The sequence below is a fragment of the [Pseudopropionibacterium] massiliense genome, assembly GCF_900607225.1.
GTDB classification, from domain to species: Bacteria; Actinomycetota; Actinomycetes; order Propionibacteriales; family Propionibacteriaceae; genus Arachnia; species Arachnia massiliensis.
Genome location: NZ_LR027842.1, coordinates 2131861 through 2187452, shown reverse-complemented (window position 1 = coordinate 2187452; position 55592 = coordinate 2131861). Strand labels below are relative to the sequence as shown.

The 55592-nt window shown below is 65.7% G+C and carries 58 protein-coding genes, 5 tRNA genes and 1 pseudogene (2 of these 64 only partly in view); 40 read left to right on the top strand and 24 right to left on the bottom strand.

Annotation, left to right across the window (positions count from 1 at the left end; genetic code table 11):
• Positions 1–807 carry the 5' portion of a VWA domain-containing protein gene (locus tag E0E39_RS09820; RefSeq protein ID WP_130874570.1) on the bottom strand. It extends 291 nt beyond the left edge of the window, so the window shows 807 of its 1098 coding nt (coding positions 1–807); it begins with the start codon at positions 805–807; its stop codon lies beyond the left edge, outside the window.
• On the bottom strand, positions 800–3052 hold the full coding sequence (locus E0E39_RS09815; RefSeq protein ID WP_130874569.1) for a DUF5682 family protein: 2253 nt from the start codon (positions 3050–3052) through the stop codon (positions 800–802). The genes E0E39_RS09820 and E0E39_RS09815 overlap by 8 nt, the downstream gene beginning before the upstream one ends.
• Before the next feature lie 53 nt (positions 3053–3105).
• On the opposite strand from E0E39_RS09815, the gene E0E39_RS15785 reads away from it, so the two are divergent.
• The 9 genes and pseudogenes from E0E39_RS15785 to E0E39_RS16160 form a co-directional block, all read left to right on the top strand.
• Complete coding sequence (locus tag E0E39_RS15785) at positions 3106–3255, top strand: hypothetical protein (protein ID WP_165444724.1); 150 nt, start codon at positions 3106–3108, stop codon at positions 3253–3255.
• Positions 3255–3734 (top strand): dihydrofolate reductase, encoded by a 480-nt coding sequence (locus E0E39_RS09810; RefSeq protein WP_130874568.1) that lies wholly within the window; start codon positions 3255–3257, stop codon positions 3732–3734. The genes E0E39_RS15785 and E0E39_RS09810 overlap by 1 nt, the downstream gene beginning before the upstream one ends.
• Before the next feature lie 42 nt (positions 3735–3776).
• The gene (locus E0E39_RS09805) at positions 3777–5135 is read left to right on the top strand and encodes a DNA polymerase IV (protein WP_130874567.1); all 1359 of its coding nucleotides are present in this window, start codon (positions 3777–3779) and stop codon (positions 5133–5135) included.
• 14 nt (positions 5136–5149) lie between these two features.
• Positions 5150–5230, top strand: a tRNA-Leu gene (locus E0E39_RS09800).
• 527 nt (positions 5231–5757) lie between these two features.
• Positions 5758–6039, top strand: a complete 282-nt coding sequence (locus E0E39_RS09795; protein ID WP_130874566.1) for a hypothetical protein — start codon at positions 5758–5760, stop codon at positions 6037–6039.
• Between the two features lie 141 nt (positions 6040–6180).
• Positions 6181–6708 (top strand): hypothetical protein, encoded by a 528-nt coding sequence (locus E0E39_RS09790; RefSeq protein ID WP_130874565.1) that lies wholly within the window; start codon positions 6181–6183, stop codon positions 6706–6708.
• Positions 6709–6880: 172 nt separating this feature from the next.
• Positions 6881–7375 carry a helix-turn-helix domain-containing protein gene (locus tag E0E39_RS16785; RefSeq protein ID WP_207302470.1) on the top strand — a complete coding sequence of 165 codons (495 nt, stop codon included), beginning with the start codon at positions 6881–6883 and terminating at the stop codon, positions 7373–7375.
• 83 nt (positions 7376–7458) lie between these two features.
• The gene (locus E0E39_RS16165) at positions 7459–7647 is read left to right on the top strand and encodes a hypothetical protein (protein WP_207302469.1); all 189 of its coding nucleotides are present in this window, start codon (positions 7459–7461) and stop codon (positions 7645–7647) included.
• Between the two features lie 69 nt (positions 7648–7716).
• Positions 7717–7875 (top strand): annotated as a pseudogene (locus tag E0E39_RS16160) (transposase); the annotation flags it as partial.
• Between the two features lie 297 nt (positions 7876–8172).
• On the opposite strand, the gene E0E39_RS09775 reads toward E0E39_RS16160, so the two are convergent.
• The 3 genes from E0E39_RS09775 to E0E39_RS09765 all read right to left on the bottom strand — a co-directional run bounded on the left by E0E39_RS09775 (position 8173) and on the right by E0E39_RS09765 (position 11109).
• The gene (locus tag E0E39_RS09775) at positions 8173–9357 is read right to left on the bottom strand and encodes a glycine C-acetyltransferase (RefSeq protein WP_130875689.1); all 1185 of its coding nucleotides are present in this window, start codon (positions 9355–9357) and stop codon (positions 8173–8175) included.
• A 41-nt stretch (positions 9358–9398) separates the two neighbouring features.
• Complete coding sequence (gene tdh / locus E0E39_RS09770) at positions 9399–10427, bottom strand: L-threonine 3-dehydrogenase (RefSeq protein ID WP_130874564.1); 1029 nt, start codon at positions 10425–10427, stop codon at positions 9399–9401.
• 82 nt (positions 10428–10509) lie between these two features.
• Positions 10510–11109: a DUF1707 domain-containing protein gene (locus E0E39_RS09765; protein ID WP_165444723.1), complete on the bottom strand. Its 600-nt coding sequence runs from the start codon at positions 11107–11109 to the stop codon at positions 10510–10512.
• 120 nt (positions 11110–11229) lie between these two features.
• On the opposite strand from E0E39_RS09765, the gene pdxH reads away from it, so the two are divergent.
• Entirely contained in the window at positions 11230–11865 is a 636-nt protein-coding gene (pdxH, locus tag E0E39_RS09760) for a pyridoxamine 5'-phosphate oxidase (RefSeq protein ID WP_130874562.1), read from the top strand.
• A gap of 48 nt (positions 11866–11913) precedes the next feature.
• Here pdxH and E0E39_RS09755 read toward each other — a convergent pair whose 3' ends face one another.
• Positions 11914–13662, bottom strand: a complete 1749-nt coding sequence (locus E0E39_RS09755) for a BCCT family transporter (protein WP_130874561.1) — start codon at positions 13660–13662, stop codon at positions 11914–11916.
• A gap of 413 nt (positions 13663–14075) precedes the next feature.
• On the opposite strand from E0E39_RS09755, the gene E0E39_RS15780 reads away from it, so the two are divergent.
• Both E0E39_RS15780 and E0E39_RS09750 read left to right on the top strand, forming a co-directional pair.
• Positions 14076–14234: a hypothetical protein gene (locus tag E0E39_RS15780; RefSeq protein ID WP_165444722.1), complete on the top strand. Its 159-nt coding sequence runs from the start codon at positions 14076–14078 to the stop codon at positions 14232–14234.
• Positions 14235–14259: 25 nt separating this feature from the next.
• Positions 14260–14454 carry a hypothetical protein gene (locus E0E39_RS09750; RefSeq protein WP_130874560.1) on the top strand — a complete coding sequence of 65 codons (195 nt, stop codon included), beginning with the start codon at positions 14260–14262 and terminating at the stop codon, positions 14452–14454.
• On the opposite strand, the gene E0E39_RS09745 is transcribed toward E0E39_RS09750, so the two are convergent.
• Entirely contained in the window at positions 14427–15086 is a 660-nt protein-coding gene (locus E0E39_RS09745; protein ID WP_207302467.1) for an IMPACT family protein, read from the bottom strand. The genes E0E39_RS09750 and E0E39_RS09745 overlap by 28 nt on opposite strands.
• On the bottom strand, positions 15079–15558 hold the full coding sequence (locus E0E39_RS09740; RefSeq protein ID WP_130874559.1) for a peroxiredoxin: 480 nt from the start codon (positions 15556–15558) through the stop codon (positions 15079–15081). The genes E0E39_RS09745 and E0E39_RS09740 overlap by 8 nt, the downstream gene beginning before the upstream one ends.
• A gap of 65 nt (positions 15559–15623) precedes the next feature.
• Between E0E39_RS09740 and E0E39_RS09735 the strand changes: the two genes are divergently transcribed.
• The gene (locus E0E39_RS09735) at positions 15624–15923 is read left to right on the top strand and encodes a DUF3618 domain-containing protein (protein ID WP_130874558.1); all 300 of its coding nucleotides are present in this window, start codon (positions 15624–15626) and stop codon (positions 15921–15923) included.
• A gap of 39 nt (positions 15924–15962) precedes the next feature.
• Here E0E39_RS09735 and E0E39_RS09730 read toward each other — a convergent pair.
• Together E0E39_RS09730 and E0E39_RS09725 are read right to left on the bottom strand one after the other, a co-directional pair.
• Positions 15963–16035 (bottom strand) — tRNA-Lys (locus E0E39_RS09730).
• Between the two features lie 23 nt (positions 16036–16058).
• Positions 16059–16131, bottom strand: a tRNA-Lys gene (locus E0E39_RS09725).
• A gap of 164 nt (positions 16132–16295) precedes the next feature.
• Here E0E39_RS09725 and E0E39_RS09720 point away from each other — a divergent pair.
• From E0E39_RS09720 to E0E39_RS09710, 3 genes are read left to right on the top strand one after another with little or no spacing between them, the layout of a single operon-like run.
• Positions 16296–16937 (top strand): succinate dehydrogenase cytochrome b subunit, encoded by a 642-nt coding sequence (locus E0E39_RS09720; protein WP_245988464.1) that lies wholly within the window; start codon positions 16296–16298, stop codon positions 16935–16937.
• Positions 16934–18895, top strand: a complete 1962-nt coding sequence (locus E0E39_RS09715; protein WP_130874557.1) for a fumarate reductase/succinate dehydrogenase flavoprotein subunit — start codon at positions 16934–16936, stop codon at positions 18893–18895. The genes E0E39_RS09720 and E0E39_RS09715 overlap by 4 nt, the downstream gene beginning before the upstream one ends.
• A complete protein-coding gene (locus E0E39_RS09710; RefSeq protein ID WP_130874556.1) occupies positions 18892–19641 on the top strand; it encodes a succinate dehydrogenase/fumarate reductase iron-sulfur subunit in 750 nt (249 codons plus the stop codon). Before E0E39_RS09715 ends, E0E39_RS09710 begins: the two co-directional genes overlap by 4 nt.
• Here E0E39_RS09710 and bioB read toward each other — a convergent pair.
• The 4 genes from bioB to E0E39_RS09690 form a co-directional block, all read right to left on the bottom strand.
• The gene (gene bioB, locus E0E39_RS09705; RefSeq protein ID WP_130874555.1) at positions 19638–20690 is read right to left on the bottom strand and encodes a biotin synthase BioB; all 1053 of its coding nucleotides are present in this window, start codon (positions 20688–20690) and stop codon (positions 19638–19640) included. The two genes, E0E39_RS09710 and bioB, sit on opposite strands and share 4 nt — an antisense overlap.
• A gap of 93 nt (positions 20691–20783) precedes the next feature.
• Complete coding sequence (locus E0E39_RS09700; RefSeq protein WP_130874554.1) at positions 20784–21107, bottom strand: hypothetical protein; 324 nt, start codon at positions 21105–21107, stop codon at positions 20784–20786.
• Complete coding sequence (locus E0E39_RS09695) at positions 21091–21600, bottom strand: hypothetical protein (RefSeq protein WP_130874553.1); 510 nt, start codon at positions 21598–21600, stop codon at positions 21091–21093. The genes E0E39_RS09700 and E0E39_RS09695 overlap by 17 nt, the downstream gene beginning before the upstream one ends.
• 1 nt (position 21601) lies before the next feature.
• On the bottom strand, positions 21602–21808 hold the full coding sequence (locus tag E0E39_RS09690) for a helix-turn-helix transcriptional regulator (protein ID WP_014846077.1): 207 nt from the start codon (positions 21806–21808) through the stop codon (positions 21602–21604).
• A gap of 156 nt (positions 21809–21964) precedes the next feature.
• On the opposite strand from E0E39_RS09690, the gene E0E39_RS09685 reads away from it, so the two are divergent.
• The 7 genes from E0E39_RS09685 (at position 21965) to E0E39_RS09655 (ending at position 28873) form a co-directional block, all read left to right on the top strand.
• Positions 21965–22513, top strand: a complete 549-nt coding sequence (locus E0E39_RS09685) for an NADPH-dependent FMN reductase (RefSeq protein ID WP_130874552.1) — start codon at positions 21965–21967, stop codon at positions 22511–22513.
• A gap of 477 nt (positions 22514–22990) precedes the next feature.
• On the top strand, positions 22991–23785 hold the full coding sequence (locus E0E39_RS09680; RefSeq protein WP_130874551.1) for an ATP-grasp domain-containing protein: 795 nt from the start codon (positions 22991–22993) through the stop codon (positions 23783–23785).
• Positions 23782–24591, top strand: coding sequence for an ATP-grasp domain-containing protein (locus tag E0E39_RS09675; protein WP_130874550.1), 810 nt, complete (start codon positions 23782–23784; stop codon positions 24589–24591). Before E0E39_RS09680 ends, E0E39_RS09675 begins: the two co-directional genes overlap by 4 nt.
• A complete protein-coding gene (locus E0E39_RS09670) occupies positions 24588–25736 on the top strand; it encodes a mannitol dehydrogenase family protein (protein ID WP_126377171.1) in 1149 nt (382 codons plus the stop codon). The genes E0E39_RS09675 and E0E39_RS09670 overlap by 4 nt, the downstream gene beginning before the upstream one ends.
• On the top strand, positions 25733–26527 hold the full coding sequence (locus tag E0E39_RS09665; protein WP_165444721.1) for an ATP-grasp domain-containing protein: 795 nt from the start codon (positions 25733–25735) through the stop codon (positions 26525–26527). Before E0E39_RS09670 ends, E0E39_RS09665 begins: the two co-directional genes overlap by 4 nt.
• A 14-nt stretch (positions 26528–26541) precedes the next feature.
• On the top strand, positions 26542–28017 hold the full coding sequence (locus E0E39_RS09660; protein ID WP_245988461.1) for an MFS transporter: 1476 nt from the start codon (positions 26542–26544) through the stop codon (positions 28015–28017).
• A 10-nt stretch (positions 28018–28027) separates the two neighbouring features.
• Positions 28028–28873: an ATP-grasp domain-containing protein gene (locus tag E0E39_RS09655; RefSeq protein WP_130874547.1), complete on the top strand. Its 846-nt coding sequence runs from the start codon at positions 28028–28030 to the stop codon at positions 28871–28873.
• Positions 28874–28933: 60 nt separating this feature from the next.
• On the opposite strand, the gene E0E39_RS09650 is transcribed toward E0E39_RS09655, so the two are convergent.
• From E0E39_RS09650 to E0E39_RS09625, 6 genes are all read right to left on the bottom strand, one after another.
• A complete protein-coding gene (locus E0E39_RS09650; RefSeq protein WP_130874546.1) occupies positions 28934–29953 on the bottom strand; it encodes a zinc-dependent alcohol dehydrogenase family protein in 1020 nt (339 codons plus the stop codon).
• A 167-nt stretch (positions 29954–30120) separates the two neighbouring features.
• Entirely contained in the window at positions 30121–30855 is a 735-nt protein-coding gene (locus E0E39_RS09645) for an SDR family NAD(P)-dependent oxidoreductase (protein WP_130874545.1), read from the bottom strand.
• Positions 30856–30869: 14 nt separating this feature from the next.
• Positions 30870–31469, bottom strand: a complete 600-nt coding sequence (locus E0E39_RS09640) for a cyclophilin-like fold protein (RefSeq protein WP_130874544.1) — start codon at positions 31467–31469, stop codon at positions 30870–30872.
• 9 nt (positions 31470–31478) lie between these two features.
• The gene (locus E0E39_RS09635) at positions 31479–32369 is read right to left on the bottom strand and encodes an alpha/beta hydrolase (protein WP_130874543.1); all 891 of its coding nucleotides are present in this window, start codon (positions 32367–32369) and stop codon (positions 31479–31481) included.
• Between the two features lie 169 nt (positions 32370–32538).
• Positions 32539–33657: a glycoside hydrolase family 183 protein gene (locus tag E0E39_RS09630; protein WP_130874542.1), complete on the bottom strand. Its 1119-nt coding sequence runs from the start codon at positions 33655–33657 to the stop codon at positions 32539–32541.
• A 185-nt stretch (positions 33658–33842) separates the two neighbouring features.
• Positions 33843–33918, bottom strand: a tRNA-His gene (locus E0E39_RS09625).
• A 285-nt stretch (positions 33919–34203) separates the two neighbouring features.
• On the opposite strand from E0E39_RS09625, the gene E0E39_RS09620 reads away from it, so the two are divergent.
• From E0E39_RS09620 to E0E39_RS09605, 4 genes are all read left to right on the top strand, one after another.
• The gene (locus E0E39_RS09620) at positions 34204–34659 is read left to right on the top strand and encodes a YbaB/EbfC family nucleoid-associated protein (RefSeq protein WP_130874541.1); all 456 of its coding nucleotides are present in this window, start codon (positions 34204–34206) and stop codon (positions 34657–34659) included.
• A complete protein-coding gene (locus tag E0E39_RS09615) occupies positions 34656–34967 on the top strand; it encodes a hypothetical protein (protein WP_130874540.1) in 312 nt (103 codons plus the stop codon). The genes E0E39_RS09620 and E0E39_RS09615 overlap by 4 nt, the downstream gene beginning before the upstream one ends.
• Positions 34968–35074: 107 nt before the next feature.
• Positions 35075–36466: a hypothetical protein gene (locus tag E0E39_RS09610; protein ID WP_130874539.1), complete on the top strand. Its 1392-nt coding sequence runs from the start codon at positions 35075–35077 to the stop codon at positions 36464–36466.
• 29 nt (positions 36467–36495) lie between these two features.
• On the top strand, positions 36496–37119 hold the full coding sequence (locus E0E39_RS09605; RefSeq protein ID WP_130874538.1) for a hypothetical protein: 624 nt from the start codon (positions 36496–36498) through the stop codon (positions 37117–37119).
• An 82-nt stretch (positions 37120–37201) separates the two neighbouring features.
• Here the strand turns inward: E0E39_RS09605 and E0E39_RS09600 are convergent, their stop codons facing one another.
• A complete protein-coding gene (locus E0E39_RS09600; RefSeq protein WP_130874537.1) occupies positions 37202–37522 on the bottom strand; it encodes a hypothetical protein in 321 nt (106 codons plus the stop codon).
• A gap of 115 nt (positions 37523–37637) precedes the next feature.
• Between E0E39_RS09600 and E0E39_RS09595 the strand changes: the two genes are divergently transcribed.
• Positions 37638–38951, top strand: a complete 1314-nt coding sequence (locus tag E0E39_RS09595) for an amidase family protein (RefSeq protein WP_165444719.1) — start codon at positions 37638–37640, stop codon at positions 38949–38951.
• Here E0E39_RS09595 and orn read toward each other — a convergent pair.
• On the bottom strand, positions 38945–39580 hold the full coding sequence (orn, locus tag E0E39_RS09590) for an oligoribonuclease (RefSeq protein ID WP_130874535.1): 636 nt from the start codon (positions 39578–39580) through the stop codon (positions 38945–38947). The two genes, E0E39_RS09595 and orn, sit on opposite strands and share 7 nt — an antisense overlap.
• A 131-nt stretch (positions 39581–39711) precedes the next feature.
• On the opposite strand from orn, the gene E0E39_RS09585 reads away from it, so the two are divergent.
• The 6 genes from E0E39_RS09585 to uvrC all read left to right on the top strand — a co-directional run bounded on the left by E0E39_RS09585 (position 39712) and on the right by uvrC (position 48049).
• Positions 39712–39787: transfer RNA gene (locus E0E39_RS09585), tRNA-Arg, on the top strand.
• Positions 39788–39805: 18 nt separating this feature from the next.
• Positions 39806–41083, top strand: a complete 1278-nt coding sequence (locus E0E39_RS09580) for a PrsW family intramembrane metalloprotease (protein ID WP_130874534.1) — start codon at positions 39806–39808, stop codon at positions 41081–41083.
• Between the two features lie 24 nt (positions 41084–41107).
• A complete protein-coding gene (locus E0E39_RS09575; RefSeq protein ID WP_130874533.1) occupies positions 41108–42829 on the top strand; it encodes a GTPase in 1722 nt (573 codons plus the stop codon).
• The gene (locus tag E0E39_RS09570; protein WP_130874532.1) at positions 42829–44385 is read left to right on the top strand and encodes a YfjP family GTPase; all 1557 of its coding nucleotides are present in this window, start codon (positions 42829–42831) and stop codon (positions 44383–44385) included. Before E0E39_RS09575 ends, E0E39_RS09570 begins: the two co-directional genes overlap by 1 nt.
• A 39-nt stretch (positions 44386–44424) precedes the next feature.
• The gene (ettA, locus tag E0E39_RS09565; protein ID WP_130874531.1) at positions 44425–46107 is read left to right on the top strand and encodes an energy-dependent translational throttle protein EttA; all 1683 of its coding nucleotides are present in this window, start codon (positions 44425–44427) and stop codon (positions 46105–46107) included.
• A gap of 4 nt (positions 46108–46111) precedes the next feature.
• Positions 46112–48049: an excinuclease ABC subunit UvrC gene (gene uvrC / locus E0E39_RS09560; protein ID WP_130874530.1), complete on the top strand. Its 1938-nt coding sequence runs from the start codon at positions 46112–46114 to the stop codon at positions 48047–48049.
• An 18-nt stretch (positions 48050–48067) separates the two neighbouring features.
• Here uvrC and E0E39_RS09555 read toward each other — a convergent pair whose 3' ends face one another.
• Positions 48068–49438, bottom strand: coding sequence for an anaerobic C4-dicarboxylate transporter (locus E0E39_RS09555; protein ID WP_130874529.1), 1371 nt, complete (start codon positions 49436–49438; stop codon positions 48068–48070).
• A 54-nt stretch (positions 49439–49492) separates the two neighbouring features.
• Positions 49493–50686, bottom strand: coding sequence for an MFS transporter (locus E0E39_RS09550; protein WP_130874528.1), 1194 nt, complete (start codon positions 50684–50686; stop codon positions 49493–49495).
• A gap of 126 nt (positions 50687–50812) precedes the next feature.
• Here E0E39_RS09550 and E0E39_RS09545 point away from each other — a divergent pair, with 126 nt between their 5' ends.
• From E0E39_RS09545 to whiA, 6 genes are all read left to right on the top strand, one after another.
• On the top strand, positions 50813–51388 hold the full coding sequence (locus E0E39_RS09545; RefSeq protein WP_130874527.1) for a biotin transporter BioY: 576 nt from the start codon (positions 50813–50815) through the stop codon (positions 51386–51388).
• On the top strand, positions 51385–52083 hold the full coding sequence (locus tag E0E39_RS09540) for an energy-coupling factor ABC transporter ATP-binding protein (protein ID WP_130874526.1): 699 nt from the start codon (positions 51385–51387) through the stop codon (positions 52081–52083). The genes E0E39_RS09545 and E0E39_RS09540 overlap by 4 nt, the downstream gene beginning before the upstream one ends.
• Positions 52080–52703 carry a CbiQ family ECF transporter T component gene (locus E0E39_RS09535; protein ID WP_130874525.1) on the top strand — a complete coding sequence of 208 codons (624 nt, stop codon included), beginning with the start codon at positions 52080–52082 and terminating at the stop codon, positions 52701–52703. The genes E0E39_RS09540 and E0E39_RS09535 overlap by 4 nt, the downstream gene beginning before the upstream one ends.
• Positions 52704–52816: 113 nt before the next feature.
• Positions 52817–53680 (top strand): RNase adapter RapZ, encoded by an 864-nt coding sequence (gene rapZ, locus E0E39_RS09530; protein WP_130874524.1) that lies wholly within the window; start codon positions 52817–52819, stop codon positions 53678–53680.
• Positions 53677–54624, top strand: a complete 948-nt coding sequence (locus E0E39_RS09525) for a gluconeogenesis factor YvcK family protein (RefSeq protein ID WP_130874523.1) — start codon at positions 53677–53679, stop codon at positions 54622–54624. The genes rapZ and E0E39_RS09525 overlap by 4 nt, the downstream gene beginning before the upstream one ends.
• Before the next feature lie 39 nt (positions 54625–54663).
• Positions 54664–55592, top strand: partial view of a DNA-binding protein WhiA gene (gene whiA, locus E0E39_RS09520; RefSeq protein WP_130874522.1) — the 5' portion only. The gene runs 55 nt beyond the window's last position; the window shows 929 of its 984 coding nt (coding positions 1–929); the start codon lies at positions 54664–54666; its stop codon lies beyond the right edge, outside the window.

Genomic DNA, 55592 nt, shown 5'->3' with positions numbered 1-55592 from the left:
GGTGCCCCCACCGAGCTGCACCTTCATCAGCGTCTCGACGGGATCGGCGATGTCCGAGGTGAGGTCGACCACCGAGGTGTCGAAGGCGATCAGATGGTTCCTCAGCGCCGGGAGTTCGTGGAAGATGGAGGCCGTGACGGCCGAGTGGATCACGGATTCGGCCATCGAGCCCGACTGGTCCACCACGACCATGAACTGCCACTTCTCCGACTGCCTGCGGGTGCGCGAGTAGAAGACCGGTTCCGAGATGACCAGTTGCCGTGTTTCCACCGAGTAGTTCTTCAGATTGGCGCGGATGGTGCGTTTCGGGTCGAAGTTCGCCGACACCTTGAAGAAGCTGCGCCGGTTGGGGTCGCGTCGACCCGTCAACGCGCGCCGGATCCTGGGACGCATCCTCTCCACCAGTTCCGCGACGACCTTCCGCACGATCTGCCTGGCCGCCTGCAGCACGTCGGAACTCATCAGGTGTTTGGTCTGCAGGATGGCCTGCAGCAGCGTTTCGGAGGGTTCCACCCGTTCCAGGAGGTCCTTGTCGGTGACCAGCTCGACCATGCCGTAACGCTCCAGTGCGTCCTCCTCGATGATGCGTACGGTGCGTTTCGGGAACAGGGTGTGGATTTCATTGATCCATTCCGGAACGGTCAGGCTCGAGGATCCGTCCCCCGTCCCGGTACCGCATCCCTGCCCCTCCCGGTCGTACAGATATCCCAGGGCGTCGGAGCGGGCCTGCTGCCGGGAATCCAGGTCCTCGAGTTGCTCCGAACCCCGCCCCAGCACCAGGCGCCAGCGCGTCAGCCGTTCATCCATGCCGCCTCCCGAGGAAACGATCCAACGATGCCGCGACGGCGGACTCGAATTTCGCGATGGCTGCCGCGTCCTCGGCGGAACCGGAGAAGTCCAGGAGCGTCGATCCTGCCGCTTCCCCCAGCACGAGCTGCGCCACCTGGAAACGTTCGCGCTGGGTGTAGCGGCTGAATGCGCGCCGCAGACCCGGCAGGGATGCGAAGAACGCGGCCTCGTCCAGTCCGGTGAGGATGCCGTCGAGGCGGCGCAGGGCATCCGGGCGCCGCAGGGCCGCCTCCCGGGCCACCCCGAGGAGGCCCGCGACGAAATCGCCGAGCTGTTCGGGAAGCGCGATCACGGACAGCAGTCCGGCGATCTCCGGGTCCGGGCGCGCCCCGGCCAGCCACTGGGCGCCCAGGGCGGCTCCCCGGACGGTGGGTGCTTGACGGTCGTCCTCCACCGCCACCGAGAGGGCCTGGTGATAGCCGTCGATGTCGAGACCCAGTTCTCCACCCACCCGTTCCGCGCTGTCGGTCAACTGGCGGATGGCCCGTATGAAATCCTCCAGCTCCGGTCCCTCCGGCAGCGGCGAGAGACGTTCCAGCAGCCGCACCGAACGATCGAAGGCCACCCCCAGCAGGCGCCCCAGATCCGCGCGACCGGTGGCTCGCAGGATCGGGTCGTAGCGGTAGAGCCGCATCAGCACACCAACCGCGGCGCCGATGCCCATCAGATTGGTGGACGTGACGAGCAGGGTCTCGGTGCGGGACTGGAGACTGACCGACAGGCGGGCCACCCCGCACAGCGCGGCCTCCAGGACCAGTTCCGCGGCGGCCGCCGGATCCGATGTGATGTCGGCGGCGCGTTCCAGCAGGCGAGCGGTCACCGCCTGCTCCCGGTTGCCCCCGTACCGGGCGGCCTCCACCAGGGAACCCTCGAAGGCCGGGGTCCACACCAGGAGCCAGCGTTCGACGCCGTCATCGTCCGCGCTGGCGGCCAGCCTGACGCCCGGGATCTCCAGGGCCACCAAGGAGTGCAGCAGCCGCGAACGCAACAGACCGAGATCGCTCGACAGGTCTGCGGGCTCCTCCCTCCTCCTCGGCGCGGGAAGCAACCCCAGGGCCTCCAGGTCGGCCCGGAGCTCAAGCGTCAGCGGCGGTTGCCGGGTGCCCGCGGCCAGGTGACCGAGCCGGTCGCCGCGCAGGGCGTCGTTGACGTGGACCAGCAGCGGATGATCCTTCCCGGAATCGTCCTTGACGAGGGCGGTCGTGATTCCCTCGACGAGATCGGTGCGCCAGATCTGCTGATGTCCCCGCAGCTGGGAGAGGGCCCCGGCGGTGGCCTGCACCGCGATCAGGTCGGCGGGGGAGACGAACTGTTTCGCCCTGCGCAGCTCCAGTACGACCTGCCCCAGGAGTTCCTCGCTGGTGTCACGCCGCCCCTCGGCGCGATCCCGGTACAGACGGTCGTAGAAACCGGGATTCGGCTGGCCCGCGTCGTAGCCGTCGAGAGCGTCGAGAGCTGCGTAGGAGGTGGGGGTCAGGGCGATGCCGTAGCGGTCGTCGCCGGCCGGTGGCATCCACACCTCCACCGGTTCCACGTCCCTCGACAGCAGCGTCTTCAACCCGTCGACGTGGGCGGCCCCGCAGACCACCAGCAGGTCGTCGCCGAAACGCCGCCGGGCGTCGGTGATCCGGTACGCCATGTGCGCCTCGCGCGTCTCGGTCTCCCGATCGGGTTCGCCGCGCAGGATCGATCCGAGCAACCCGATCCGTTCCCGGTACGACTCCAGCGAGAGCTCCGGGTCGATCTCGATCAGTTCGTCGAACAGGCCGGCCATGTCGTCGACGCCGAACTCCCGGACCAGTCTTTCCGAGGCCTCCTCAGTGACCGGGGCCTCGGCGTATCGGTTCTCCGCCACGGCGATGTCCGCGAAGGCCAGCCAGGGCAGGTCGATGAACTCGACCGGCGCCCCCGCCCGGTGCGCGGTGCGCAGGGCGACCCATTCGGGGCTGTAGTCGGTCAGCGGGTAGAAACTGCCCCGGCGGATGCCCCAATCCACGCTGTCCTCGGGGGCGTCCGGGAACATGGGAGCCCACGAGTAGAGCATGACGGGCAGCTCGTGGCCGAGCATCAGCTCCTCGATGCGCTGGTTGTACTCGGCGGGGCCCTCGATCAGCACGGCCGCGGGTGGGCGGTCCGCGATCCGCCGGGCGACCAGCCGCGCCGCCGCCGGCGAATGATGCCTGACCCCGAAGAACTCGACCACGTCGCAATTCTGCCCGAGCCCACTGACAGTTTCCTCAGCGTGATCCTCTCCGCATGCCTGGGGAAGGACCGCGTGGCCCACGGGGCGCCCGCCGGCGATGTGGGAGGATTCACATCGACGTCGCGGGAACGAATCACGGGGCAGCCGTAGTGGTGAAGTTCCCGGCCGACGGGCGTTCGGTGCTGGACATCAAGGAGAACTGATGCGAATAGTCGCCATAGCCGCGGTGGCCGACAACGGCGTGATCGGGTCGGGGAAGGACATGCTCTGGCACATCCCCGCCGACTTCCGCCGTTTCAAGGCGGTCACCACCGGGAACACCATCGTCTTCGGGAGACGAACCCACGAACAGATCGGGCTGCTGCCTGACCGCCGCACGATCGTCGTCACCCGGCAACCGGGCTGGTCGGCGGAGGGTGTCGAGGTGGCCCATTCCATCGAGGAGGCCCTCCGGCTGGCGCACACCACTCCCGAGAAGATCTGTTTCATCGGTGGGGGCGGGGAGATCTACGCGGCGGCGTGGCCCTACCTGACGGAGCTGGACATCACCCACGTCCATCAGGAACCGGAAGGGGCGGCCACCTTCCCGGTTGTCGCCTCTCACGAATGGACCGAGATCAGCCGCGAGATCCACGAGGGGTATGACTTCGTGCAGTACCGACCCACCCCGGCGCCCGGATGAACCGGTCGGTTCGTGTCGGGGGAGATCACTAACCTGACCCGTATGCGATCCACATCCAGCATCCTGCACCTGGACCTGGACGCGTTCTTCGCCGCGGTGGAACAGCGCGACAAACCCAGCCTCAGGGGCAAACCCGTTGTCGTCGGCGGCGCCGGGCCGCGGGGAGTGGTGGCCACCGCCAGCTACGAGGCCCGGGTTTTCGGGGTGCGATCCGCCATGTCGGGGACGGAGGCCAGGCGCCGCTGCCCGCACGCTGCCTTCCTGGGCGGCAGGTTCGGTGCCTATCGGCAGTCCTCGCAGGCGGTCATGGAGCTGCTGCGGGAGGTCTCGCCGTTGGTGGAGCCCCTCAGCTTCGACGAGGCCTATGTCGATCTCGAGGCCAGCGACTGGGACCTCGGGAAACTCGGCGAACACGTCGCCGGGTTGCGGGCGGAGCTGACCAGGCGCACCGCCGGGTTGACGGCATCGGTGGGAGTGGGCAGCAGCAAGTTCCTGGCCAAACTGGGTTCGGAGGCGGCGAAACCCGACGGGGTTCGGATCATCGCTCCCGGCGAGGAGATCGATTTCATCTCCCCGCTGCCGGTGCGGGCGATCCCCGGGGTGGGGCCGGTGACGGAGGGAAAACTGCTGGCTCTCGGTCTGGCCACCGTCGCCGACCTGCGGGCCGCCGACCCCCGGGAGCTGGTGCGTGAACTGGGCCGTGCGGCCGGGGAATCGCTGCGGAACCTGGCGCATGGCCGCGACGCCCGCGAGGTGGAGGCGGAAAGGGAGGCGAAATCCATCTCCGTGGAGGACACGTTCCCCACCGACCTGACCGACCGGCCCCGGCTGGCATCCATACTCAGGCGAGACGCGGAATCGGTTGCCGGGCGGCTGCAACGCTCCGGGTCCTTCGCCCGCACGGTCGCGATCAAGGTGCGGATGGCGGATTTCACGACGATCTCGAAGGCCAGGTCGCTGGGGGGTGCGACGGACCGCGCCGAGGTGATCGGCCGAGTGGGGGAGGAACTCCTGACGGAGGTGGACATCAGCGAGGGGGTGCGGCTGCTCGGCATCGGGGTCAGCAACTTCACCCGGGCTGCCCAGGAACGCCTGTTCGAGGACGAGCCCCCGGAGACGGGAAGAACCGAGACCGAGGTCGAGGTGGACACCTCGGGGGTTCGGGGACGCGGGTTCTTCCCCGGGGCCGATGTGATCCACGACTCGCTGGGGCGTGGCTGGGTGTGGGGATCCGGGCTGGGCAGGGTGACCGTTCGATTTGAGACCAGGCACACGGGTCCGGGGCCTGTGCGCACATTTCCGGAGAATGAACCGGCACTACACCTTGTCAAGGAGCTTCCCGATCTACCTTCGTTCCAGCGGCTTGAGACGGTCCCAGAACAAGAACCCACATCCCGGTAGGCTGACCACCACTGACCGGCGTGGTGGAATTGGTAGACACGCAGGATTTAGGTTCCTGTGCCTTGCGCGTGAGGGTTCGAGTCCCTTCGTCGGTACCCCGATATTCGCGGTTGCTGCGCCCGCTGGGGAAGGTATGTTCTTGGTGTCAAGTGGTGGAGGCAGCGAGCAGGTGTTCGTGTGCTTCGCGTGGAGTTGGGCCACCCCAGGGCTGCTCTGGGGCGTCCACCCAAGCTCTTTGGCGATGGCACCCTGTTGCTACGACCCTATGACACCGCCGTCCCTCGCCCAGCCCAAAGGATTATCAAAAGATGATTAATTTTCGGACAGGTCTGAGTGCGGACATGGCGGATAACCAAGGTCGAAAACCTGTGATACCTCGCTGCGACAAGCGGCGAAACCAATTTTCCCCGAAGCCTTGACTGTGCTGGACTTATCACTTAAAATTGCTGATCAAGCAGACAACGTCATAGTGCTCTCGCGGCAGGATGTCTGCACGGCAAGTTGGTTAAGAATAAAATTTTTTGCTCAGGGGAAGCCGTGTTGTGGAAGGTTTTCAAGGCGGCGAATTTCCCGATGAGATGGCTCGTTAGTGCTGGGAAAGTGGGATGGCAGGAGGCGGAACATGGGAGAACCGGTGAGTGTGTTGCGTCGAATCGGAAATTGGTTCGGGTTGACAGGGACGTATGAGCCCAAGGCGGGGGAGGTGCGACCGCTCTGGTATAATGTCTCCAAGTCGAAGTATCTGGCAATCTCCATTCCGATCTGGGTGGCGGGTATTGCTTTGTTCTTCCTTCTTCTTCAGGGGGGAATTCACTGGGCTCTTGCCTCTATTGTATCCGTGCAGTCTATTACGCTCGCGATGCTCATTGCGGAGCGATCGACCATCAAAATAAATCACGGTTGATCTGCGAGGCTTATTCACAGACGGCGCGTCGACCAGCGAAACCCCTAATCAGAGCGCACTTGAGGATGGCTGTGAATAAGCCTCCTTGTTCCTGCTACGGCAAACGCCGTTGAGTTGATCGATAGCGTTGAGTCTACAAGCGTGAATGAGTTCCGGCCATGTTTTCAGGGCAATTCTCACGAAATCTCGGCTGAGGTGACATCCCTTGGAGATGACTTGGGAGATGGGATCTCTGAGACTGTGACAGAGGAAGTTCGAGCTGTAGTCAACAAAGGACTTGTTGGGTCTGGTGAGAACCCTCTTCCTGATGAAGCTGCCGTGTTGCGCTACATGTCGGACGGTAGGATCCTTGCGATTGATTCCAATGGACATCAGGTGGCGCAGGTGAGCGGCCCTAGTTCGAATTCGGTTTCCAATCAGTCGTCGTTGCCTGCGGGGAGTGGAGAATCCAGCGCAAGTAGTATGAATGTGTCCCCGCAGGGAATTTTTAATGAGGTAAAAAGGATCATTGGAGCCTGCCTCGGGTTTGGCGGCGCGGGAGGAATGGGCTTTGAGCAACTCGTTCGGTGGTTGGGGAATCCTGTGAATGCTGCCAAGTTCGTTATTCGTAGAATCGGCATAGTTGGCGCTATCAGCTGTATTGGCGGAATCATCTGGGAGTATATCTGATGCACCTTCTTTCTGGTATGATTCACTGACCAAATGTAGGAAACCCGGTATGTTTTCCATGCAACCATGGAAAACATACCGGGTTTCCGTATGGTGATTCTGTGATGGGAGATGTGAGTTTTCTAGTGGCGTGGCGTTTAAATAGCTTTACGGTTTGGTGGGGTAATGGAGCATGGCGAACAAACCAGCCCCGATCCTGCCGCTTCGTGACGGTGACCAAGCGATACTTGAGAAGGTGGCGCGTTCGAGCGCCACAACGGCAGGGGCAGCGCAGCGGGCGAGGATCGTGTTGCTGGCCTCCCAGGGAATCGCGAATGCGTTGATCTCTGAGTTGGTGGAGGTGTCTCGAGCGACGGTGAATCCGTGGCGGGGCCGCTACCTGGAACACGGTCTGGAGGGGCTGGTTGACATCCCACGCCCGGGCCGATCGAAGGTGGTTGATGATGCGGCGATCATCACCGCAACGTTGGGGCCTGCCCTGAAGCGCCTGGGGGGTGGCTCACTGGTCGAGTCGGCTGCTGGCTCCCCGCCCGGGGGTGCACAGGTCCACGGTCACCAAGGCCTGGAAGAAGTACAGGGGTCCGGCCGTGGAAGGTCGAGGCGTTCACGTTCTTCACCGACCCGGAGCTGGAGGCCAAGGTCACCGATGTCGCAGGCCTGTATCTGAACCCGCCGGCCAACGCGATCGTGTTGTGCGTCGATGATAAGTCCCAGATCCAGGCGTTGAACCGCACCCAGAAAGTGCTTCCGATGCAACCTGGCCACAACGAGCAACGCGGCCACGACTACCTCCGCCATGACACCATCACCTTGTTCGCCGCCCTGGAGATCGCCACCGGGAAGGTGACCGGGCTGTGCAAGGACCGGCACCGCCACCAAGAGTTCCTCGGTTTCCTCAAGCATGAGGCTTATTCACAGCCTTCCTCAAGCGCGCTCTGACTAGGGGTTTCGCTGGTCGACGCGTCGCTTGTGCATAAGCCTCCATGTGGCCCGCGCCTACCCGAACTACACCTGGTGATGGACAACTACGCCGCGCACAAGCGCATCGAGGTCCGCTGCTGGCTCACGGCAAACCCGTGCGTCAAGGTTCACTTCACCCCGACGTCGGGGTCATGGTTGAACCTGGTCGAGGTCTGGTTCGGCATCATCGAACGCCAAGCCATCCGAGATGGTATAGCGCTCTTTAAACAAAATCCTTTTCCCGTGGCCAAGTGGAAATAGAGGCGAACTTGGCTCTGGCTAGGGGTTTTGTCCATAGGGGGCGATTCTGGACTGGCCGCCCAGTGGCAAGATTTTGTTTTATGTGAGCTATACCTTAGCCTCAGTCCGCGAGTTGGCCGGCAAGATCCACGAATTCATCAACAGTTGGAACAACCGGAAACATCCGTTCATCTGGACCAAAACCCCAGAAGAAATCCCCGCCAAAATCAACCGCAAACGTAAACTCACCTCAACGCCACGCCACTAGCGCATCTCCGACCTCGCCTCGACGAACGCGCGGATCGCCGCATCCAGGTCGTCGCGGGTCAGGGATGCCGACAGCTGGGTCCGGATCCTCGCCCGGCCCTTGGGAACCACCGGGTAGCTGAAGGCGCGCACGTAGACGCCACGCGCCAGGATGGCGTCCGCCATGCGGGCCGAAAGAACGGCGTCGCCGATCATCACCGGGGCGATCGGATGATCGGATTCGGGGATCTCGAACCCTTCCTCGGCCATGCGGGTGCGGAAATAGGTGGTGTTCTCGCGCAGCCGCTCGAGGAGCTCACCGGAACGGCCGAGAAGGTCGAGGGTGGCCAGGGTGGCGGCGACGATCGACGGCGCCAGGGAGTTGCTGAACAGGTACGGCCGCGACCGTTGCCGCAGCAGCTCCACGATGGGGGAACGGGCGCAGGTGTATCCCCCGGATGCCCCGCCGAGGGCCTTGCCGAGCGTGCCGGTGATGATGTCGACGCGTTCGGCGACACCGAAACGCTCCGGGGTGCCGGCGCCGGTCTCCCCGACGAACCCGACGGCGTGTGAGTCGTCGACCATCACCAGAGCGCCGTACTCGTCGGCCAGGGTACAGATCTCGTCCAGCGGGGCGACGTAGCCGTCCATCGAGAACACCCCGTCGGTGGCGATGATCCGGTGCCGCGCGTCCCGTGTCTCCTCCAGGCAGGCGCGCAGGTCGTCGAGATCCCGGTTGCGGTACCGGTGGCGGGCCGCCTTGCTGAGCCGCACCCCGTCGATGATGGAGGCGTGATTGAGCTCGTCGGAGATGATCGCGTCCTCCGCGCCGAACAGCGTTTCGAACAACCCACCGTTGGCGTCGAAACATGACGAGTACAGGATGGTGTCGAATCCCTCCGCCCCGAGCCGCAGGAACCGGGTCAACCCGGCCTCGAGGCCCAGGTGCTGGGTCTGGGTGCCGCAGATGAACCGTACCGAGGCCATGCCGAAACCCCAGCGGTCGAGAGCATCCTTGGCGGCCGCGATCAGCTCGGGTGAGTCCGCGAGCCCCAGGTAGTTGTTCGCGCACAAATTGATGACGTTCCCGGCCGGGACGCCGACGTGCGCCGCCTGCGCCGTGGTGAGCGGCTCCTCGTGTTTGTACAGGCCCTCGGCGCGCAGGGCGTCGAGCTGGGAGGTCACATCGTCGAGGAAGGTCATGGTCGTGTCTTTCGATTGGTTGAAGGGCTGGAGATCGTTCATCACTGCTCCCAGTGCATGACGACCTTGCCGGAGCGGCCGTCACCAGCGACGGCGAACGCCTCGGTGAACTCGGTCACCGGGAAACGGTGGGTGATGACCCCCGAGATGTCGAGCCCGGAACGGATCAGGGAGTTCATGGCGTACCAGGTCTCGAAGATCTGCCTGCCGGTCACGCCCTGGATCGTGAGCATGCTGAAGATGATCTTGGAAAAGTCCACGGTCAGTTCCTGCGAGGGGGTGCCGAGCAACGCGATCCTGCCGCCATGGGTCATGTGGTCGATCATGGATCGCAGTGCCACGCCCGATCCGGACATCTCCAGCCCGATGTCGAATCCCTCCTTCATCGAGAAGCGTTCGTAGATGTCCTCCAGGCTTTCCCGTCCGGTGTTGACGGTGGATGTGATTCCCAAGGACTCCGCCAGGGCGAGTCTTTCGTCGCTGAGGTCGGTGATGACGACGTTCCGGGCTCCCTGGAACTTCGCAACCAGCGCCGCCATGATCCCGATCGGGCCGGCGCCGGTGACCAGGACATCCTCGGCCAGGGCCGGGAACTGGAGCGCCGCGTGGACGGCGTTGCCGAAGGGATCGAAGATGGCGGCCACATCCGCGTCGAGTTCCGGTGGATGCACCCAGATGTTGGCGGCCGGCATCGTGAAGTACTCGCAGAAGGCGCCGTCGACGTGGTAGCCGATTCCCCGGGTCCGCTGGCACAGGTGACGTTTCCCCGCCAGGCAGGCGCGGCACCTCCCGCACACGTAATGCCCCTCACCGGAGACGAACTGCCCGACCTCCAGGTTGGTGACGGCCGAACCGAGTTCGACGATGGTGCCACAGAACTCATGCCCCAGGACGCGTGGAGTGACGACCGTCCGGGCGGCCCAGCCGTCCCAGCGGTCGATGTGCACGTCGGTGCCGCAGATTCCGGTACTCCGGATCCTTATCAGGACCTCGGTGGGGCCGGGGGACGGGACGGGAACATCGATCAACTCCAGGCCGGGGCCGGGATGCGTCTTCGCGAGGGCCAGCATGGGCTCATCGTCCCACACCGCATCAGGTCATCGCGTCCGGGGCGGGCACACCGGTGTGTGAGAGGTGTGTGAGGGTCCTGGGCTACATTCCCAGCTGGTTCTGCAAAGCTTCGACGGCGTTCTTCGCGGTGAGCAGGTTCGCCCCGGTCATTTCCCGGTAACGCTTGATGGCGGCGATCTTCCGATCCTGATGGATCAGTGCAACCAGCTCATCGCGTTCTGCGGGATGAAGTTCGCGTGGTTGTTGCTGCAGGATTTGATCAGATGAGTTGTTCGACCTCCTGCTGAACGCGAGGTTCAACAAGAGTATGAGAACCAGGAATCCGGCCCAGTAGCGGAAGAATATGACACATCCCAGTATCGCTGCGGCCCATATGGCGTAGGTGGCCCATGGGGGACGCTTGGCCGGGATCCTCGCAGTGGAGTTCTGGAACAAAGCAGGTGAGCCTGAAGCCCCGTACGTGGGTATTCCGGAATTTCCGTACATGGTGCTCGGTCCACGTCCCGGAAGGTCGTTGAACAAAGCAGTGAGCTCCCCCTTGGTCTTCGCGGTCAATGCGGAGGACATGCGCTCATCGAACTCCTCCGCGGTGATCCGGCCCGCACTCATGTGTTCGCGCAGCAGCGTGATCGCCTCGTCGCGTTCCGCATCACCGATACGCAGGTTCTCATCACCAGCCATGCCAACAACAGTAGCGGGCCGGGGAGAATCAGGGCGCCCGCATCCAGTATCCATGCAGTCCCGGTTGTACGACGGGAGGCCCCGCCGGAGCCGCCGCCACGCTTCTGGAAGACTGGTGACATGAGCCTTCACGACGTACGACGCGACTACTCCGGGGATGCGCTACCGCAGGACCTGACCTCCTTCGAACCGTGGGAGTTCTTCACGGACTGGCTCGACGCAGCGATCGCCGCCGAAGAGGTGGAGCCGAACGCCATGCTGCTGGCCACCATCGGTGCGGACGGTCGCCCGCGCTCCCGGGTGGTGTTGCTGAAGGAGACGACCCGGAATGGACTCGTCTTCTTCACCCACTACACGTCCCCGAAGGGCGAGGAGCTGGCCGCCAATCCGGTCGCCTCCGCCACCTTCTGGTGGCCGGGGTTGATGCGCCAGGTGCGTGCGGTGGGGGCGGTCGCGAAACTCACCCGCCAGGAGAACGAGACCTATTTCGCCAAGAGGCCCCGGAACAGTCAGCTGGGGGCGTGGGCGTCCCGGCAGTCCGCACCCATCGTCTCCCACGACGACCTGTTGGCGTCGGCATCGCAGGCGGCCGAACGCTTCGACGGGGTTGACGTTCCCTGCCCGCCGGAATGGGGCGGATACCGGATCGACGTCGACGAATTCGAGTTCTGGCAGGGCCAGTCCGGCAGGCTCCACGACCGGGTCCTGGCCCGGCGGGACGCGGATGGCTGGAGCGCCATCCACATCCAGCCCTGACGCATGATCCATTGGCCCACGCGACACGCACGGACCAGGGAAGCCCCACTACTCCGAGGTGTGGTTCCTGCGTCCGGAGAGCCTGATCCGGAAGGGTCTGCGTGTCCTCTCCCCTGATGCGGATTCCTCGCTCACGGTGATCTCCTGGCCATCCAGGTGTTCGGCCACGGATTCCCTCACGTGCTCGGTCACCTTGTCCATCACGTGTTCGGTCATCTCCCGTCGCAGCACCCGGTTCTCCAGCCTCAGCCGCTGCCGGTGCTCGAGACTGAATGCACGCAGCGTCGCCAGGCAGGCCAATACCATGACCACGCTGAACGGGGCCGCCGCGAGGATCGTCATGGTCTGCAACGCCCCGAGCCCTGCGGTCAGGTCCTCCCCACCGGAGATCGCCCCACCCCACAGCAGCACCGCGGCGATACCACCGCCGAGAACGGCCCACATCACCCGGGTCAGGACGGGTGGATCCTGCTCCCCGCCGGTGGCGACCATGTCCACCACGAAGGCCGCGGAGTCGGCGCTGGTGACGAAGAAGATCACCAGCAGGATCAGGAAACCGACGATCAACAAGCTGCTCGCGGGGATGTGCTCCAGCACCTGGAACAGGGCGTTGACGTTGTTGACTTTTCCGTCTGGTGTGATGAGGTCACCAGGGCCGTGAAGCTGCTGCCACAGCGCCGTCCCACCCATGATCGAGAACCACAGGAAGGTCACCAGCGCCGGTACGGCCAGCACTCCCGCCACGAATTCCCGTACGGTGCGTCCCTTCGAGATGCGGGCGATGAAGATGCCCACGAACGGTGACCAGCTGATCCACCAGCCCCAGTAGTAGGTGGTCCAGGTCCCGAGCCAGGACTCGCCGGCCTCTCCCTGGAACGGCAGGGTGCGGAAACTCAGGTGCACGAAATTGCTGAGGTAGTCGCCGATGGTCTGGACGAACTCGCGCAGCACGAACAACGGCTGGCCGAGCAGCAGCACGGCCAGGGCCAGGACCGCCGCCAGCAGCAGGTTCGCGTTCGAGAGCCACTTGATGCCGCGATCCAGACCGCTCAGCACCGAGCAGGTGGCCAGTGACGTGATGATGGCGATGACCGCGAGCAGTACCCAGATCTCGGGCTTGAGGATCCCCAGGTATTCCAGGCCGGATGTGAACTGGGAGGCCCCGAAACCCAGGGATGCCGCCACCCCGAACAGGGTCCCGACGATGGCGAACACGTCGACGACATCCCCCAACCAGCCGCGTACCCGTCTGCCGAACAGCGGCTCGAGCGCCCATCTGAGCGAAACCTTCCGTCCCTTGCGGTGAACCGTGTAGGCGACGGCCAGGCCGACGACGATGTAGACGGCCCAGGCGGACAGACCCCAGTGCAGGAAGGAGGTCGTCATCGCGTTCTGCGCCTTCGTGGCGTCGGAGGTGCCCTCCGGGGTGCCGGGCGGGGGAGCGGCGTAGTGGTTCAGGGGTTCCGCAACGCCCCAGAACACCAGCCCGATGCCCATGCCCGCCGCGAAGAGCATGGCGAACCAGCTCACCAACGAGTAGGAGGGGGGTTCGTCGTCGGGTCCGAGGGTGATGTTCCCGTACGGTCCGAAGGCCACCAACAGGGCGAACCCGACGAAACCAGCGACGATGAGGCTGTAGTACCAGCCCAGCCCGTTGACCACGGAGGTGTTCGCCGCCTTCAACAGATCGCTCAGCCAGTGCGGCGCCAACGCCGCGAGCCCGACGAAACCCAGAACGATCACGGCGGTGGGGGCCGCGACCGCTGTCTTCCAAGGAGTCTTTCGCTGTACAGCCATTCCGCCAGTCTTTCAGAAAGACGGTGCATTCACTTTCGTCAACCGGGGCTCTCGCGAGCGGAGCCCTGACCGCTGCCCCCGCCGGGATGAGTAGGGTGGTCCTGACAACCGGGCAGGACTGATTTCGATGCATGCACAGCGAACACGAAAACCCAGAACGGAGCCCCAGACGATGAGTGAACCGACCATCGCATCTCCCCAGGAGCCGCAAGGCGAACAGCCTGTCGCCCCACCGGGTGCACAGAGCACCAGGCCCGCTCCGCAGGCATATCAGAGCCCCCAAGGCATGCAGCCGCCGCATCAGGGTCTCCAGTCGCCGCCCCGGTCGTTCGGGGTACCGGGGACGAACAAGGAGCGGGTGACCCCGGCGGTCCGGGTTTATGAGATCGCCATGGGGGGCTGTCCAGGCGCTCATGGGCCTCGTGCTCGTCTTCACCGGAAACCGGTTCATGCGCTCCTTCGGCGGTGGCTACGGGTCGTCGAGTGGGGGAGACGGGGCCGGCGTCGTTCTCCTGCTGGTCGGTCTCGCTCGCATCGTCGCGGGCCTTTCCCGTCCCCTGAAGTTGCGTTGACCAGCCGGTGCGGACAGGCCTCGGCATGCTGAAACACATCCGAACGGCTCTACTGGCCGTCGTCGTGGTGACGGGCATTCTGCTGCCCGTCACCAAGCACGCCTCGTTCGCATGGATAGCGGGCGGTGGGTTCGCGCTGGTGCTGGTGCTGAGCCACCCGGCCGTGACGAAACGCATCGAGCCGGGGAACGATCAGCCGGGGCGATCGACCCAGCGCTGACCGGCCGGGACCGTCGTCAGGGTTCCGGCCGAGATGGCCGACAGGAACGCGTCGAATTCGCCGGCGGCCGTCACCGGAACAGCAACGGTGATCCGGGCGTTGGTTCCCCAGTCGACCCCCACCACCGCGATGGCGGTTCCGGAGGGCAGGGTCGAGCTGCGCAGCGAGTCCTCGATCGCGCCGATGCTCGCGAGGTCCACGTCGATTCCCAGCAGGGAACACAGCTCCACCCGTCTGGTTCCGGCCTGCGCGACCGCTTGGGCCACAGCCTCGGAATAGGCTCGCACCAATCCGCCCGCGCCGAGCTTGACACCCCCGAAGTAGCGGGTCACCACCGCCACCACGTCGGTCAGGTGAGTGGAGGTCAGCACGTTCAGCATCGGAACTCCCGCGGTTCCCGCTGGTTCCCCGTCGTCGGAGGAACGGGTGGTGCGGGCCTCGGGCCCCAGCACGAAAGCGGAACAGTGATGGCGGGCGTCGAAGAGCGTGGATCGCCGCTCCTCGATCACAGCCCGAGCGGTTTCCTCCGAGTCGACGCGGCGCAGCCGGGTGAGGAAGCGGGATCGTTTGACCTCCAGTTCCACATCCACCCCATCGCCTATCCCGGAGTCGATGGTGAGGAACTCAGACACCGAGCTCACGGCGCAGTTTCGCGACGTGTCCCGTCGCTCTCACGTTGTACTGGGCGATCCGGATGGTCCCGTTGCCCTCGGCGTCCACGTCGATGACGAAGGTGGAACGCAGCACCCCTTCGATCTCCTTGCCGTACAGCTTCTTGGTCCCGAAGGCGCCGTAGGCGTTCAAAGCCTCGTGATCCGGGTCGGACAGGAGTGGGAAACCGATCTCGGAACCGGCCGTGAACTTCGCGAGCTTCTCAACCGTGTCCGGGGAGATGCCGATGATGGTGTAGCCGGCCGCCGCGAAGGCGGCGTGCGCGCCGGTGAAGTCCACGGCCTGGGTGGTGCAGCCCGGCGTCATGGCTGCTGGGTAGAAGTAGACGATGACCGCTCGGGACGGATGGTCGGAAAGCGAAACCGGATTTCCTTCCGCATTCGGCAACGTGAAGGCGGGGGCCGGGGAACCCGGGGTGAGGCGCGCAGTCATGGCCGACAGTGTACGGCGCGCGGAAGCTCTAAGCTGGTAACCGATCGTTGAAGTAAGGGGAAGCAATGGACGGCGACACCACCCGCACCGTGGACGAGATCCGCGCCGAGCTGGCCAGCAACCGCCAAAGCTTGGCAGGCGCCATGGAGGACCTCGTTGATTCCGTGAAACCCGCGAACATCGCCAGGCGGGGCATCGACGACGCGAAAAGTTTCGTCGCGGGCGAGTACCAGGCGATCAAGGATGAGCTGCGCGACGAGAACGGCTGGCGCACCGACCGGATCGCGGTCATCGGAGGCGCGCTCCTCGGGGTGGCGTTGTTCGCCGCTGCCATCTACCTGCTGGGGCGCCGGAATCACGAGTGAATCAAAAGGGCCCCGGGGATTCCTGGGGCCCTCGCGCCGTACACCACCAGGGACTCGAACCCTGAACCCGCTGATTAAGAGTCAGCTGCTCTGCCAGTTGAGCTAGTGGTGCGCGGGGCCGATGTCCCGGCCCGGTACACCACCAGGGACTCGAACCCTGAACCCGCTGATTAAGAGTCAGCTGCTCTGCCAGTTGAGCTAGTGGTGCTTGCGCGAGGACAAACAATACCCGTTCCTCGGCATCATGAAAAGTCCATGCGGGTGAATGTGGCCAGAAGTGGTCGGTTAGACTGAACCATGACCACAACGACGGTGGACGTCCCGGCGGGAACGCGGCGACGCGGGCCCTCGAATTTCGTGCTCAAACATGTGATGGCGGTCACGGGGGTGCTCTTCGTCGCCTTCGTGGCGGTGCACCTGTTCGGCAACCTGAAGGTCTACGCGGGGGCCGACGCCTTCAACCACTACGCGGCGTGGCTGCGTGAGGTCGGCTACCCGCTGCTTCCCAAACAGAGCGTGTTGTGGGCGCTGCGAATCGCCCTGGCGGGTTCGTTGCTGCTGCACGTCTCGGCTGCGGTGACCCTGTGGCTGAGGGGGCGGCGCGGCCGCGGCGCTCACCGGCGCGGCCTGCACCGGAATCGCACCCGCGCGGCGGCCTTCATGCTGCCCGGTGGGATCCTGATCCTGGTCTTCGTGCTGGTGCACATCAGCGACCTGACGGTGGGTGGTCCCCTGGCGTCCACGTCCTTCCGGCACCCCGATCCCGAGATGCACGCCTACGCGAACCTCGTCGCCAGTTTCTCCCGTCCTTGGATGGCCATCTTCTACATGATGGTGATGGTGGTGATCGGTTTCCACATCGAGCACGGCTGGCGCACCCTGCTGCAGGACCTCGGGGTCACGGGCCGCCGCTTCAGGCAGGTCTGGGTGGCCATCGGAGGCCTGCTGGCCCTGGCCGTGGTACTGGGCAATGCCATGATTCCCCTCCTGGTGCTGGTGGGGGTGATCGCATGACCGCCACGACCAGCAGGCCGCGCCCCGTGGAGATGCTGGCCACCGGAATGCTCGACCCCCACGTCCCCGACGGTGATCCCCGCACCGCATGGGAACGCCGCAAGGCCGAGTACAAACTGGTGAGCCCGGCCAACCGCAAGAAGTACACCGTGATCGTGATCGGAACCGGGCTGGCCGGATCCGGCGTGGCCGCGGCGCTGGGAGAACTGGGCTACAGGGTGGAAAGCTTCACCTTCCACGACGCACCCCGCCGCGCGCACAGCGTCGCCGCCCAGGGCGGCATCAACGCCGCCCGCGCCCGGAAGGTGGACGGTGACTCTCTGATCCGGTTCGTCACGGACACCGTCAAGGGCGGTGACTTCCGGGGCAGGGAGGCCGACGTGTGGCGCCTGGCCGAGGAATCGGTGCGGGTGATCGATCACATGAACGCCATCGGCGCCCCGTTCGCCCGTGAATACGGCGGGCAGCTCGCCACCCGATCCTTCGGCGGCGTGCAGGTTTCCCGCACCTATTACACGCGCGGCCAGACCGGGCAGCAGCTCCAGATCGCCGGTGCGCAGGCCCTGCTGCGCCAGGTGGAACGCGGCACGGTGAAACTGCGCACCCGCCACGAGATGCTGGACCTGATCGTCGCGGACGGCCGCGCCCAAGGCGTGGTGGTGCGCGACCTCGTGACCGGACGGATCAGCGTCACCACGGGACATGCCGTGGTGCTGGCCACGGGCGGTTACGGCAGCGTCTTCTTCCACTCCACCCTGGCGATGAACTCGAACGCCACCGCCACGTGGCGGGCCCACCGCCGCGGGGCCTTCTTCGCCAGCCCGAGCTTCATCCAGTTCCACCCCACCGCGCTGCCGGTGTCCTCGCACTGGCAGTCCAAGACCACCCTGATGAGCGAGTCGCTGCGCAACGACGGGCGCATCTGGGTGCCGGTGACCCCGGGCGACGAGCGCGCCCCCGGCGACATCCCGGAGGCCGAGCGCGACTACTACCTGGAGCGGCGCTACCCGGCGTTCGGGAACTTGACCCCGCGCGACATCGCATCCCGGGCCGCCCGCACGGAGATTGAGGCCGGCAGGGGAGTGGGGCCGCTCAAGAACTCCGTCTACCTGGACTTCCGGGACGCCATCTCCCGGCTGGGCAGGGCGGTGATCGCGGAGCGCTACGGGAACCTCTTCGAGATGTACCAGGACGCGACGGGCGAGGACCCCTACGAGGAACCGATGCGCATCGCACCGGGCGCCCATTTCACCATGGGCGGGCTGTGGTGCGACTTCAACCAGATGACCAGTGTCCCCGGGTTGTTCGTCGGCGGGGAGGCGGGAAACAACTATCACGGCGCGAACCGACTCGGGGCCAATTCCCTGCTCAGCGCCTGCGTCGACGGATGGTTCACGCTGCCCCTGGCGATCCCCAATTACCTGGCCGGACTGGCGGGACAACCCCTTCTCGATGTGGACGCCCCCGAGGCCACGGAGGCGCTGGGGGATGTGCGCGGGCGCATCGAGCATCTGGTCAACAACCCCGGACACACCCGGCCCGCCACCTTCCACCGCCGTCTCGGCGAGATCCTTTACTCGGGATGCGGGGTCTCACGCAGCGAGGCCGGGCTGACACGGGCCCTGGAACAGGTGCAGGAGCTGCGCGAGGAGTTCTGGCGTGACGTCCGGGTGGCCGGCACCGACGACCGGCTCAACCAGGAGCTGGAGAAGGCGGGACGGGTGGCCGACTTCCTGGAGCTGGCGGAACTGATGATCACGGATGCGCTGGACCGCCAGGAGTCGTGCGGGGCGCATTTCCGCGAGGAATACGCCCTCCCGGACGGGGAGGCGAAACGCGACGACGAGCGCTGGTGCAACGTCTCGGCGTGGGAGACCAACCCGGCAGGCCAGCACCGCCGCTACCAGGAGCCGCTGCGATTCGAGAGTGTCAAACTGCAGGTGAGGAACTACCGATGAGGGTCGAACTTGAGATCTGGCGGCAGGACGGGCCGGCGTCCGAGGGGCGATTCGAGACCCATGTCGTGACGGACGCCACCCCCGAGATGAGTCTCCTGGAATTGCTGGACCGGTTGAACGACCAGCTGGCCGATGAGGGCCTGGAACCCATCTCGTTCGAGTCCGACTGCCGGGAGGGAGTGTGCGGGGCGTGCGGGGTCACCGTGAACGACGTCCCCCACGGCCCGGTCCCGAACACCCCGTCGTGCCGGCAGCACCTGCGAGCCTTCGGCGGCATCACGAAGCTGCGGATCGAACCGCTGCGGTCGGCGGCCTTCCCGGTGGTCCGGGACCTGGTGGTGGATCGTGCGGCCCTGGACTCGGTCATCCGCGCCGGCGGGCACGTCGACGTCATGGCCGGGACCGCCCCGGACGCCGACGATTTCTTGGTCGGCCACGAGGACGCGGAACTGGCCCTCGACTTCGCCGCCTGCATCGGCTGCGGGGCGTGCGTCGCCGCATGCCCCAACGGGGCGGCCCACCTGTTCGCAGGGGCGAAACTGTCCCACCTGGCCATGCTCCCGCACGGCAAGGTGGAACGCACCCGCCGCGCCCGGGCCGTCGTCGACGCCCTGGAGGCCTCGTTCGGTCCGTGCAGCAGCTACGGCGAGTGCGTCGAGGTCTGCCCGGCAGGTCTGCCGCTCACCGCCGTGGCGGCGGTTCACCGGGAGGGCATCCGCTCGTTCTTCAAGCGCCGCACCTCCTAGGCGTTCGCCGGCTCCAGGGTCCCGGCTCCCCGGTTCCTGATCACGGGCCGGACATCGATCTTCGGAGCGGGTTCCTCCTGACCGAGAACCGTGAACCCGCAGTCGGCGATCATGGCCAGATCCTTGGCCCCAGCCTGCCCCTCGCTGGTGAGGTAGTCACCCAGGAACAGCGAGTTGCAGATCTCCAGGGACAGCGGCTGAAGGCTGCGGAGGTGCTGCTCCCTACCCGCCGCGACCCGTACCTCGCTGTCCGGATGGACGAAGCGCATCATCGCCAGGATGCGCAGGCAGCGCTGCGGGCTCAGGTCGGCGTGACCCGCCAGGGGGGTGCCGTCGAAGGGCATCAGGAAGTTCACGGGAACCGAGTCCGCGCCGATCTCCCGCAGCGCGAAGGCCACCTCCACCAGCTGTTCGTCGCTCTCGCCCATGCCCGCTATCAGGCCCGAGCAGGCGCTCAGCCCGTGCTCGCGGGCGTGCTGCACGGTCTCGGTGCGGTCCTGATAACTGTGGGTGGTACAGATGTTGTCGTAGTGCGACTCCGCGGTGTTGAGGTTGTGGTTGTAGGCGTCGGCCCCCGCGGCGGCCAACCGCTCCGGCTGTCCCTCCCTGAGCTGCCCGAGGCAGGCGCAGACCTCCACGTCCGGGTGCTCGGCCTTGATCTCCCCGATGATCTCGGCCACCTTGTCGACGTCGCGGTTGGACGGCCCGCGGCCACTCGCCACCAGGCACACCCGCTTCGCGCCGCCTGCGATCCCGGCCTTCGCCGCGGCGACGGCGTCCTCGTTCCTCAGCCACCGGTACTTCAGGATGTCGGCCTGGGAACCGAGACGTTGGGAGCAGTAGAAACAGTCCTCCGGGCACAGACCCGATTTGAGGTTGATCAGGTAGTTCACCTTCATCGTGGTGCCGAAGTGGTGGCGCCGCACCCGCCCCGCCGCGGCCACGAGGGCGAGGGTCTCCGCATCCGGCAGCCGCAGCACGGCGAGGGCCTCCCCGGGGGTGATGGAACGGCCCGCGATGATGTCGTCGGCAAGCTGATTCAGGTCCATGGTCTCTCCTCCATGACGTTTTGAACGATGTTCAAACTAGCAGATCGATCCGTCCCCGGAGAGCTGTTGGCCATGACGAGGCGTGATTCCGTGTCAGCGAATGCGACGTTGCAGGCGGTAGACGATCCCGTCCAGCTGAAACTTCTTCAGGTTCGTCGTATCGGACAGGGCCCGGGTGGCATCCGTCCATGTGGGTTCGTCCTTCTGGTTCAGCGCGCAGAGTTTCCAGTGTCTCCCGGAGCCGACGAGGTACCAGCGGCTGGACGCCGCTTTTCTGGCCAGGATCATGTCGTGAATGCCTAGATTGAGGAAGTCCAGGGCCTCGATCCACCATTTGGTGCGTGCCGAGGCGCGTAGCTGAAAGACTTCATCATCGGGGTCCACCAAGTTGAGGATGGCCTCATCGCGTCTGTTCATGGTCTTCCAGCTCCCTGATCTTGCGGATGTAACGGTGGATGGCGAACTCGTTCCACAGGGTGTCGATGACGAGGAGGACCAGGAAGCCGCCGCCGATTTCGAGGGACCAAGCGTGCCAGGTGGTCAGGGGAAGCAGGGTCATGATGTCGCCTGTCAGGCGCTCGGCCAGGTAATCGGCGACGGTCAGGGATACGGAGAATCCCAGCGCTTCAAGTGCATAGCGGCGCGTCCGTCGCAGGATGTGGCGAGGGCTCAGGAGCTCCTGAAGGTCATCGTGTTCGCGAAGCCTGGGGAGGAACAGGCGCTCATCCTGGCGGGCGAACCACAGCAGAACGAACGGGATCAGGGCGAGGAAGACGATCTCGGCGGCGGCTGTCTCGATGCGCCCGGTTCCGATGAACTTGCTGAGTGCCACCCCCAGCCAGAACATGTAGGCGATGGCCAGGGTTATGGTTGCAGCTCGGGTTCCGATCTGTTGTGCTCTCTCGTCCATGTCAATCGACTTCCTCCCTGAACTCGAACAGTTCCTCGATGCTGGTGCCGAAGACCTTCGCGATGTCCCAGGCCAGTTTGAGCGAAGGCGTGTAGGTACCCCTCTCCAGATGTCCGATGGTTTCCCTGCGCACGCCAACGAGCCTTGCCAGGTCCGCTTGGTTCATGTCGGCCAGGAGGCGGTGACGTCTGATGTGGGTGATGAGCAAATCGCCTCCTACATGTTAGATATTCATATCATATTGAGCGGTATATCGCTCGTCAAGTTATGTAGATCTAACATCCGTGGATTGGGGGCAGGACGTGTGAATGCCGGGGGAGCGGGCTTGGGTCGCGTAGGATGCCTGAGGACGAAAGGAGTCACTGTGAAGATTGGTGTCATCGAAGGTTCGATCCGCCAGGGGCGCAACGCCGCTCCGGTGGCCCGCTGGGTGCTGGAGAAAGCGCCGAGGCGGGACGACGTCGAGTTCGTTCTGCTCGACCTGGCCAGTTTCGACCTCCCCCTGTACGACGCGCCCGTCCCCCCGTTGATGGCCAACCGCCAGTACGAGTCCGAGGCCGTTCGGGCGTGGAGCCGCGCCATTGACGAGTGCGACGCCTTCATCTTCGTGACCCCCGAGTACAACTTCGGGGTCCCGGGCGTGCTGAAGAACGCCGTCGACTGGCTCGCCCCGGAGTGGATGAACAAGTCCGCGGCCTTCGTCAGTTACGGCTCCGACGGCGGCATCCGCTCCGTCGAGCACTGGCGCACCATCCTCGCCAACTTCAACATGCACGTGGTGCGGACCAACGTCGCCCTGTCGCTGTTCACCGATGTCGCCGACGGGGCCGTGGTCGCCCACGAGCGCAAGGCCGAACAGCTCCAGGTGCTCGTCGAGCAGCTGGTGGCCTCCGCCGCGCATCGCAAGGCCTGAGAAGAGCTCGTCAGCAAGCCAAGGGGTGCCGCCCCGCTGTTTCGTCTCGGGGCGGCACTCGTGTGTCAAAGCTGCTCGCTCGGGCAACTTGGAAGGCTGGTGGATCGGTCTCGTTCGAGGGGGAGTGTGGGACCTGTTCACAGCTGTCCTCAAGCGTTCTCTGACCAAGGGTTCCGCTGGCCAACGCGCCGCCTGTGAATAAGCATCCGTGATTGCTCCGGTGCTCGATTTTCCATACGGATGCGGCATTGTTGCTCTGATTTTCCGGCCGGATCACATGCGTGCGAGGGGGCGAATGGCTGCTTCGAACGGATGACGTTCATCGAATGACAACTGCCAAAAGTTAGGGATTCGTGAGCTGGGCATTCGCTGCCCTCGGGAAGGTGATTTCCCGGTCATGACCTCTTTTTGGTCAGCCCCCGTCCTTTCCGGGGTGAATCCGTGGCGTGTCCTCCATCGGCCTCTTAAGCTGCGCCCATGACCACACGAGTCCTCACGCTGGTGGACCGGCGATATCGGTCCCAGGCCCAGCCGAGCGGCATGATTGCCGCTTTGCGGGATCGCGGTGCCCATGTCGAAGAACTGGATGAGACCCAGTGCACGACCGATGAGTGGCGGGACGTTCTCGTGCGGGTGGATGTCGCCGTGGCCCGTGGCCGGCGTCCCGGAACCCTGGCCGTTCTCGCGGATGTTGCCGCTTCGGGAATACCTGTGGTCGACACGGCGGCAGCGGTTGAACAGGTGCGTGACAAGCGCATCATGACCAGGCTCCTCGGGGACACGGGCTTGGCCCGGCCGCGAACCGTGATCTGTTCGCCAGAGGATCTTGCGGGCGTTGATCTGGAGTACCCCATCATCGTGAAGCCGGTGTTCGGGGACAATGCCGAGGGGATCGTCGTGCTTGAGGAGCCTGCGGATCTGCTGCGATTACGATGGCGCGATCCTGAGTTGATCGCTCAGGAATACCGGCCCGGCTCCGGGGCGGATCTGAAGCTTTATGTAATTGAAGATTTTATTGCTGCTGTTCGGCGGCCTTCCCCGATCAGCCCGTGCACGGCACGGTCCTTGGGGGGCGTGACCGTGAATGACTCACTGCGGGAGATCGTCAATCGCGTTTCGAAGGTTTTCGGGCTGCGATTCTTCGGTGTCGACTGCCTTGAGGTGGATGGGCGGCTGGAGGTTCTCGAAGTCAATGATTTCCCCAACTATTCATCCGTCCCCAACGCCTCCGAGGTGCTGGCCAGGCGTGTGTTGATGAGGGCGGTTGCGTGAGGATCGCCCTGCTGACATCCCAGCGTGTGCCTGAGCAGGATTCCCTCACCCGGGAGTGCTTGGACCTGCTGGTGCGGTGGGGAGTTCGCGTCGATGCCCGGCACGCCATTGGATGCGTCGAGTTGGGAGATGTGGCGGTGGAGCACGACCTCTACCTTCTCGCATCCCCATCCCGTGCGATCGTCTCCTTGACCACGGGCCTGGCGGCACTGGGGGCCAGGTGCCTGAACTCCCCTGAGATGGTGAGGCTCTGCCGGGACCGGATCCGAACCGTGATGCTGCTGTCATCCGCGGGGGTCCCCACCCCCAGAACCTGGGTGGCCGGAAGCGCAGAGGATCTGATCGAGCCCCTCCGTGATGGCCCCGTCGTCCTCAGATCGGCAGAGATGAGCTGCTCCGTGGGAGCGAAGGTTCTCTGGAACGTCGACGAGGTGATCGACCTGCCGCTGCCCGAGGGAGCAACACTCGCTCAAGAAGTCCATCCCAACGATCAATACGCCCACCGGGTGTATCGGATCGGACACCAGACGTTTGCGGTGAAACGGCCCTGCTGGATGGCCTTCTCGAGTGAGACGCGGGAAGAACCCGTGCCTGCGACCGACGAGATGTGTGAGATCGCGGATCGAGTGGCGAGCATGTTCAGGAGTGAACTCTTCGGCCTAGATCTGGTCGGTGCCGAGGGACGACTGCAGGTGGTGGAGGTCCGTCCCTTTCCCCGGCTCGGTGGAGTTCCGGACGCAGCGCTGAGATTGGCCGACTACATCTATGCCCGCGGCATGGAAACCGCTGAGGAAGTCCGCCGGTGAGGGCCACCATCATCGGGGCAGGGCGCATCGCCCTGGGGCTGGCCGCTGAACAGCTCCACCAGTCAGGCTACGAGGTGACGGTGCTGGGCCGAGGACATGTCGCCGCGGCCCTGCAACACGCCCGAGTCGTAGAGGTCGAGTTGACCGACGGATGGACGATGGAACGTTTCCTGGTGCCGGTGCGTACCGTCGACCTGGCGGATCGTCGCGCAGCGGTGCAGGCCGTGTCCACCGCTGATGTGGTGGGCACCGCGGTCGGGGCACGGATGCTGCCCGCCGTGCTGGACCTCATCGCAGAAGGGCTGAAACGTGCGACTCGTCCCGTGAACGTGATCGCCTTCGAGAACCACGAGAACGCCGCTCGGATCATCCGGAAGGGCCTGAGAAGGCGGTTGGGATCGGGTGTGGATCGGCACGGGTTCACCGGGGCCGTCATCGCCCGGGCCGTGGCCCATCGTGTGTTCGCCGCGGATGGTCGTGTCCGGGTCGTGGGGGATCTGCCCCGGGAAGTCGTGGTTGATGGTGCGGCTCTGGTGGATCCCGTTCCGTTGGTTCAGGACTTCATCCCGGTCGATGATTTCCGGGCCTACTATCGCCGCAAGCTCTACCGGTTCTCCGCAGGGCACGCCACGGCGGCCTATCTGGGAGGACTCAAGGGATATCGATACCTGCACGCCGCGGCCATGGACCCGGAGATAGCCGCGGCCGTCCTGGGGGCGATGGAGGAGGGCAGGCGGGGACTTGCAGCACGTTACGGGGAGGAAGTCTCCGGTACCCCGGAGGATCTTGAAGCCATCCTGTGTCGGTTCCGCAACGCGGCCCTGGGGGACACGGTCGACCGGGTGGGACGGGACGCCCTCCGCAAGCTCGGCCGGGGGGAGCGCCTGGTTGGGGCTGCCCGGCTGGCCGCCAAGGGACAGGTGCCGCCGATCCATCTGACGAGAGCCGCGGCCGCGGCTCTCGTCAGCGACCCGAGTCTTCTCGTCTCCCAGGAACGGATGATCGCCAAGGTGTCCCAGGTGACGGGCGTCGGACATCGCCACGTCGTCACCCGGATGGTGGCTCACGCATGGGGCGAGTTCACCCGGGGGGAGTCGATCAGCGCACCATTCCTTCATCTCCCAGAAATGAGCCTTTCGATATGAGAATCTGCTTCCTGCTGACCCGCCGAGTCCCCGATGTTCCCAGCCCCATCGTGCTGGAAGCCCAACGGCTCCTGGGAAGGATGGGGCATGAGGTGACCGGATGGATTCCCGAGGACCGCCTGCTGCGTACGGATGTCCTGACCCCGGAGGCCGATCTGTACGTGCTCAAGAGCCATACGGAGTTGGCACTCAGCTATGCGGGTGCTCTTCACGGGCAGGGGATCGCGGTGTGCAATGAATACGGTGCCTGTCTGACCGCCCAGGACAAGGTGACTTCGGGAAGACTCATGCGGGAGCTGCGCGTGCCCACCCCGGATACGTGGCTCATCGGCAATCCCCGGCAGGCGGCTGAACTGTTGGTGGAGGGGCCCCTCATCATCAAACCTCACAGAGGACACCGTGGGGCAGGGCTGCACCTGATCGAGGAAGCCGCGCAGTTGGCCTCTATGCAGGTCCCTCCCGGTCCGTTGATCGCTCAACGCTACGTGCCGGGTCCCGGAGAGGATCTCAAGGTGTACGTTGCCGGGGAGAATGTCTGGGCGGTGCGCAAACCTTTCGACTCCCAGTCCTTCACCCGCTTCGGTCGCTCCGTTCACGTCGATGAGGAGATCAGGGACATCGCCACGCGAATCCGTTCCGGATTCGGTCTGGACCTTTTCGGATGCGATGTGATCGAGTCCCCGGACGGCCCCAGGGTGGTGGATGTCAACTATTTCCCCGGGTACAAGGGGTGCCCCGGCCCTGCTCCCGGGATTGCAGCCACCATCGATCGTGTGGCCCGTGGCTCATGATCCGTCGGTTGAGGGTGCATCCCGAGATTCGGCGGCGGCGTCGCCGGGCGCGCTGGATCGGTTGGTCGGTGGTGGCCGTCGTCACCGTGGCGACGTCGATGACCGCGATCCTGGCGGATGGGACCTGGGAGTGGGCGGGTCCTGACATCAGGCCGTGGCTGGCCCTGGGTGTCCTGCTGATCGTCGGAACGACCGTGACCCTGACGGTCTGGATCACCCGTCGATACATCCGGGCGCCCAGACACGCGGTACGGGCCCGGGGCGACAGCGGGGGCCCCCTGGGTGTGGTGGTCGCGGAAGGTTTCCTGTCGCGCCTGGCTTTCGGGATGATCAGTTTCTCCCTGCCGTTGTATGCACATCGTCTCGGTATGTCGATCGAGAACATCGGGGTCCTGCTGGCGACGAACACCGCCGTCGCGATCCTGCTGAAGCCCACGATGGGGGCTGTCATCGACCGTATCGGGGTGCGAACCGCCTACACAGTGGCGGTGGGGTTGCGGACCCTGGTGGTGCTGTCCCTGGTGTTCGCCCAGACCCCCCTTCACCTGTTTCTCGTCCGAGGGTTGCACGGAGTGGCGATCTCCCTGCGGGATCCATCCTCCTCGACGGTGCTGGCGGCCCTGGGAGGCAAGAAGGCGGTGGCCCAGCGTTTCTCCTGGTACCAGACCGTCAAGACGGTGGCCGGGTCCGCCGGCGGGTTCTCCGCAGGGATCCTGTTGACCGCCCTCGCGGGTGACCATGCCTTCGTTTTCGCGGTCTCGGCACTCCTGTCCGGGCTTCCCATGCTGCTGGTGGTCATCGGGCTGCGAGGACCCCGGGTCACCGGCCTGAGCCGGAAACCGGAGAAGAAAACACCGGTTCCCCCGGAACTGCGCCGACTCGTCCGGCCCTACGCATTCCTGGGAGCGGCCATGAACGGCACGGCCTATCTCATGGCGAATCTGCTTCCTCTCCTCTCCGTGTCGTACATGGGATTGTCGGAAGCAGCCGCGTCATCGCTGTACGTCTTCTCCACGGCCATGTCCTTCAGCGGGCCGCTGTGGGGATGGCTGGCGGACCGGGTGAGTCTGAAACTGGTACTGGGGGTCAGGGCCATCGGCAATGTGTTCTCCTCCCTGATCTGGTTGCTCTTCCCGAGCTATGCGGGCCTTGTCGTCGGGAAGGTGGCGGATGATGCGGGGAAGGCCGCTTTCAGGCCGGCCTGGGGAGCAGTCATGGCCAAGGTGGCTGCTCTCGACCCGGTGCGACGTACACGGACACTGGCGATAATGAGCACCGCGGAGGATGCCGGGGAGTTCGGGGCGCCGATTCTGGCCGGGTTCATCTGGACAACTTTCGGATTGCCGGCGGTACTGGTGGTCAGGTTGTGTGCCGGAACGGCCACCGAAATCTACTCCTGGTGGTTGGCCAGTCACATGAAGATCGACGACGACAATTCCGTCCAAGAGTCTGACACGGAAGCACTCACAGAGCCTCGTAGATCGGCGTAAAATCCGCGGCATGAGAGTCGTTCTTCTGCGGTCGGGGTCGCCTGGAGACCCCAATCCACTGCTTGACGCACTCGAAGCTGAGCTGCGTCTGGCCGAGGTTGCGGTCATCTCATTGTTTCCCGCGGAAATGGACTCGTCCGTTTCAATACCCCAGGCCGATGCAGCAGTGCTCAAGGACAAGACACCGGCCGGTCTGGAATGGGGGAGGCGGCTGCACGAGGCAGGGATTCCCACGGTGAGTCCCTACCCGGTCACAGCTTTGTGCCGGGACAAGTTGAGAACCAATCACGTGTTGGCCCAAGCCGGTCTGCCCGTGCCGGAATGCCGTCCGGTGACCGGGCCGGAAGATCTGTTGCCGATGCTGGCGGATGGACCGGTGATTCTCAAGCCGCGCCGAGGTTCCCGAGGACGGGGAATTCAGATCATTCATGACACCGCGGAAGTCCCCATGTCGTGGGGAGTGGAGGAGATGTTCGCGCAGCGCTACTACGAGCCCGAGACCTTGGATCGCAAGATCTATCGCATCGGGAATGACGTGTTCTGTGTCGAGCGAGTGTGGCCCCCGGTCACCCTGAAGGAGAAACAAGGCCGACTGATCGAGTTGGATACTCCCACCAGAGAGCTCGCGATGGAATGTGGGCGGGTGCTGGGAACCGAGATTTACGGTGTGGACGTGATAGAACACGAGGGCAGGCCGTGGATCGTGGACCTGTCCAGTTTTCCGGGTTTCAAGGGCGTCCCGGATGCTGGTGCCCGCATTGCCACGGTGGTTCTTCGTGTGGCCGCCGAGACCCGGAAAGATGTTTCCCCGCCGGAGTCGGCCTCGAGCAGTGGGACCCTCTGCGCTGCTCCCTGAGACCTGTCGTACTGTTGAATGGCCTTTCCCCGGTGCCCGGGGAAAGGCCATTCAGCATGGTCACGGCTCGAGCAGCACCTTGATGGCGCGGCGCTCGTCCATGGCCTTGTAACCCTCGGGAGCCTCATCGAGGGGAATCCGCTGGTCGAAAACCCTTCCGGGGTTGATCTTCCCGGCCAGGATGCGATCGATCAGATCCGGCAGGAAACGCCGCACGGGAGCAGGCCCGCCGTGCAGGTGCACCTCGGCGCCGAACAACAGACCGCCCGGCAGGTTGACGTCGTGGGAGACCCCGACGAAACCGACGTGCCCACCCGGGCGGCAGGACCCGATGGCCTGTTCCATGGACTGCTGGGTGCCAACCGCCTCGACGACGCTGTGCGCGCCCAGCCCATTGGTGAGGTCCTTCACGCGGGAGACACCCTCCTCACCACGTTCCTCGACGATGTCGGTGGCTCCGAACTCCTTGGCCAGTTCCTGGCGCTGCGGGTTGCGGGACATCGCGATGATCCGCTCGGCCCCCAGTTCCCTGGCCGCGAGGATGGCCAGGAGACCGACCGCGCCGTCACCCACGACCGCGACGGTCCTGCCCGGTCCGGCCTCCGCGGCGACGGCCCCGAACCAGCCCGTGCCGAGTACGTCGGAGGCGGCCAGCAGCGAGGCCAGCACATCGGGGTCCCCGGGACGTCCGCCCGGCACGACGACGAGGGTACCGTCGGCCTGCGGGATGCGGACGAACTCCGCCTGGGTGCCGCTGACGAACCCGCCGTTGACGCAGCGGGACTGGTAGCCGGAATCGCAGATCTCGCAGGTGTTGTCCGAGATGCAGAAGGATCCGACCACGAAATCACCCGGTTTCACCGTGGTCACGTCCGAACCGACCTTCACCACGGTGCCGACGTACTCGTGTCCCATGGCGCGGTTCTCGGCCTTGTCATGCCCCCGGTAGGGCCACAGGTCCGAGCCGCAGATGCATGCGGCGGCAAGCTCGATTATCGCGTCGGTGGGTTCGATGATCTCGGGACGGTCCACCTCGGTGACGACCACGTCGCCCGGTGCCCGCATGATGGTTGCTCGCATGATGCCTCCTCGGTGGCGAACTGCGCAGGATGTGTGTGTCACCCATTATCTCCCTGCGACGGGAAAAGCTGCTGGGGCGTTCTGAAACTTTCCTGCATGGCGCCGAGGCGTGATTGCCGAGTGTTTCGTGGGGTGCTCGACGCCATCATTTCGCGCCGCGCGACGAATCAACCGGGTGGGAAACCGATCCCGGTGTGGACCTCCAGGGTCCGGATGAGTTCTGCCTGGAACTCCGGTTCCAGGGTGGCCGGGTGCGGTGGCCGGCTTCGGCGATGGTGCCAGTAGGCCCCGGTCCGGGGTCGTAGCGCGTTTTCCGGAACGGTTGCGAGCCATTCCTGTGTGCGATGCCCCTCGGTCAGGTCGTCGGGTGCGGACGGGCCTCCCATTCTGGTGGGAACCCATCCGGGATCCACCGCGTGCACCAGAACGCTCGGCCAGCGGCGCGCGACGGCCATCGCGAACGTGGTCACGAACAACTTGCTGTCGCTGTAACCGCTGTTCCGTGTACCCGAGATCTTCTCCGCGACGCGCAGGGGCGATCCGGAGCGGTGCATGGAACTGGAAACGACGATCACACGCCCCGGCGGGCCCATCAGGGATGTGAGCACGAACGGCGCCACGACGTTCACGGCCATCAGATCGCACCCCTCGGAGACACCCGCATTGTGTATGACGGCCTCCAGCGGGGCGTGTAGTTCCGCCTGCGCGGCCACCCACCGGGTCTCCTCGGGGTCTGCCAGATCGCCCCAGACGGTGGCATGCATCAGCGACAGGGTGGTGTCATCCTTGATCCGTTCCGGGTTGCGGGCATGCAGGACAACCTCGTTCCCCGCACGGGCGAGTGATGTGGCGGTGAGCAGGCCGAGACCGGAGGACGCTCCGGTGACGAGGACACGGGCCATGATGGGATCGACTCTCAGCCGGCTCGTTCGATGGTGACGGGTTTCGCCTGCTCCCAGCCGGCGAGCGAGGCCGGGTCGCCCTCGATCCGGCCGAGCCGCATGATGCCGTCGAAACGTCCCACGTCCCTGTAGTACAGCACCAAGGCCTGTTCGGGTGCGTAGTACCCGATGGTTCCGGCGGGGGCGCTCTCCCTACGGGGCATCCCGTCGGTCGTCAGGGGCTGCGGGAGTCTGGTCTGCACCTCCTGTCCTCCGTAATCGGTGAACTCCTGGTGCAGCGGCAGCTGGTCCAGCAACGAACGGGCGGCGGGATTGTCGGAGAGCCTGGCTGTGAGGGACCGGCCGTTCAGGGTGATCGATATCGTGGTTTCGCTCACGGTTTCTCCCGGGCTCTGCTGGGCGGGTGTGGTCGCTGGGGTGCTGACCGGTGAGGTGTCCTGGGGTGGGTTGGATGCGTTGGAACAGGCCGACAGGAGGAGGCCGATCGCTACAGTCGACGTGGCGATTCGCCGGAAGAACCTCGGTTCTTCCTCCTGGCCGTTTTCCCCGGCCTCCCCCCGGAACCGGAGCGGCGACGAGAGAAATCGCGGCGCCTCGGAGGCGTTGAGGGGCATCACGACATGCTACCCGGGCTGGAAAGCCTCATCCAGGAACCGGTTCACCCGGGCGATGTATCCGGGACGGTCGACGAAGTAGCCGCCGCAGTGGTCTGCGCCCTCGAAGGCGACGAGCTCGACCTCGCCCGGACCGGCCGCTGCCACCAGCTGCTGGGCGTGTTCGTAGGGGATGAGCCGGTCCTTGGTGCCGTGCAGCAGCAGGACCGGGCGTGGCGGCAGCGAACCCATGGCGTCGACGGGACGCACCTGTCCGAACGCGTAGCCGTAGAAGAATCGGTTCACCAGGTCGGCCACCGGCAGTAGAAGACCTCCGGGAAGTCGGTAACGCCTGTAGTTCGCGGCGATCACGCCCTCCATGGTCGCGAACGGGGAATCGAGCACGAGGGCTTCGATGCGCGGGTCGTGGGCAGCCGTGAGGATGGCGGTTGAGGCGCCCATGGAGAATGCCATCACCGCGATCCGCGCCCCGGGGCGGAATCGGGCCGCCCAGTCCAGCGCGGCGGTCAGGTCGGCCTGTTCGTAGTGGGCCAGGGACTGCCTGCCGTCCCCGGAGTCGCCGTTGCCACGGAAATCGAAGAGCAGGACGTTGTGACCTGCTCGCCACAGACCGGGACCGATTCCCAGCATGTCGGCCTTGTTGCTCCGGTGACCGTGGCAGCAGATCACCACGCTCCGGGCGCCGGGGTTGTCCAGCCACCAACCCGCCAACGACACCCCGTCGGAGGTGGTGAATGAGACCTCCTCGGTCGGTGTCCCCACCTCGAAGGGGGTGAACGTGTACGGCGGCCAGGGACGTCTCGGGGCGTTCAGCGTCCAGGCCGTGTATCCGGCGACGGCTCCCATGGCCAGGCCGACGGCGGCAGTGATCCAGCGCCCGGTTCTTGTCAGTCGTCCCATGGCTCCTCGTCCTCACGTCATCCCGCTGGCCCGGGCACGTCCGCGCGGATGTCGACGTGCCCGGGTCCTGGCCATGTTCTCAGAATCGGGACATGCCCTGCTAACCATCCACCTGGTGGTCCGGGAATGAAGTCGGGGCGGGTGGAGATGCGCCGCGGAAATCACACCGTCAAAGCGTTCCCCGGTACTGCTCGATGTGATATGCTGTGGACGCGCCGGCGGGGGTTCGTGACCAGCGTGACACGATGAGATGCAGTTTCCCCAGACCACGGGTGGACCACGGATGGATGAAACCACCGTAGAGATTCGCGTTGGTCACACCATAAATTTGGATTTTCGGGCTGCTCCACACGCCGTCAGGGCGGTCGGCGGTGCGGGTGACGAGCCGGTTGCGGGCATAGTCCATGTAGGCCATCGCCCATGTCCCGTCGCGGAGTTTCCTGACCGACGGCTCCCCGAACTGCTCCTCGAGGATCGGCGTGCACGGGCGACCCCAGCCCCAGTCCCTTCCGTTCCAACCCCATCCCTCGTACTCGTCGGGCCAGAACATGCGTTCCCACCTCACGCGTCGCAACATCATGGGGCCGTGCTGCCGTCCGGCACGCACCGAGAAGACGTAGACGTACTCGCCGTCGCGCTGCATGGTCCACATCTGGAAGGGGTCCTTGTTGTCAGCGGAGTTGTTCCATCGCAGATTGGTGCGCTGGAAGTCGTTTCCGTTGTCGGAGTAGGCCAGTCCTGCGAAGCCGGATTTGAAAATGCCGTCGGCGCCTCGGTCGTCCCAGTTCTCCATGCTCATGAAGGACACCAGCTGCCGGCCCGTCTCCGGGAAGGAGATTCCGTCGTTGGGTATGACGGTGAGCTCGCGGGTTCCCCCGACCACCCCTCCGTGGGCGTTGTACATCAGTTCCGGCGCGCGGCCGTTTCCCGCCACCTTGGCGGCGCTGTCGAAGACGATTCCCTCGGCGGAACCGGGATCGGAGGCTGATCGGAGCATCACCGGGGATCGGTGGTCGTCCCCGCCTTCCGGCCACGGCCCACCGAACGTGTCGCCCAGCAGATAGCCGATCGAGCCGTTCTCGAGAACGTAAGGGATGCCGAGATCTGTTCCCGCGACCCGCCAGTTGGTCGCGGTGTACATGTCGGCTCCGGTCAGGCGTTTCCTGGGGAAGGCCAATCCCGAGGCCGATGTCTCCGAGGCGATGCCGGGGACGAGTGAGGATGCACCTGCCAGGGCGGTACTGCCGAGGGCGACTCGTCCAAAACTACGGCGATTCAAGGAAACCATGCGATTCTCCGATCAGGTCGAGGGGTGGGCTCGAGACCCGTAACTGGAGGATACAGTACTGTATTGAGAGTTGTGCGTCGCTGTCCCGGGCAGGGCGTAGGTGTCTTGGAATCCATGTCGATGCGTCGGGCTGTGGGTCGGGGGCTTCCTGGGTCTCTGCTGCTCACGGTGCATTCCGCCCGCCATGGGGTGAGTAACGGGATTCGAACCCGCGACATCCTGGACCACAACCAGGTGCTCTACCAACTGAGCTATACCCACCAAGGATCGCCAACAACCGGCGACTGACAAACGATAGCGTATCGGTGAACCCCTTGGGAAATCCGAGGGCTCCTCCTGTCGCAGGGGTGAGGAGGCCCGTGTGATCCCCAGGGGTGGGCTCCCGCCAGGGCTTCGTGGCGTCCGGGGTGGGGAGTCCGGCGGCGTGAGCATTCAGAGGGTTGTACTCGGGGCGATGAACCCGACGGGTGTTACGCTGCCCGTGCTTACCGTGACCCGCGGAGCGCTTCGGCTGGTTCCTTGGCGAGAGTGTGTTGGAGGATCGTGATGGATGAGGTGCAGGGTGCTGTTGATCAGGCCGCAGCGGCCGCGAAGGCCCGCTTCGAGGCCATGGCCCGCAAGGCGCTGGAGCGGGGCGAGCGAGATCGTGAATTGGCTGCCAGGGTGCAGGCGATGACCGCGACGGTGATCTCGCGGGGGAAAGAGGTGACAGTCACCGTTGACCACGGAGGGCGTGTGACCGATATGCGGATCTCGGATCGGGGGGTGGGACTGTCGGCGCAGGAGCTCTCACGCGTGGCGCTGGAGACGATCAGACGGGCCGGACAGGAAGTGGCGAGGTCCGTCGGGGAGGCCGTCCGTGAGTCCTGGGGAAATGACAGCCCTGAGACTGCTCGGACGCTTTCCTCCTATGACGTGTTCGGCACGCCCTCCGGCGGTGATGTCGGTGACTCCTCCGGCAACGACGGCAGGCAGCCGTGGAACATCGGGAGAAGATCGTGACCGACATCGACATCTCCCCCCAGAGCTGGGGCGAACAGAGCGCAGGGTTGCGTGACAGTGGCTCCACCGTTGCGGAAATCGGTGATGCCGCATCGAACACGATGTCAGGAAATCCTTACGGCGTTCTTCTCACGCCGCTTTTCCAGCCCAGATATGTAGAGCTCAGCAGCGATTTCAAGACCACGAACTCCACCCTTGGGCAAGTTCTCGAGGCTACGGCGCAGGCCTTGGATGACAGCGCTGCCGATTTCCGTGAGACGGAAATGGCGCTTAAGGATGAATTCGACAAGCTGATGAACAGCATCTGAAAGCGGGGTGTGACATGGGACTGCTTGAGACTGAGAACAATCCCCGGGGTCTTGCCTTTGTGGCTGGTGGCCAAGGGCGTTGGCAGGATGCGGCGAAGATTGGTCCGGTGGGGGACATCCTCGATTTCGTGGACGAGACCAAGAACGACGGATGGATGGGCGAGTTCGCCGCCGTTGCATCGCTCGGGGCCAATGTCGTCTCGGCCGCGTTCAATCCGATCGCGACGGTCACCGGCTGGGTGGCTTCGTGGATCATTGATCACATTCATCCCCTCCAGGACTGGCTGCAGGAGTTCACCGGGGACCCGGAGGAGATCGATGCGGGCGCCTCGACCTGGCACAACATCGCCCAGGCCGCCCAGCAGGAGGCGGGGAACCTCGAGTCGCTGCTCGGGAAGATCGAGGGACAGGTTTCAATCACCTTGGACGCCTACAGGGCGCGGGTTGGTCAGCTCAAACAGGTTTTCGAGGCGCAGCAGGCTGCTGCGGAGCAGATAGCAGGAGTGCTGCAGCGGCAGGCGGGCATCGTCAGTTTCATCTACAGCATGATCCGTGACATGATCGCCGAAGCACTGGGAATGTTCGCGCAATCCGTGGCTGAGGAAGTTTTCACTCTCGGTCTCGCGACCCCTGCCGTGGCCGCCCAGATCTCGACCTGGGTGGGTGAAAAAGTTGCCAAGATCACCAAGTGGGTGAACAAGGCGATCGATGCATTCGCCAAGCTGAGCAAGATCACCGCCAAACTTGTCCAGGCCCTTCGCAAGCTGACGGAATGGGGCGGCAAGCTGTTGAAGGTCCTGGGGAAACCCGGAGAGTGGAAGGAGAAGGCGATCAAGGGGGCCGGCAGGCGTGTCGGGGAGAAGCTCGCTGACAAACTCCCCGAATCCATGGTTGCCTCAAGGAGAGTGGCCAATATTGAGAACACTCTCAGGCAGATGAAAAAAGTCAAGAACAAGGATGCTCTCCAAGGGCTGGAGAGTCAGTTGCCGGAAAGTTTCACAAGAACTCCGAATGTTCCGGACCCGCCAGAAGGAAAAATCAGGATCCCTCCCGATGCGACCCAGGACATCATTCGCGCTGGGGGGCCGGAAAAATTGAAAGAGGTTTTCGAGCGTTACGAGATTGCGGACAAACCTGTTGATCTGGCAGGATGGTCGCGTTCCCTCACTGAGGATCAGAGAGCAATTTTCTCCCGCAGCCTCTCGGGCAGGGAGGCGGAAAGATTCCTGCTCCGACGCATGAACAGGGATGAGCAGGTGGATTTCTTCAGTTCCCTCCCCGAGGCCCAGGAGCGTGACAGGCTCATGAGGCATGCGGGTTACGTCGCGGATCCTGAGAGCGGGCGCCGGGTCGAGGGGGTTCCCGACTGGGAGAACTATGAACAGGGTCGTGACTTCCTCGATGGCACGGCCGGGCCGCGGGCGTCCAGCGCTTCGAAAGCCGCAAAGGCCGTCGATGCCTACACCCGAGATGAAACTTACAGGCCTCCTCAGAACTGAATGCGCCTCCTGGGTCAGGGAGCGGTAATATGACTCGGCTGATTGATGCACTGTCAGTGCGAGTTCTGCCTATCGGTGCGTTCCTGTATGTGATTTTTCTGGCAGTGTGGAATGTCTTCTTCCATGTTCCCTTTGGGGAGCTGGCCATGTGGACTGTGGTGCTCGAGAGTGTTGGGTTGTTTCTTGTGGGGTTTGCGTGTCTGGGGCCGGGGTGGATGTGGCTGACGCGTTCCTATCCTCGTTATGCGAAGCTCAGGAACAGGATGTACAAGGCGCCGCGGTTCGGTGGGTTTGTGGCTCTTGTGCTCCTGCTTCTGGGGGTGTGGGCCTTGGTGGCTGGGATTCAGCGCAGTGTGAATATCGTGGGAGATTTGCTTTCAGGGCCTGAGAGAATTGACCGAGTTGTGTGTACCCATTTCGCCCAGGAGATCAACATTTCCGGTAGGGGTCGTTCTCGCGGTGCTTCCATGGAGGTCCAATACACGGATGGTGTGAGTGAGAGGATACAGTTCACCACCGCACCGAGGGGGACTTGGGGCAAGGGGAAGGGTGCGGAGATCGAGCAGCTGTGCTGGTCTGGTGTTCCCTTCACCCTGTGGCGTTGGCCACGAACCGGTGTGATCGCCGACATCGCTTCGGGCGACGAGGAATGATCTGTCTTCTTTTCTTGACGAACGTCGGGTGTGGCGGAGTTCTCGAACTCCGCCACACCCGACGTTCTGGGTTTTCCTCGAATCAGAAATTCGCTCCGAGGGCCACCGCCAGGGTCTTCGCCCTGGCGGCCTCCTCGTGTCTGGACTGGCGCTCGAGCGAACGGACCAGGATCGTGTGCGCGTAGGCGTTGGTGGGCCGCGAGGAGATCAGCTGCCGGGCCAGGCGTTCCGCCTCGGTCAGGTAGGCGGCCTTGAAATTGGCCAGGGCCAGCAACTCGATGGTCTCCTCGGTCTGGCTGGGCTTCGTCTCGTTCTCCAGCACGACGTGCAGCTCGACGATGGCCTCACGGAACCGGCGTTCGTCGATGTGGCGTCGTGCGGTGAGCAGGCGCTCGTAGCTCATGGCGTGCCTCCTTCGTCGGGTCTCGCTCCCAACAACACCCCGGTCGCCGTCGTTATTCCAAGGAGGCCGGCCGTCCCCTTGGCGCCTGTTCCCCGGGCGTGCGAGGATGACCGGCATGGATCTTCTCGACGTCGGAGCCGCTGACCTGGGCCGTCGACTCAGTGGTGGGGAGTCAACGGTCGAGGACCACATCGAGCGCGTACTGGAACGCATCAACAGACGCGACCCGGGGCTGAACGCGTTCTCCCAGCTGAACCCCGGGGCGTTGTCGCGAGCCCGGGAGCTCGACGCCGCACCGGCGTGGGAACGGGAAGAACTACCGCTGTTCGGGGTCCCGGTGGCCGTGAAGGAGGAAATCGATGTGGCGGGGCTCGTCACCACCCTCGGAGGTCGCGGAAACACGATTCCCGCGGCGGCCGACTCGGAGGTGGTGGCCCGGCTGCGAGCCGCGGGGGCGGTCATCGTCGGCAAGACCACCATGCCCGAGTTCGGGCAGGTGCCCTTCACGGAGGGGGAATGGGGCGCCACCCACAACTCCTGCGATCCGGCCCGCAGCCCCGGTGGCTCGTCCGGGGGATCCGCGGTGGCGGTGGCCTCCGGAATGGTTCCGCTGGCCCTCGGCGGTGACGCCGGCGGTTCCATCCGCATCCCCGCCGCCTGGAACGGCGTGTTCGGTATCAAACCCAGCCGCGGGCGGGTCAGCACGGCCCCTCACCCCAACCTGTGGCACAGGCTCGGCACCTACGGGCCCCTGGCCCGCAGCATCGAGGACCTCCGGCTGGCGATGGCCGTCACGGCACCCGGGGAACCCGGTCCGGGGCCGGGCAGGGCACTCCGGGTGGGATGGAGCCTCGCCTCCTGTCTGCCGGGCGTCAAACCCGATCCCCAGCTGGCCCGGGCCGTCGCGCGGGCGGCCGACAGACTGGCGGAGGAAGGCCACGAGGTCACCCGGGGATCGATCCGCTGGGCGGAGACCCCGCTCACGTTCATGGTGCAGTTCCACCTCGGGGTGCTCGACGAGGTGCGCAGACTGGAACATCCCGAGCGCATCGAGAAACGCTCGAGGCGGATAGCGGCGATCGCCCGCATGCTGCCGCCGGGGGCGCTGCGGTGGGCGGAGCGCAGCACGACCCGGGTGGAGCGGGCCATGGAGAGGATCTTCCGGCGGATCGACGTGCTGCTCACCCCCGTGACCCCCATGCTGCCGCCGCCGATCCGGCCCGTGCACCGGATGGGCTACCTCGCGGCGCAGCGGGTTTCGGCGAAGGTCATCGCCTACACCTCGTACTGGAACCTCGCCGGCCACCCGGCCCTCAGCGTGCCCGTCGGAATCAGCTCGGAGGGGCTTCCCTTGGCGGTTCAGGTGATCGGCCGGCAAGGTGAGGACGATCTCGTCCTGGAGGTCGGGGAGCGGCTGACCCGCTACTGAACGGACCCGGCCCGCGGGTCGGCCAGTCCCGTGAGGCTGCCGCGGTGGCGGGCCGCGATCTGCTTGGCCTGGTTCGTGGTGGGGCCGGGAGCGGCGACGAACATCGCCTCGCGGTAGTAGCGCAGCTCCTCGATGGATTCCTGGATGTCGGCCAGCGCCCGGTGGTTCCCCTGCTTGGCGGGGGCCTGGTACAGCACCCGCGGGAACCAGCGTCGCGCCAGCTCCTTCAGTGAGGAGACGTCCACGTTGCGGTAGTGGACGTGGGCCTCCAGCTCGGGCATGTCCCGGGCCAGGAACGCGCGATCCGTCCCGATGGTGTTGCCCGCCAAGGGTGCTTTGCGGGCAGCGGGCACGAATTCCCGGACATAGCCGAGGACCGTCCGGGTGGCCTCCTCCATCGTGGTGCCGCCGGCCAGGGCGTCCAGGAGCCCCGATCGGGTGTGCATCTCGCGTACGAAATCGTTCATGCCTGTCAGCTGCTCGTCACTGGGTTTGATCAGCACGTCGACGCCCTCGCCCAGCACGTTCAGGTCCTTGTCCGTGACGAGCACCGCCACCTCTATCAGCGCGTCGCGCTCCAGATCCAGCCCGGTCATCTCGCAGTCAATCCACACCAGTTCATCGCTCACCGGCCCAGAGTATTGCCCGGACCTTGCGCCGTGCACAGCAAGATCCGGTCAAGATGCGTAGAATCTGCGGTCAGGAGATCCCGAACGCGTGGGATGCCATGGCAGTGGCTCCTCGCGGGAAGGGCCTCCGGGCCCCAGTAGCTCAGTGGATAGAGCAACAGCCTTCTAATCTGTAGTGCGCAGGTTCGAGTCCTGCCTGGGGCGCCAAGTACCCTGTAGAGCATCATGACTCAGGTTGTAGATCGGCAACGCTGGCTCTCGGGCCTGCCCCCCGCCTCCCAACGTCCGTGGTGGCAACGCATGCTGCGAAGCCCATTGTTCTGGATCACCCTCGTGCTGGTTCCGTTCTTCATGTACAACCTGGTCGACCAGTACCAGTTGTTGAACCCCGACCGAACCTATCCCGACGGGACGGTGGCCCTCGGACTGAACAACGAATCCCTGCGGATGGCGGCCTACTGGGCCATGTGGACGGCTCTGGTGTACACGATCCTGTTCATCTGGCTGGACCGGTTCCGCCCCCAGAAACCGCTCATCTGGTTCCTGTCTTTCGGGTGGGGGGCATGCACGGCGACGTGGGCGAGCATCTACATCAACTCGTGGGCGGGGCAGATGATGCAGACCACCAGCGCGGATGCCGACTCCGGCACCCGGCCCGCGATCTTCATCGCCCCGTTCGTCGAGGAGGCCACGAAGGCCACCGTCCTGTTCCTGCTGGTCGTCTTCTACCGGAACCGTTTCATCTCCCGGATCAACGTCGTCTCCCTGGCCGGGCTGTCCGCAATCGGGTTCGCCTTCGTGGAGAACATCATCTACTACGCCCGCGTCATCGTGTTCGCGACCAACCACATCGAGGTGGGGGACCCGGAGCAGGTGGTGCTCAAGTTGGTCATGCTCCGGGGGGTCTACACGTCCTTCGGGCACCCGATCTTCACGATGATGACGGCCCTCGGAATCGCCGTCGCCCTCGGGGCCCGCAGCAAGTGGGTGCGGGTGACGGCTCCGCTCGCGGGTTTCCTGCTCGCGGCCGGGGGACACATGCTCTTCAACGGTGTTTCCAGCCTCAACCCGGCGGACGGCCTCACGAACCAGTGGTACATGGCCCTCGGTTTCGTGGCCGTGATGGTCCTCTTCCTGGTGGCGAGCGTCGTGGGGGAGACCCGTGTGCTGCGGCACCGTTTCATCGACCTCAGGCAGGGCGGCTGGCTCGAGGACCAGGACGTGGTCGTCTACTCCAGCCCGTTCCGGCGCATCAAGCTGCACCTGGCCGGAATCTGCCGGGGCCCGAGGGTGTGGTGGCGGACCGCGAGGTTCATGCGTCTGATCACCGAACTGGCCCACACCCGGGAGCAGACCACCCGCGGCACCGTCGGCCCCGGCTCCGATCACCGTACCCATGAACTGGTGCACCAGGTCGAGGAACTACGCCCCGATGCGCTCACCGATACCCGGGGGCTTACCATCATTCCCAGACGCCGTCCCCGAGGCGACGTCATCGTCTAGCCGCTCTTCCCGATCCCCCATTTCATGAAAAATCCTCTGGCCGATGCCCTGACCGGGCTGTTCCTGGTCCTGCCCAACATCCGCTTTCCCATCCCCCTGGACGGTGCCGACGACCTGGCGGCACGGGTCAGGGCGGCGAACCGTCAGGTGGAGGACTACCTCCTACCCAGGGCACGCCGCCTGGACGCCCCGCTGCTGGCCGTGGTCGGGGGGTCAACCGGGGCGGGCAAATCCACCATCGTGAACTCCTTGCTGGGGAAGGTCGTGACCCGGACAGGAGTGCGGCGCCCCACGACCACCGTCCCCACACTGATCTGTAACCAGCAGGACCGGGACTGGTTCCGATCGGGGGCCGTGCTTCCCGAGCTCACCCGGACCGATCACGAGACCGGGGGGCCGCGAGCTCTGCGCGTCATCACCACTGATTCGCTGCCCGCGGGCATGGCTCTTCTGGATGCTCCCGACATCGACTCGATCGATGATGACAACCGGATGCTCTCCCGGCAGCTCTTGGCGGCAGCCGATCTGTGGTTGTTCGTGACGACCGCCACCCGGTACGCGGACGCCGTCGCCTGGGAGCTGTTGGGGGCTGCTGCGGCGCGTGACACGGCCATCGCCCTGGTGCTCAATCGCTGTCCGCGGGTTTCCGTGCCGGATCTGCGTTCCCATCTGGGACAGCTCCTCGCCGCGCGTGGGATCCGGCTTCGTGGGCTGTTCAGCGTTCCTGAGCGGGAGGACCGGGACGAGGGAATCCTGCCACCGGAGCTGGTCGCGGAACTGGACCAGTGGCTCGGCGGGATCGCCAGGAGCCGCAGGGAACGTCACGCCGTCGCGGTCCAGACCTTGGCAGGGACGGTCCGGGGACTGGACACGGAGCTGCGGTACCTGGCTGACGGGAGCCGCAGCCAGCTTGCCGCCGTCGCCCAGTTGCGGGATTCCGCGGAGGTGGAATTCCGTTTGGCGATGGAGGAGATCAATCGCGCCACGGCGGACGGATCCATGCTCCGCGGAGAGGTCCTCAGCCGGTGGCAGGACATGGTCGGCACGGGGGACCTGATGCGCGGCATCGAGGAACGGATCGCCGCCGCCCGTGACCGCCTCGCCGAGTGGTTCACCGGGCGGAAACGGGTCGAGCCCGTCGAGGCCGCCATCTCCGAGGGGCTCGTCGCGCTGATCGTCGAACACGGAACCGCCGCCTGCCAGCGCGCGGCTAGCCACTGGTCGCTGACCCCGTGGGGGCAGGCGCTGGTGGCCGGTGACCGGGATCCGCTCAGCAGACCCGATCCCTCCTTCACCGCCGAGGCGGAGCGACTCGTCAAGACCTGGCGGGACGACATCCTCGCCATCGTCGAACAGGAGGGCCGCTCCAGGAGACGTACCGCCCGTTTCCTGGCCCTCGGCACGAATGCCATCGGGGTGTCCCTGGTGGTCACCGTATTTGCCGCCACGGGGGGATTGACCACCGCGGAGATGGGGATCGCGGGAGGCTCCGCGGTGCTCGCCCAACGATTCCTGGAAGGGGTTTTCGGGGATGACGCAGTCAGGCGTCTCGCGGCCCGCGCCCGGGCGGAGCTGGACAAACGGATCTCGGCGCTGCTCGGGTCCCAGTTCGCCCGGTTCGACGCCCGGCTGGATCAGCTGGGCGTCGAGGCCAGCCTCCCCGACCGCCTGGTCCGCGCCGCCGACGAGTTGAAACTGGCCAGCGCGGAGGCCTTCGAGGCGCTGACCAGGCCGGAGGGTTACTGATGCGCTCCAGGCTGAACTGCCTGACCGAGCTGATCGATGTTACGCAGGGGCGTGTGCCGGATGAGCTGACGGGGCGCGCCGTCGAGGTTCTGGAGCGAGCCGGCCAACGCCTCCGCTGGGGGCAACAGACCGTCGTGGCGCTCGCCGGGTCGACCGGATCCGGCAAGTCGTCGCTGATGAACGCGTTGGTGGGGTCGAACGTCTCGGAGGCGGGGGTGCTCCGCCCCACCACGGCCGAAACCCTGGCTGTCAGTGTCGGGAAAACCAACACCGATCTTCTGGACTGGCTCCGGGTCGGGAACCGTCAAGAGATCCCGCACGGGCAGGACGGCTTCGAGGGACTGGTACTGCTGGACCTGCCCGATCACGACTCCATGGTGTCCTCCCATCGTGCCGAGGTGGACCGGATGATACCCGTCGTCGACCAGTTCATCTGGGTACTGGACCCCCAGAAGTACGCAGACGCGGCGGTGCACCACGGCTACCTGAGGCCGCTTTCCCGGCACGGCGAGGTGATGGCGGTGGTCCTGAACCAGGTGGACCGGATACGCGCCGCCGACCTGGACGACTGCCTGGCGCACCTGGAGCAGCTTCTCGACTCCGATGGCCTGGAAGGCGTACCGCTGTTCGCCACCAGCATCGCCACCGGATTCGGGCTCGACGCGCTGCGGGAACACCTGGCCGATGTCGTCGCGGGGAAACGCGCCGCCAGGACCAGATTGTCCGTGGACCTGGAGCGGCTGGCCGAGCAGTTCGAGGCGGCCTGCCCGACCGGGCCGGAGAAGCCCTCCGGGGAGGACGTCGAGGTGTTGGAGGCCGGGCTGGCCGAGGTCGCGGGGGTTTCCCGGATGATCGAGGTGGCTGCGGAAACCATCCGGTACCGCGGCGTGCTGGCGACAGGGTGGCCGATGACCAGATGGATGCACCGGCTGCGTCCCGACCCGTTGAAACGGCTCCGCACCGGGTTTCCGGGGACGGCGGGGGATGGTTTCGCCCCCGACCGTGGACCGGTGACCATGGCCCGGCTCAGGATCGCGCTGCGGCAGTTCTCCGACGCGGTCGGCAACGGCCTGGGGGAGGATTGGCAACGGGCCCTGGGTGCGGCGTGCCAACGCGATCGTGATCTCCTGCCGGACCTGCTCGCCGACGCGGTCGAGGTGACGGATCTGGGGCTCTCCAGGATTCCGGGCTGGTGGCGCGTGGTCCGGGTGATCCAGTGGTTCCTGATGGCCGCCGTGATGCTGGGTCTCGGCTGGCTGCTGGTGAACCTGATGCTCATCTGGATCGGCCTCCCACCCCCGGCGGTTCCCGGCGACGAGGGAGGGATGAATGTGCCGGCGCTGCTCATCATCGGAGGGGCCGGTGGTGGGCTGTCGTTCTCGTTCCTGGCGAGAGGGTTCGTGGCGGCCGGGGAACGTTCCGGGATCCGGCGGGTCGCGCGAAGGTTGCGCGCCGCGGTCGGGAAGGTGGGGCTGGAACACGTCGTGAACCCGCTGACGGCCGAACTGGAGCGCCTGGCCGAGGCCGGCCGACTGATACGGGATCTTCGGACATAGCTGGCATACTGGCCAGCGGTCACGATTGAAGGGATGTTGATGGCGGAGTTCATCTACACGATGCAGAAGGTCCGCAAGACGGCGGGCGACAAGTTGATCCTCGACGACGTCACGCTGGCTTTCTTCCCCGGCGCTAAGATCGGCGTCGTGGGTCCCAACGGCGCGGGCAAGTCGACGCTGCTGAAGGTGATGGCGGGACTGGAACAACCGAACAACGGGGAGGCGAACCTCGCCAAGGGCGCCACCGTCGGCATCCTTCTGCAGGAACCGCCGCTGACGGAGGGCAGGACGGTCCAGGAGAACGTCGAGGAGGCCGTGGCCGACATCAAGGCGAAGATGAAACGCTTCGACGAGATAGGCATGGAGATGGCCGAACCCGACGCGGACTTCGACTCCCTGATGGCCGAGATGGGCAATCTCCAGACGGAACTCGACGCCCACAACGCCTGGGACATCGACGCCCGGTTGGAGCAGGCCATGGACGCCCTCCAGTGCCCCCCGCCGGACACCGTCGTCGACGTCCTGTCCGGGGGTGAGCGGCGTCGCGTCGCGTTGTGCAAGCTCCTGCTCCAGCAACCCGACCTGCTGCTGCTCGACGAGCCGACCAACCACCTCGACGCCGAATCCGTGAACTGGCTCGAGGGGCACCTCAAGTCCTATCCGGGGGCGGTGCTGGCCGTCACCCACGACCGCTACTTCCTGGACAACGTCGCCGAGTGGATCTGCGAGGTCGACCGCGGGAAGCTGCACCCCTACGAGGGCAACTACTCCACCTACCTGGAGACCAAACGGCAGCGCCTCCAGATCGAGGGCAAGAAGGACGCCAAGCGCGCCAAGATCCTGGAGAAGGAACTCGAATGGGTCCGCTCCTCCCCGAAGGCCCGGCAGGCCAAGAACAAGGCCCGCCTGCAGCGTTACGAGGAGCTCGCGGCCGAGGCGGAACGGTTCCGCAAGATCGACACCGCCGAGATCAACATCCCGCCCGGCCCGCGGCTGGGTTCGGTCGTGCTGGAGGTCAGCGGCCTCACCAAGGGTTTCGGCGACCGGGTGCTGATCAAGGACCTGTCATTCTCGCTGCCCCGCGCCGGGATCGTCGGGATCATCGGTCCCAACGGCGTCGGCAAGACCACCCTGTTCAAGACCATCACCGGCCAGGAGGAGGCGGAAACCGGGACCGTGAAGGTCGGTGACACGGTCTCGTTCAGCTACGTGGACCAGAACCGCGCCGGCATCAACGCGGAGGAGAACGTGTGGCAGGTGGTCTCCGACGGCCTCGACCACATCAAGGTGGCGAACTTCGAGATGCCGTCGCGGGCCTACGTGGCCTCCTTCGGGTTCAAGGGCCCCGACCAGCAGAAGAAGGCCGGGGTGCTCTCCGGTGGGGAGCGCAACCGCCTCAACCTGGCACTGACCCTCAAACAGGGCGGCAACGTGCTGCTGCTCGACGAACCCACCAACGACCTCGACGTGGAGACCCTCTCCAGCCTCGAGGACGCGCTGCTGGAGTTCCCGGGCTGCGCCGTCGTGATCTCCCACGACCGGTGGTTCCTGGACCGGGTGGCCACCCACATGCTCGCCTGGGAGGGTGAGGACGAGAACGGTACGCCGCGCTGGTTCTGGTTCGAGGGCAACTTCGCCGACTACGAGGCCAACAAGATCGAACGACTCGGCGCCGAGGCGGCCCGGCCGCACGCTTCCAAGCACCGCCGGCTGACCCGCTGAGGCGATGGCTGACCCGGCCAGCTACCGGCCCAGGCCGGGCAGCATCCCCACGGATCCCGGCGTGTACCGGTTCTTCGACGCCTTCGACAACGTCATCTACGTTGGCAAGGCGAAGAACCTGCGTTCCCGCCTGAACTCCTACTTCGCCGACCCCTCGTCGCTGCATTTCCGCACCCAGACGATGGTCAGGACAGCGGCCAGGGTGGAGTGGACCGTGGTGGCGAACGAGCTGGAGGCGCTCCAACTCGAGTACACCTGGATCCAGCAGTTCGAACCGCGGTTCAACGTCAAGTACCGCGACGACAAGTCCTACCCGTGGCTTGCCGTCACCTGGAACGAGCCCTACCCCCGGGTGTTCGTCGGTCGCGGCGCGAAACGACGCGGCACCCGCTACTTCGGCCCCTTCGGGCAGGCCTGGGCAATCCGGGAAACCGTGGACGCGCTGCTGCGGGTCTTCCCCATGCGGTCCTGCACCGACGGGGTGTTCAAACGGGCCAGGGCGTCGGGGCGCCCCTGCCTGCTGGGGGACATCGGGAAATGCTCGGCCCCGTGCGTGGGGAGGGTAGGCCCGGAGGAGCACCGGGAGATCGCGGACGGTTTCTGCCGTTTCATGGCGGGCGAGTCGGATCGCATCGTCCAGGAGCTGGAACGCGAGATGTTCGAGGCCTCCGCCGGCCTGAACTTCGAACGGGCCGCGGTGCTGCGCGACCAGCTGGCGGGGCTTGCGAAGGCCCGGGAACGCAACACGGTGGTGCTGCCGGAGACCACCAGGGCCGACGTGGTGGGTCTCGCCGACGACGGCCAGCAGGTGGCGGTGCAGATCTTCCACATCCGCGGCGGCCGGATCACGGGGGAGCGCGGTTGGATCGCCGACCGCTCCGACGACCGCGACCTGGCCGAGCTGCTGGAACCCTTCCTGCTCCAGCTCTACACCGACGAGAACCCGCCGCCCCCGCTGATCCTCAGCTCCGTGCCCGCCGAACCGGAGCTGGTCTCCCTGCTGGAGGGGATGCGCGGCGCACGGGTGGAGGTGCGGGTCCCGGTCCGCGGCGACAAACGCACCCTCCTGGAGACCGTGCTGCGCAACGCCGAACTGTCCCTGCAGCAGCAGGCCGCCAAACGGGCCTCGGACCTGACCACCCGGAACCGTGCGCTCGAGGAGATCGCCGATGCCCTGGGCCTGGCGGAACCACCCCTGCGCATCGAGTGCTTCGACATCTCGCACACCCAGGGCACCGAGGTCGTCGGCTCCATGGTCGTCTTCGAGGACGGTCTGGCCCGCAAATCCGACTACCGGCGGTTCGTCATCAAGAGCTTCGAGGGATCCAACGACGTCGCAGCCATGGACGAGGTGCTGAGCAGGCGCCTCGGCAGGCTGCTGGACGAACGCGGCCGCGAAGAGCACGAATCCGGGCCACTGCTGGTGGACCCCACCACGGGCGCCCCCCGCAAGTTCTCCTACGCGCCCGCACTGATCGTCGTCGACGGTGGTGCCCCGCAGGTGGCCGCGGCCGCGCGGGTGCTGGGGGAACTCGGCCTGGCAGGGGAGATCGCCCTGTGCGGACTGGCCAAACGCCTGGAGGAGGTGTGGCTGCCGGGCGAGGAATACCCCGTGATCCTGCCCCGCGCGTCCGAGGGGCTGTACCTGCTGCAGCGGGTCCGTGACGAGGCCCACCGGTTCGCGATCACCCATCACCGGGGCAGGCGCAGCAAGTCGATGCTGTCGTCGGCCCTGGACGCGGTGCCCGGGCTGGGGGAGATGCGCCGCAAGGCGCTGATCTCCCACTTCGGGTCGCTGAAGAAGCTGCGCGGAGCCACACCGGAGGAAATCGCGGCAGTCCCGGGGATCGGCCCCAAAGTGGCAGCGGCCGTCCACGAGGCCGTCTCCGGCACGGGCGGCGAGGCGATCAACCTGGCCACTGGAGAGGTCACACCCACGTGAGGCCGTCGGTCCGCGGGGTCATCGCAGCAGCAGGTGCGCCAATCCGCTCCCGACCAGGCAGGACGTGATGACGCAGATGAACCCGGGGATCAGGAACGAGTGGTTGATGATGAACTTGCCGATGCGCGTCGTCCCGGACCGGTCGAAACCGATCGCCGCCAGGTCCGACGGGTAGGTCGGCAGCACGAAATAACCGTAGGCCGCCCCGAAGAATCCCACGATCGTCACCGGATCGACCCCGAGCCTCAGACCGACGGGCACGAAGGCCGTGACCGCTGCCGCCTGGCTGTTGACCAATTTGGACACCAGGAACAGGGTGACCGCGTAGAACACGGGATAGGCCTGCACGATTCCGGCCAGGGAACCCATCAACGAATCCAGGTGGGCGTGGAAGAAGGTCTCCGCCATCCACGCCACCCCGAACACGGAGAAGATCGCCGACATCCCGGCCTTGAACACCGCGCTGTTCGACACCTCGTTCATCCTCACCTTGCAGACCACCATGATCACGGCCCCGGCCACGAGCATCATCATCTGGATCACCAGTGTCATCGACAGGACGCTCGGCTGCCCGCTCGCGTTCGGGAAATGCGGGCGGAGCCCGTCGAAGGCTCCCAGAACCACCACCAGCGCGATGGCGGCGAAGAAAATGCCGACGGCCCAGTACGCCTGCTTGGGGAACACCTTGTCCTGGAGCGTGGCTCCCTCGTCCCCGCCATAGACGTAGGCGCGTTTCTCGGGATCGGATATGAGCTTCTGGAACTCGGGATCCTTGTCCAGGTCCTTGCCCCGGCGAAGACTCCAGAACGCGGCGAGCAGCACGCCGAGGAAGCTGCTGGGGATCGAGACCATGAGGATCTGCGGGATGGAGAACGCCACCCCGGTGATCCCGGCCTCCTTGGCCAGGATCGTGGCCATCGACACCACGGCCACGGAAACCGGTGATGCGGTGATGCCCATCTGCGCCGCCACGGAGGAGACGGCCATCGGGCGTTCGGGCCGGATGTTCTTGCTGAGTGAGATGTCCTCGATGATGGGGAACATCGTGTACACGACGTGCCCCGTGCCACACAGGACGGTCAACAGCCATGTGGTCAGGGGCGCGAGGATGGTGACCCGGGTGGGGTGTTTGCGCAACAGTTTCTCGGCGTACTTCATCATCACGTCGAGACCACCGATGGTCTGGAGCACCGAGGCGCAACCGATGACGGCGAGGATCGTCAGCATGACGTCGATCGGCGGCTCACCCGGAGGCAGCTGGAAGAAGAACACGAGAAGGGCCAGCCCGACACCGCTGATCAGGCCGAGTCCGACACCCCCGTAGTGGGTTCCCAACAGGAGACACCCAAGCACTATGACGACCTGGAGAATGATCAGGAAAGTACCCATTTTGCCGCTCCCACGTTGGATGCCTCGAAGCTGAGGCACAGGCTTTGGGACAGCCTACTCCTCAAATCCTCCGAATGGATCAAGAATGTGTATTTCCCAAATCCGGTTGGGTGTTGCGAAAGCGGCGGTCGCCAGCACCGCCAGGGCACCGACGGCGAGGCTGGCGAGCATCCCACCCCTGCCCCCGCCGAGGGAGTCGATGGCGATACCCGCCAGCGCGGAACCCACCGCGGCGCCGATCAGCTGGCCCGTGGTGATCCAGCCGTAGGCCTCGGCGGTGTCCGCGAAGGGCACGCTGCCGGCTATCACCGACGAGATCGCCGCTATCGAGGGCGCGGTGCCCAGCCCCGCAACGAACAGGGCCAGCGCCAGCCCCCAGAAACCCGACACCAGCACGGCGGCGACCAGCCCGAGAACCATGACCAACAACCGGGCGGGAAGGGACCAGGGGCCGATGGGACGCTGCCCGATCGCCAGTCCACCGATCATGGAGCCGAGGGCCGAGATGGCCAGGACGATCCCGCCGAGCAGCGAACCCTCCCCGAACCAGGCCACCACCGCTGCCTCCATGGCCGCCAGGGAACCGATCAGCAGCAGGGAGGCCAGGGTCATGAGCAGCACCGAGGGGTTCGCCAGCACCTTCCCGAAACGCCCGGTCGCCCTGGGGATCCGCAGGCCCCGGACCGCGGGCACGAGGATGAACAGCATTCCCCCGGCCAGCTGGATGCCTGTGACGACCAGGAGGGCGGTCACCGTACCCAGGTACACCACCAGGGCAGTGATCACCACGGGACCGAGCACCCAGATGATCTCCTGCAGGGCGGCGTCGAGGCTGAACAGGGCGGTGACGAGGTGCTGCGGCACCAGCTTCGGGTAGAGGGTGCGGACGGTGGGTTGGACGGGCGGGATGGTGGCCCCGGCCACCGCGGCCAGCAGCGTCATGGCCCACAACGGGAGCTGGAAGATCACCAGCGGGGTCAGGGATGCCGTGGTCACCAGCAGGCAGGTCAGCAGCACCGGTAGAGTGCCGAACCGGTTGAGCTGCCGGGTGACGACCGGTCCCGCAACCGCCATCCCGATCGAGAACGCCGCCAGCACCGTACCCGCGGAGGTGTAGTTGCCCTGCACGTGCTCGACGTGCATCAGCATGCCGAGGGAGAACATCCCGGCGGGCAGCCTCGCGGCGAGCTGACTGGCCATGACCCTCGCCAACCCCGGGGTTTTCAGCAGTTCGGCAAAGTCGCGCACGGGCGAAGTGTACGGGGACGTGTCGGGGGTTGGCCGCGCAGGTGACCGGGCCGCGACTTGAACACCGTTCAACGCGGGGTGTTGAATGACCCCGTTCCCAATCGTCACACCAAGCAGGAGGCAACAGTGCCCGCATCGGCCCGTTCCTTCCAGGGCAGCGACCTCGCCTACGTGGCCGTGTTCGCCGCCCTCATCGCCGCGCTCTCCATCGTTCCCGGCTTCAGCATCGGCCCCGTTCCCTTCACCCTGCAGACCATCGGCGTCGGCCTGGCGGGCCTGTGTCTGGGACCCTGGCGCGGATTCGCCGCGGTCTTCCTGTACCTCCTGGTCGGGGCAGCCGGGCTTCCCGTCTTCGCCAGAGGGGCAGCCGGGCTGGCCTCCTTCGCCGGCTCGACCGGCGGCTACCTGATCGCCTTCCCCTTCGCCGCGCTGCTGGCCGGATTCATCGCCAGGTTGGCGCTGAGACGAGGGCTGAGCACCATAACCCCGGTGCTCTTCTTCCTGGGACTGCTCGCGGGGCGCTACCTCATCATCCTTCCCCTGGGGGTGGCCGGGATGATGCGGGCCGGTGGGATGGACTTCGGCAAGGCCTTCGGGATCGACATGGGGTTCTGGGTGAGTGATGCCATCAAGAGCGTGGTCGTCGCCGTCCTGGCCTACGCGGTTCACCGGGCCTTCCCGCGCCTGCTGGCCCAGCGGTGATCCGACTCGCCGACGTCGGCCTCGTCATCCCGCCGATCCGCGAGGGGGGCGAGGCCAGGACGCTGCTCGCGGGGATCAACCTGACCCTCGCCGAGCGGCGCATAGCGGTGATCGGTGCCAACGGGTCGGGCAAGTCGACCCTGCTGAGGCTCCTCAACGGCATGCGCAAACCGACCTCCGGCACCGTGAACGTCCAGGGCCACGATGTCGCCGAGGAGCCGCGGAAGGTCCGCCAGCTCGTCGGGTTCATCTTCACCGATCCCCTGGCCCAGTTGCTGATGTCCACCCCGATCGAGGACCTGACCCTCAGCCTTGGGCACCTGCCCAGGAAGGAGCGAGCGGGGTGCGCCCAGCGGATCCTCGACGAGCGGGGCCTGGGGCATCTGGCGCACCAGAGCATCTACGACCTCTCCGGTGGGGAACGTCAGATGGTGGCGCTGGCCAGCGTGCTGGCCGTGCGACCGGAGGTGATAGTGGCCGACGAACCCACCACCCTGCTCGACCTGCGCAACAAACTGGCCCTGCGTCGCACCATTGCGGAGCTGGAACAACAGGTCATCTACTCCACCCACGACATGGACGTGGCGGCCGATGCCGACCGGGTGATCGTCATCGAAGGAGGTCGGGTGGCCGCCGACGGTGAGCCCGATGAGGTCATCGCCTGGTACGAGAGCACCATGGGGTCTCTCGAATGAACGTCCACGCCAGCCTGTTCGGTCTCCACCAGCCGGGGGAGGGGTGGCTGTTCCGGTTCGGGGTGGGCTGGAAATACCTCCTCATGCTTTCACTGAGTCTCCCGGCCCTGATCCTTCAGGCCTGGCCGGTCACCCTCGGGTCGCTGGCACTGACGATTGCGCTGCTGGCCAGTTCCGGGATCGGTCCGGCCCGGATGCTGCGGATCGGGTGGGCGATGTGGTTGATTCTCGGGCTGCTGGCCGCCTACCAGCTCATCGTCTTGAACCCGCGGGCCGCGGTGGTCGTGCCCGGGAACCTGCTGCTGGCCGTCCTCGCCGCGCGTCTGCTGACCCTCACCACCCCGACCCCGGAGCTGATGGAGGCCCTGATCGTGGCTCTGCGGCCGCTTCGGTTCGTTGGTCTCAACCCCGAGCGAATCGCTTTGGCGGTGGCCTTGATGATTCGTTCCATCCCCTACCTGCTGGGTCTGTTCGACGAGGCGAGGGATGCCGCCCGGGCCCGCGGGGCGGAGCGCAACGTGGTGGCGCTCCTCATGCCGATGGTGCTCGGTTCCGTCGCCCATGCGGAACGAACCGGCGAGGCCCTGGCCGCCCGCGGTCTCGGGGAACGTGAGCACTGAGTGACCTCGTCGGGCGGGCGCCGACGGCAACACGGGATGCGGAACGACACAGTTCCTCCGGTGGTGTGGGTGAAATCGTGATGCCCTTCGGGCGAGCGACTAGTGTCTCCTCCATGGTGGAAGTGCAGGGGCCTGCGGAGATCGTGATCGTGACGGGAATGTCCGGGGCGGGGCGGCGCACGGCCGCCCACACCATGGAGGACCTGGGCTGGTACGTGGTGGACAACCTGCCTCCCGCGATGTTGCCGATTCTCGTGGACCGGATGGGGATGGCCGAGCGGCTGGCGGTGGTGGTTGACGTGCGCTCAAGAGAGGAGTTCGAGCAGCTCCCCGCCGCTTTCTCGGAGGTCAAGGCACGGGGTTGTCGCGTCACGGTTCTGTTCCTGGAGGCCAGCGACGACGTCATCGTGCAACGCCAGGAGTCCAACCGCCGACCGTTGCCGCTGCAGTACGACGGCAGGTTGCTCGACGGTATCGTGCGTGAACGGCGGCTCCTGGCGGATCTGCGGGCCTCCGCCGACATCGTGGTGGACACATCCCGGCTCAGCGCACGGCAGCTCGCCCAGCGCGTCTCCAATCATTTCGGGACCGACGCCACCGACAACCTGAGTGTCGCGCTGATGTCGTTCGGATTCAAGAACGGGCTGCCGGTCGATGCCGACATCGTCTTCGACGTGCGCTTCCTGCCGAACCCCTACTGGGTCCCGGAGCTTCGTCCCAAAACCGGGTTGTCGCCTGACGTCGCATCCTACGTGCTGTCCCAGGACGCAGCCCAGGAATTCCAGAAGTGCATGCTGGGAATCATCGACGTGGCCGCCCCCGGATATCTCACGGAGGGCAAGCGTCAGGTCACCGTCGCGATCGGGTGCACAGGCGGGAAGCACCGTTCCACATCCATGACCGAGGAACTGGCAACCCGGCTACGCGCCCAGGGGTACGGTGTCAGTGTGCTGCACCGGGATCTGGGGAAGGAATGAACCGGCCGAGAGGATCCGCGGTCGTCGCCTTCGGGGGAGGCCACGGGCTCCACACATCCCTGACGGCCCTGCGCCGGATCACCGACCGGCTCACGGCCGTGGTCACAGTGGCCGATGACGGAGGTTCCTCCGGACGGCTGCGCAGTGAATTCGGCTGTCTGCCACCCGGCGACCTCCGCATGGCCCTGGCGGCGCTGTGTGGCGACGACCAGGTGGGGCGACGTTGGGCGAGTGTTCTCCAGTCGCGGTTCACGGGGGATGGGCCGTTGGGTGGGCACGCCATCGGGAATCTGCTCATAGCAGGTCTCTGGCAGCAGCTGGATGATCCCGTTGCGGGCCTCGACATGGTGGGGGAACTGCTCAGGACTCGTGGCAGGGTGCTTCCGATGAGCTCGGTACCCCTGCAGATCGAGGCCGATGTACTGGGACTCGATCCCCTCGCCCCGGACGAGTTGTGCACCCTGGCGGGGCAGGCCACCGTCGCCAAGACCCGGGCGACGGTCCAGTCGGTCAGGTTGGTGCCCGAGAACCCGCCGGCCCATCCGGAGGCGGTGGCCGCGGTCCGACAGGCCGATGCGATCGTGATGGGGCCCGGGTCCTGGTTCACATCGGTGATTCCTCACCTGCTCGTCCCGGAACTGCGTGACGCGATCCTGTCCACGCCGGCCCGTCGCATCCTCGTGATGAACATCGCGGCCGCCGACGAAACCGATGGGTTCACGGCCTCTCGGCACATTGAACTGTTGGCGGAGCACGCCCCGACCCTGCGCCTCGACTTCGTGCTGGCCGATGTCGGGTTTGTCGGTTCCGACCGCCATCTCACTCGGTTCGCCGCCTCGCTCGGGGCCGAGCTGGCGGTGGCGGACATCCGGTGTCACGACGGCAGCGCGCGCCACGACCCGAAACGACTCGCTGATGCCTACCAGGAGCTTCTTGTTAGCTGAAAACCACCCCACGAGGGATTTGATGGGATGATGGCTCCCATGGCGTTGACCCAGAAGGTGAAGACGGAGTTGGCGGCGGTGGCAACCCCCCATCCAAACGCGCGTCGGGCTGAGGTTGCGACGATGCTCAGGTTTGGCGGTGGGCTCCACCTCGTGGGTGGCCGTATCGTCATCGAGGCGGAGCTGGACTCCGCGCCGGCGGCCCGGAGGCTACGTACCTACATCCACGATCTCTACTCCCTGGACTCGGATCTCCTGGTGATCAACGCGACGGGCCTGCGCCGCACCACCCGGTATGCGGTGCGGGTGATCCGTGACGGCGAGGCCCTGGCCCGTCTGACCGGGCTGGTGGATCAGCGGCGCCGTCCCGTCCGGGGGCTGCCGGCAGTGGTGGTCGGTGGTTCCATAGCCGACTCCGTCGCGGTGTGGCGAGGGGCCTTCCTGGCCCGGGGATCCCTGACGGAACCGGGACGTTCCATGGCCCTCGAGGTGACCTGTCCCGGGTCGGAGGCGGCACTGGCGCTGAGCGGTGCCGCCCGGAGACTCGGCATCACCGTGAAGTCCCGCGAGTCGCGCGGTGTCGACCGCGTGGTGCTCCGCGACGGCGAGGCCATCGCCGACCTGCTGACCCGGATGGGGGCCCAGGAAACCCGCCTGATCTGGGAGGAACGCCGCATGCGGCGCGAGGTCAAGGCCCAGGCGAACCGGCTTGCCAATTTCGATGACGCGAACCTGCGGCGCTCCGCCAGGGCCGCAGTCGCCGCCAGCGCCCGGGTGGAGCGTGCCCTGGAGATTCTGGGAGAGGACGCCCCGGCACACCTGGTGGCAGCGGGCAGGCTTCGCATCGAGCATCGTCAGGCGAGCCTGGAGGAACTCGGCAAGTTGCACGACCCGCCGCTGACCAAGGACGCGGTGGCCGGACGCATCAGGCGTCTGCTGGCCACCGCGGACAAGGCGGCCGAGGCCGC

Bases quoted from the DNA above. Each gene is read 5' to 3' on its own strand.
- E0E39_RS15785 (WP_165444724.1), top strand. From the start codon at position 3,106: ATGCCTGGGGAAGGACCGCGTGGCCCACGGGGCGCCCGCCGGCGATGT.
- E0E39_RS09810 (WP_130874568.1), top strand. From the start codon at position 3,255: ATGCGAATAGTCGCCATAGCCGCGGTGGCCGACAACGGCGTGATCGGG.
- E0E39_RS09805 (WP_130874567.1), top strand. From the start codon at position 3,777: ATGCGATCCACATCCAGCATCCTGCACCTGGACCTGGACGCGTTCTTC.
- E0E39_RS09795 (WP_130874566.1), top strand. From the start codon at position 5,758: ATGGGAGAACCGGTGAGTGTGTTGCGTCGAATCGGAAATTGGTTCGGG.
- E0E39_RS16785 (WP_207302470.1), top strand. From the start codon at position 6,881: ATGGCGAACAAACCAGCCCCGATCCTGCCGCTTCGTGACGGTGACCAA.
- E0E39_RS16165 (WP_207302469.1), top strand. From the start codon at position 7,459: ATGCAACCTGGCCACAACGAGCAACGCGGCCACGACTACCTCCGCCAT.
- E0E39_RS09775 (WP_130875689.1), bottom strand. From the start codon at position 9,357: ATGACCTTCCTCGACGATGTGACCTCCCAGCTCGACGCCCTGCGCGCC.
- tdh (WP_130874564.1), bottom strand. From the start codon at position 10,427: ATGCTGGCCCTCGCGAAGACGCATCCCGGCCCCGGCCTGGAGTTGATC.
- E0E39_RS09765 (WP_165444723.1), bottom strand. From the start codon at position 11,109: ATGGCTGGTGATGAGAACCTGCGTATCGGTGATGCGGAACGCGACGAG.
- pdxH (WP_130874562.1), top strand. From the start codon at position 11,230: ATGAGCCTTCACGACGTACGACGCGACTACTCCGGGGATGCGCTACCG.
- E0E39_RS09755 (WP_130874561.1), bottom strand. From the start codon at position 13,662: ATGGCTGTACAGCGAAAGACTCCTTGGAAGACAGCGGTCGCGGCCCCC.
- E0E39_RS15780 (WP_165444722.1), top strand. From the start codon at position 14,076: ATGGGCCTCGTGCTCGTCTTCACCGGAAACCGGTTCATGCGCTCCTTC.
- E0E39_RS09750 (WP_130874560.1), top strand. From the start codon at position 14,260: ATGCTGAAACACATCCGAACGGCTCTACTGGCCGTCGTCGTGGTGACG.
- E0E39_RS09740 (WP_130874559.1), bottom strand. From the start codon at position 15,558: ATGACTGCGCGCCTCACCCCGGGTTCCCCGGCCCCCGCCTTCACGTTG.
- E0E39_RS09735 (WP_130874558.1), top strand. From the start codon at position 15,624: ATGGACGGCGACACCACCCGCACCGTGGACGAGATCCGCGCCGAGCTG.
- E0E39_RS09720 (WP_245988464.1), top strand. From the start codon at position 16,296: ATGGCGGTCACGGGGGTGCTCTTCGTCGCCTTCGTGGCGGTGCACCTG.
- E0E39_RS09715 (WP_130874557.1), top strand. From the start codon at position 16,934: ATGACCGCCACGACCAGCAGGCCGCGCCCCGTGGAGATGCTGGCCACC.
- E0E39_RS09710 (WP_130874556.1), top strand. From the start codon at position 18,892: ATGAGGGTCGAACTTGAGATCTGGCGGCAGGACGGGCCGGCGTCCGAG.
- bioB (WP_130874555.1), bottom strand. From the start codon at position 20,690: ATGGACCTGAATCAGCTTGCCGACGACATCATCGCGGGCCGTTCCATC.
- E0E39_RS09700 (WP_130874554.1), bottom strand. From the start codon at position 21,107: ATGAACAGACGCGATGAGGCCATCCTCAACTTGGTGGACCCCGATGAT.
- E0E39_RS09695 (WP_130874553.1), bottom strand. From the start codon at position 21,600: ATGGACGAGAGAGCACAACAGATCGGAACCCGAGCTGCAACCATAACC.
- E0E39_RS09680 (WP_130874551.1), top strand. From the start codon at position 22,991: ATGACCACACGAGTCCTCACGCTGGTGGACCGGCGATATCGGTCCCAG.
- E0E39_RS09665 (WP_165444721.1), top strand. From the start codon at position 25,733: ATGAGAATCTGCTTCCTGCTGACCCGCCGAGTCCCCGATGTTCCCAGC.
- E0E39_RS09655 (WP_130874547.1), top strand. From the start codon at position 28,028: ATGAGAGTCGTTCTTCTGCGGTCGGGGTCGCCTGGAGACCCCAATCCA.
- E0E39_RS09650 (WP_130874546.1), bottom strand. From the start codon at position 29,953: ATGCGAGCAACCATCATGCGGGCACCGGGCGACGTGGTCGTCACCGAG.
- E0E39_RS09645 (WP_130874545.1), bottom strand. From the start codon at position 30,855: ATGGCCCGTGTCCTCGTCACCGGAGCGTCCTCCGGTCTCGGCCTGCTC.
- E0E39_RS09640 (WP_130874544.1), bottom strand. From the start codon at position 31,469: ATGCCCCTCAACGCCTCCGAGGCGCCGCGATTTCTCTCGTCGCCGCTC.
- E0E39_RS09635 (WP_130874543.1), bottom strand. From the start codon at position 32,369: ATGGGACGACTGACAAGAACCGGGCGCTGGATCACTGCCGCCGTCGGC.
- E0E39_RS09630 (WP_130874542.1), bottom strand. From the start codon at position 33,657: ATGGTTTCCTTGAATCGCCGTAGTTTTGGACGAGTCGCCCTCGGCAGT.
- E0E39_RS09620 (WP_130874541.1), top strand. From the start codon at position 34,204: ATGGATGAGGTGCAGGGTGCTGTTGATCAGGCCGCAGCGGCCGCGAAG.
- E0E39_RS09605 (WP_130874538.1), top strand. From the start codon at position 36,496: ATGACTCGGCTGATTGATGCACTGTCAGTGCGAGTTCTGCCTATCGGT.
- E0E39_RS09600 (WP_130874537.1), bottom strand. From the start codon at position 37,522: ATGAGCTACGAGCGCCTGCTCACCGCACGACGCCACATCGACGAACGC.
- E0E39_RS09595 (WP_165444719.1), top strand. From the start codon at position 37,638: ATGGATCTTCTCGACGTCGGAGCCGCTGACCTGGGCCGTCGACTCAGT.
- E0E39_RS09580 (WP_130874534.1), top strand. From the start codon at position 39,806: ATGACTCAGGTTGTAGATCGGCAACGCTGGCTCTCGGGCCTGCCCCCC.
- E0E39_RS09575 (WP_130874533.1), top strand. From the start codon at position 41,108: ATGAAAAATCCTCTGGCCGATGCCCTGACCGGGCTGTTCCTGGTCCTG.
- E0E39_RS09570 (WP_130874532.1), top strand. From the start codon at position 42,829: ATGCGCTCCAGGCTGAACTGCCTGACCGAGCTGATCGATGTTACGCAG.
- ettA (WP_130874531.1), top strand. From the start codon at position 44,425: ATGGCGGAGTTCATCTACACGATGCAGAAGGTCCGCAAGACGGCGGGC.
- uvrC (WP_130874530.1), top strand. From the start codon at position 46,112: ATGGCTGACCCGGCCAGCTACCGGCCCAGGCCGGGCAGCATCCCCACG.
- E0E39_RS09555 (WP_130874529.1), bottom strand. From the start codon at position 49,438: ATGGGTACTTTCCTGATCATTCTCCAGGTCGTCATAGTGCTTGGGTGT.
- E0E39_RS09535 (WP_130874525.1), top strand. From the start codon at position 52,080: ATGAACGTCCACGCCAGCCTGTTCGGTCTCCACCAGCCGGGGGAGGGG.
- rapZ (WP_130874524.1), top strand. From the start codon at position 52,817: ATGGTGGAAGTGCAGGGGCCTGCGGAGATCGTGATCGTGACGGGAATG.
- E0E39_RS09525 (WP_130874523.1), top strand. From the start codon at position 53,677: ATGAACCGGCCGAGAGGATCCGCGGTCGTCGCCTTCGGGGGAGGCCAC.